Origin of the sequence: Alishewanella sp. SMS8, assembly GCF_030737935.1 — a bacterium.
Classification (GTDB): domain Bacteria; phylum Pseudomonadota; class Gammaproteobacteria; order Enterobacterales; family Alteromonadaceae; genus Alishewanella; species Alishewanella maricola.
In genome coordinates, this window is sequence record NZ_JAPJEA010000003.1 from 114391 (window position 1) to 172061 (window position 57671).

The following is a 57671-nucleotide window of genomic DNA, read 5'->3' on the forward strand; positions in this document are numbered from 1 at the left end:
TTTCTGGTTGCAGCTTACTGAGTTTCAACGCGTCTGTTGGGCTAATAAATTCAATTCCAGTTTGTTCTTGTAATTGTTTTAGGATACGTTGCAGTCTAGTCCACTCCCCTTCAGGGTGGGTTTTACCTTCAGTACTGAATCTGCCTGGACGATAATTGAATACTTCAGCATCATTTGCGTAAATAGCTAACGGCAATTCTTCACTTGCCATTCTTTGCTGCACAAAGTTCAGATATTGAACTATCGGAATATCGCCATGAACAGCTCTTTGCAAACGCTGAAATAAGACCGAGTCTGACCAGAGCACAGGGAGTTTAGTTGTGGTTACTCCACAGGCATGCGTCGGCATGTCATGATGTTCATATTTTAGGGCAAGACGAATGTTATCTCTATCCATAATCAGACCGTGATAGCCTACTTGTTGATAGAGCTCAACAAGACTACTTGCAAACGCCATTTCATTCACTAGCACGAGAGAGGGACGATAGTTTAAAAGCGTTTGATAAAGCGCTAAAGCGAGTTTTTGATTCCACAGATTAACTTGAAAAGGAACTAGCGGGCCAATTAATTGGCTCCAACCGCTACCAATCAATTCACAGCGCTGCTGTGCTAACAACGTTTTAAATTTATTAACCCATACCGGATCCAGATGATTGATTTGTTGTAATGTCCATCCTGTCAATTCTATACCAATGGGGATGTTGCTTTGTTCAATGAGTTCAAGTATTGGCCAGTAACATTGTTGAATCACTTCCGGTCGAGCTGATTCTGCTATTGAGGAAAACGCTAAATTGAGATGAAATAAAAGATAACCACGCTTCATTTCGCCTCCAATAACGTTGAGACGCAGTGACGTAATTTATCACCGTTTGCGCCAGCAAGACGTTTTTGGGCGTTTATCGCTAAACACTGACTCAGAGTTTTTGAACTAATGAGGCGTTGTAGTTGTGTAGTCGCATCAATTTCATTTTTCGCGACTAAGGCTAGCTGCTGTTTACTTATCTCATTAAGCTCTTGTTCGTCCTTGTTTCCGTATGGTGAGAAGACCACGCAGGGAACACCGTAATAGAGCAGTTCATAAAAACTGATGCCATACAGTGTGACTGCAAATGTGACAGTGTTCATGAGTTTGGCAAGGTTAGGCAAGTTACGATGAATATGTATCTCTCGCTGAGTATTTTCGGGTTTTGTAGGTGCGGTTGCAAAAGGTCCTTGCACCCAGTGAAAAGTTAAATTTTCAGGTAACAGTCGATCAAGCGTGATTAACCATTCTTTTCCTAAGTTGGTGGTATCCGCACCGCCTGTTAAAATCAATAATGAATAGGTTTTTTCAACAAGGGTTTCAGCCGATACTTTTAATAAAAATGCATCCCAACCGAATTGACATTTTTCTTGTTGCCAAGCAGATAAAGTGGGATTCACTTGAAAAGAAGGGGTGTATAACATAGTTAAAAGCTCTATATATTCAGCTAGTGCATCAATTGCTATGGTTTTGACTAGCTGAACATGCAGTGCTTTTAACAAAGTTGCGAATGTATCTGGTGTACTGTGATAATGAAAATCAAATATAACTAAACGACAGTTTAAACGAGTAACTTGTTTTAATATTGTTTCAGAAATATTCTGCTCAAAATCGATTTGCTGAACCGTTAAATAGTCTGGGAATGCTTGAGGGATATGCTGATCACTTTGTAATAATAAGTGCATTTCATACCCCAGCGGTTTTAAATGTTGCGCAGCAACACTAATACGGCTTAGATGCCCCAAGCCTATTTTACTGCCAGCATGGCAAGCTAATAAAATAGTATGATTTTCAAGCTTATGCATGTTTAGCTGGTTTTAAAGTTTGTCTTGTCGATACGAGAGGGCGTAAACCATCAGACGGATCGGCTCGCCAAGCACGATCAGCGAGTTCTGATGCTACTGGCTTTTTATCGCCATCACCGTCAGCTTGCATCGCTTTTTTATAATCAGAAATGACTTGTCCGATTTGCTCCGGTAACCAGCAATGGCCGGTTGCAAACTCTTCTCCTAAGCCGTCGAGATCAAGATGAAATTCAATGGTCTGAACATCATAGTGATGAATGGCTCGCTGCAGCACTCCTGGCTCCACAGTGTGATCTGACCAGCCTACTTGGCAACCAGTTGCTTGTTTTAGCGTATTTATTGCAGCTAAGTTAGCTTGACTATAGGGTGTAGGATAAGCTGATGTGCAATGTAATAGGGTTAAATCAGAACATTTGTTAGCTTTTAGTACAGAAACCGCATGATTTATTTCATCTATCGTTGCCATACCAGTAGATAAAATCACAGGTTTACCCGTTAACGCGGTAGCAATCAGAAGGTCGTCCCATAAAAGTTCGTAAGAGGCAATTTTATAAAAATCCACATAAGGCTGCAGTTCTTTTACGGCGTCCAGGTAAAATGGCGTGCAACAAAATGCAATTTCTCTTTTACGACAGTGATTTGCTAACTCAGGCAGAAATTCTACAGGTAATTCCCATGCTTCTCTTTCTAGTAAGCTTGGTTTAAAAGCGAGTGCTTCAGTTGAGAAAAGTTCACGCAGTTTAAACAATTGAAACTTCACTGCACTACAACCAATGTCAGCAGCGGCATCAATAAATTTAAAACAACGCGCTAAATCTCGGGCGTGATTGCTCGATACTTCGGCAATAAACTGAACCATAATGGCTGCTCCTTTTAGGTGTCCTGTGCGATATCAAAATGAATAGTATTTGCCACCTCAGCGACGATTGCTTTTGCTTCATCGGCATTAGCCGCTAAGGTGATGACCCAGCAAAAGCGACAACCGTTATCAATAAAATCGGTTATATAATCACCTGCTGAACGAGTCAAAATTATCTCAGCAACACCTGGTATAGATCGCGCTTTTTCCAATCCATGAATAGCCTTTATTCTGCCTTTAGGGGGAAATAGACCGCTACAAACTGCTGTTTTATGCACACTATCCTGAAGCAGTTTTTCATCTAAAGGCCGGTTTAAGGCAAGTTCCATCACGGCTTTAATAGGATTTTTACCACTACTCAAGGGAGTGGTGTACTGGGAATGAAAGCCTCCACTTAAGCGAGCGGTCATTTCTAAGATCATTGGCCCTTGCGCTGTTAAAATCATATCTGCTTTAGCAGGCCCAAAAGTGATTCCAAGCGAGCGTGCTGCGGCATCAACAACGTCATATATCTGCTTTTGTCGAGTCTCATCTAGTACTGACGGATCAACATGTGCTGTCTCGATATGATAGGGATGAAAACCAAATTCACGATCAGCCATGCCGACATGATAATGTTTATTATTCCATATGATAGTTTCAACACTTTGCTCAGTGCCAATAACATATTGTTCAATAATTGCCGTACCTGTTTTAGATGCTTGTTTGGCATTATGCAGGGCCATCGCTAGTTGGCTTACAGAATCAATTTTCATACTGCCACGTGAGGCAGCATTATCAACGGCTTTTACAATCGCGGGGAAACCGATCTTTTCAAGGATCTTTAGTGCTTCTTCTTCACTGGATACTTCTGCACCATAGGGTGTGGGAATACCATCTTCAATCCAACGCTGCTTCATTAATACTTTATTGTTAGAACGTTGCGCAACATCCACTGATATGCCGGGCAAACCGAGTGCGCTGGTTACTGCCGCGACGGTAACGGCAATGTCTGAGCCAGCAAATACCGCTTTTAAGTTTAAACGTTGTTGATTATCTTGAGCAAATTTGACGTGCCCAGCAATGTCTTTTGAATCAATTACCACGGCCTCGTCACAAAATGCAAAGCCTTCTGCTTGAGGGTTACGATCGGTTGCTACTACATACAGCCCAAGCGATTTTGCCGTTTTTATGGCCGGAATTTGCATAATGCCGGCGCTAATGATGAGAATGGCTTCTTTATTTTGCATATTCATAATGGTTACTCTGCTAGCTGCTTGGGTTTTATTAACCACATGGCCAAGGTATCCCCTGAGCCAGTAGATTTGGCAAATCGGTCCATGGCCCCTTTGTTGGGTTGCGAAACAGTACCACTATCATTACCGCTACCAAATCGCGTAAAGCGTTGCAAGGCGAATCCGGCTTGATTTGCTAATTGCACTAGGGTATCAAATGGAAATAGGTGGAGATGTTCAATGGGCATCAAGTAACGCCAATCACTTCCAAATGCTGTTGATAATTCTCCTGTAACGGGAGTTTCTATCAATAGCCAACCGCCTGGAAGAAGAAGTTCATATGCTTTATGCAAATATGCGATGGGGTCCATAACATGTTCAATTAAATGCCACATTGAAATAACATGATATTGTTGTTGATGATCCAAAAATTCTTGATTCTGGCAATTTAGCCCTTTGCTTTTCGCAATATTTATACATTCAGCACTAGCATCTAACCCCATAACATTGGTTGCGCCGGCATCTTGCATCATCTGCAAAAATTGTCCAGTCGCACAGCCAACATCTAAAACTTTCTTATTGTTGAAATCGGTTAATGTTATGCCGAGATCAGCAAAGGTGAAGTTTTTATCGCGACAAAAAACCGAGTAGCCATCATCACTTAAATAGATGGAGCCCGCTGATTTTAGGCTTTGATAATGAGTATAAAACGCGCTTATTTGTTCATTAGATGGATAAGGGTGATGCCGCAGTACCTTACATCGCACACATTTTGCGTAAGAGATGTCTTGTTTAATGATGAGATCACTAATATCGGTAGCACCGCAAATTGCACAAGCATTAGTTTGAATGACTGCATTGCTCATGGCCAAGTTCCTTAATTAAATTTCGGGTAGTTTAATAACGATTGCTTGGCCTGTTGCTAAAACCAAAGGTACCTCTGCTTTATCAGAAAAAAACAGATCTACTGCTTTTCTTGCGCCTGGGCAACTGGGGAAACCGTAATCATCGAAAACCATTATTCCTCCAGAAACTAGACGCGGATAAATAAACGAGCAACAGTCAAAAACTGACTGGTAAATATCCACATCAATATGTGCGAATGCTATCCTACATTGTTGATGCCCGGTAAAAGTATCCGGTATAAAACCTTGATTGAATTTAATATTTGAAAAAGCACTTAATCTGTCTTGAACCGATGTTAAGCTAGTATCTGCAAAATCGCCTTGCCGATGATGATCGTATTCTGGATGTGTTTTAGGCATACCAATAAAAGTATCGAAAAGTTGGAGTGTATTTTTCGCTGCAGCCACGTGAGCTAACAAATAAGCTGTTCCACCTTTATATACACCACACTCCCAAAATTCGCCTTTTAATTTGGTGGCCTGTTGCGCCAGAGAATGTAGAGTCCAAAGGCGATCTGATGAAACGAGAGTAAAAGAGTCGATTTGTTGTTTCAAACGTGAAAAATCACTGTCCTCGGCTAGCCAAGGTGAATAATTAGGTTGATAGAGTAAAGCATCAGGTAAAAACCGGGTTTGCTTAGTGATTTCAGGCGTTACTTTTTTTTGCATACAAAACAACCTCTCTACCAATACCAAGTTTTGACAACGCGGAATATAACTCCGAAAGTAATTCGTGTTGTCCATTGTTCAACATATTTTTTTCAAAAGTCATGCGTTTGGTGTGACAAGCGCGGCCAACATCATCATTGCCAATGTAGTTATCACCCATTGTTAAGAATAGATCGATTGGAAAGGTAGCTTCTTGATGGACAACGTCAAAACCACAGTGATTTAATAACCTGCTTAATGATGTAAAATTAAAATAATTTAAATGATGTGGAGGTGCTACCCACCATTTGGCATAGTCCAAATGCTGGTTTAAAAGTGTTTGAAAAGGGTTAAAGTCATTGGGTACGATGATGCAAAGCAGGCCATCTTTGTTCAGTTGCTGATGAACTAAGGTCAAAAATGCGGCGGGATCTGGGATGTGCTCTAGCACTAAACTCATGTTGATTGCATCAACTTTGCCAAAAGTATCTGCCGTAGCAGGTGAAAAGAAGCCATTGAAAACGTCTAATCCAAGTTGTTTGCTAAAAGTTGCTGCTTGAACAGAAGGTTCAATACCAAAGACTTGCCAATTAAGCTCTTTGCCTTTTAATAAAAAATATCCAGGCCCTGAACCAATATCTAATATCGTTCGCTGTGAAGAAGACAAATGTTGAGACAAGATCCGATAGCGTTGTTCATAAACAAGATTCCACCATGGAAGGTCTTGTTGATATCGACTTAAATAAAGTGGTTTTTCCTGATCATAGTAATCATGCTGATAGACATCGATTAGCTCCTCAGGTGAAGGCAATGGCACAACATGCTTAAAACCACAATCGGTGCAATCAATAACATCAAAACCGTTATGGTTACAAACGAGAGTGCCGTGATGGCTTTTCCAATGTATGATTTTTGGTTCGGAAGTCATAGCAGTCTTTCTCCCGAGGCGGCATCCCTTTTTAGTGCTTTAAAAAGCCATTCGGCTCTATCCCAATCTTCTTCTGTATCGATATCTTGCACTTGCATTCTGGGCAGTTTATAGGCTAAAGCGTCTGAAGAAAAAGCAGATATTTGCTGTTGTACTGCAGTAAAACTTGACCAATAAAACTGACCAGCATCATGAAATGCCGGTTCTAGATCTTGAGAACGACTTGAATAATACTCAGGTTGAAACATGGTTACAGAGTCATCAGCAAGAATTTTGACAGCGCGCTGAATGGGAAAAGCATATGAAGTGACACTAAAAATAATTTGTTTGCTACTTCGCTTTAGTAGTTGCAAACTTTTGGCTAAATCGGCTGCTTGTACAAAGGGGGCGGTGGCATATAACGTGCAAATATAAGTAGGATGCCCTAAGTGCTTTGCTACCCATTCTGTTGCATGTTTAACAACAGCGCCAGTACCCGTAAAATCATCAGCTAAGGTGTCAGGTCTAACGAAGGGAACTTCTGCACCATACTGTTTTGCTATAGCGGCAATTTCGGCATCATCGGTGGAAACGATAATATGTTGGAAAACACCCGAGCTCTTCGCTGCTTCAATAGACCACGCTATCATAGGCTTACCACAAAAATGTTTAATGTTTTTTCGTGGTATGCGTTTACTGCCTCCGCGTGCGGGGATAATAGCGATATTCATATGGCTTTCCAAATCTAAACAAATAGGATAATAATTATTTATGCAACCTGCGTTGATGCATAAATAAGCTCTTGTATTATGTAAAACTGCTGCTCAGTTGTTAATTCGGGAAACAATGGCAAGGTAATCGCTTGTTGATAATAGTGTTCGGCTTGTTCGCAATAACCTCTTTGAAAGCCCATTTTTTTATAAAACGGCTGGAGATAAATCGGAATATAGTGCACATGGCCGACAATACCTTTATTGCGTAAATGTTCCACACAGGCTTTATGTTTATCGGGAGTTATTCCTGATAGTTTAACGATATACAGATGGTAACTGCTATAACACGCAGCCTGCACTTGCAAAGGGATAATACTGGGGTGTGCATGCAGTAGTTGATTATATTGCAAAGCTAATGTGTTACGTGCAGTGATAAATTGCGTTAATTTTTTAAATTGGCTTAGACCTAAAGCGGCTTGGATATCGGTCATCCGATAGTTAAACCCTAACAGCAGTTGTTGATAATACCAGGGGCCGTGACTTTCTTCCGTGAACTCTTCACTTTCTGAAGTAATCCCATGACTGCGCAACATTTGCATTTTACGCGCTAAATCGCTCTGATTCGTCAGCGCCATGCCACCTTCACCAGAAGTAATAATTTTTACCGGGTGAAAACTAAAAATACAGATGTCAGAATACTGACAACTGCCCACTGGTCTATCTTGATATTGAGCGCCAATAGCATGCGATGCATCTTCGATAACCTTAAAACCGTATTTCGAAGCCAATATTGCGATTTTTTCCATTTCACAGGATTGACCTGCAAAATGCACCGGGATCACCAGTTTGGGTAGCATGTTGCTTTTATTCGCTTCAACAAGCTTTTCTTCTAACGCGTGAATGCTCATGTTGGCGGTATTAGGGTCGATATCGACAAAGTCGACAGTTGCACCACAATACAATGCACAATTTGCTGAGGCGACAAAGGAAATGGGGGAAGTCCAGACACGATCACCAGGTCCAACGCCAAGAGCTAAACAAGCAATATGCAAAGCTGAAGTAGCGCTGTTTACGGCTACTGCGTGATTCGCCCCACAATATTCACTGATAGCTTGCTCAAAAGCGGGAACTTGTGGCCCTTGAGTTAGCCAGGTTGAGTGTAATACTGTTGTGACTGCCGCGATATCTTCGGCATCGAGTTGCTGCTTACCATAAGGGATCATAGAGCCGCTTCCAAATTAAATTGTGCAATTTGGGCAACGGATAAAAAATCTGGGTTAGTGTCAGAAACATACTCAAAGCCATCTTCAACGGGTTGGCCTTGTTCGTTAAGCCCGTTAGAAGTAAAGTCATTACTGCGATTAAAAAACTTAATTGCAGGCGCAATCACAAAATGGTCTGAAAACTCGTAAGTGTGATAGGACATGTCACCCGGACACATCATTTCATGTAACTTTTCACCAGGGCGAATGCCGACAATTTTAATGGGTAAATCAGGGGCCATAGCTTTGGCTAAATCAGTAATGCGGATAGAGGGTATTTTGGGTACGAAGATCTCACCGCCAAGCATCCGTTCAAAGTTCTTCAATACAAAATCTACGCCTTGCTGCAAACTAATCCAAAAGCGTGTCATATCTTGATGGGTGACCGGCAGATGGTCGCTGCCGTTATCAATCAGTTGTTGAAAGAAAGGAACAACTGAACCACGAGAGCCTACAACATTACCGTAGCGCACAACAGAGAAACGGGGGCGACTTCCTCCCACCATATTATTTGCGGCGACGAATAATTTGTCAGAAGCGAGTTTGGTGGCACCATATAAATTAACTGGGTTAGCGGCTTTATCAGTGGAGAGTGCAATGACTTTTTCAACATTACAGTCGATTGCAGCATTAATCACATTTTCTGCACCATTGATATTAGTTCTGATACATTCAGTAGGGTTATATTCTGCTGCGGGAACTTGCTTCAGTGCAGCGGCATGTATAACGTAATCTACACCATGCATCGCTCTAACTAAACGGTCACCATCCCTGACATCACCAATAAAATAACGCATGCAGCTTTGGTTAAATCTTTGCTGCATCTCATATTGTTTCAGTTCATCGCGTGAATAAATGATGATTTTTTTTGGTTTAAAGCGGTCAATAAGCGTTTGGGTATATTTATGCCCGAAAGAGCCGGTACCGCCAGTGATTAGGATCGTTTTACCATCAAACATTGTCTGCCCACCCATTTTTCTCGTTATTTACGGTAAAGCATAAGACATGCCATTTGTAATTACTCTAAAGCAAAAATATAAAAAGTCTTGTAAAAACAGCAGGTCAGTTAAATTAGTTTAACCCGTTTCTGAGCAGATGCAAGTTAATCGCTGCAGTTGTATTTTAAGTAGGGCCTTAAGATGTTTCTGCAAGTATTTTGACAGTGTCACTCATTTGAGTTAACACCACTTTAGGGCTAAACTTAATTAAGATTTGATAACGAGGCATGCTGATGAAAATTACAACGCCAAGCAATAACATCTTAAATAATGTGTTGCAGCAACAACAGAAATTAGCCCAGCAAGAAGCCAGTGGTAAGCGTATTACCAGCGCTGCCGATGATGCGGCGGGGTTGCAAATCAGTAATCGGTTGAACAGCGCGATAAACGGTCAGCAGCAAGGGCAGCGAAATATTGCCGATGGTGTTGCTTTTGCGCGGGTTTATGAGCAAGCGGTGCAAGGAGTTAGCGATAACGTGAATGAAATTGAGCGGTTGGCAATTGCAGCCGGTAATGGCATTTACAGCGATGCTGACAAACAAGCGCTACAAAGCGAAGCGAACGGTTATTTGGCTAATATCCAACAAGGTTTAACCACGGAGTTTGCCGGTAAGAAACTTTTTGAAGATACGGCGCTTAGCTTTAATGCTGGCAATAGCAATCTACAATTACAAACCCAAGACTTAGGCGCAGCGCTGAACAGTCAAAACTTGTTCAGTATTGATTTAACTCAGCCACAAACGCTGACAACCGTGCGCGCTGTGGCAGAGCAGTTAAATGCGTTGCAAACTGAGGTCGGGGCTAGCATTAATGCCTTTGATAGTGCTTCTCGTGCGGTATCAGGTCAGCAAGTTGCCACCTCTGAAGCGCGTTCACGTATTGCTGATCTTGATTATGCCAAAGCTAGCAGTGAGCGGGCGGCGAATAATATTTTATCGCAAAGCTCGGTGAATGTGGCCATGCAAGCGCGCGTGAGTTCAGAGCAGGCGCTGTCGCTGTTAAGTTAAACAGGATGATGCTTCATTTTACTAAACGCTAATTTTTTGACGCCCTGTCAAAAAATTAGCGTTTTACCTTGCAAGGCTGCACACAGCTTGTACAATAAAGTCAATTATACTTATAAATTGTGCGCTTATGTCTGATAACCCTCATCTTTATCTGGTTGATTTACAACTAAATCGCTGTGAGCGTTTGTCTACCGTCTGCAGTTTTATTGGTGAAGCTCATCAGCTTGTTAGCCCTGATGATTTAGCCAATACCTTACAACATCATCCGGCTTCGGTGGTTGTGTTAGGGGCGACCGATCAATTAGATGCCAGTGCGATTATTCGGCAATTTCCGGCAAGTGCGTTTTTAGTTATTGGTGACAGCCAAAGTTATTTATTAGAGCAAGCCAACGTGATTGGCGTGTTAAGTGAGCCTTTTTCCTACAATAGCTTAACGCAGCTTTTGCGCGATGCGCAGCAATACCATCGTTTATTACCTACTCACAAACAGCAAGATAATCAAGTACGCTTCGATGGTATGGTCGGGCAAACACCGGCCATGCAAAAAATTCGTTTTTTGATCCAGCAAGTAGCCAAAACAGAAGCAAACGTTTTGGTGCTTGGGCCTTCAGGTACCGGTAAAGAAGTGGTCGCTCGGAATATTCATTTATTATCGAACCGCGCCAATGGGCCCTTTGTGCCAATTAATTGCGGGGCAATTCCGGCTGAATTGTTAGAAAGTGAGTTATTTGGTCATGAAAAAGGCGCCTTTACTGGGGCTATTTCTACCCGCAAAGGCCGTTTTGAGTTAGCACAAGGCGGCACCTTATTTTTAGATGAAATTGGTGATATGCCACAGCCCATGCAAGTGAAATTGCTGCGGGTGTTGCAAGAGCGAATTTTTGAGCGCGTAGGCGGCAGCCAAACCCTGAAAGCCGATGTGCGAATTATTGCGGCAACCCATCGCGATTTAGAAGTGATGATTACAGACGGCGGTTTTCGGGAAGATTTATATTACCGTTTAAATGTGTTTCCTATCGATACGCCTGCGCTGTGCGATCGTGCAGACGATTTACCGATTTTAATTACTGAATTACTTAACCGCCAATATGCCGCACATCAAGCAAAAGTGAAGTTTACTGAACGCGCACTCGACAGTTTAAAGTTACACAGTTGGCCAGGTAATGTGCGCGAGTTGGCTAATTTGCTCGAACGTATGGTGATTATGTATCCGGATCAGATCGTCGATGTGGCTGAGCTACCGAAAAAATATCAGCACCTAGATGTTGAATCTTATCAGCCGGTGTATCCAGAAGCGTTACAAGAGCGTGATCTGTTAAATGCGTTATTTCAAAGCGATGACAGCAGCGACAGTGAGGAGGCCGCCGGTTTTGAGACAATCGCTACATTTACCTCTGTTATCACTCAAGATACCTTGCCGGAAGAAGGCTTAGATTTAAAAGAGTTTCTCGCTGAATTAGAAATTCGTTTTATTTCCCAAGCACTAGAGCGCCACGATTTTGTAGTGGCACGGGCAGCCGATATTTTAGGTTTGCGCCGCACCACCTTGGTTGAAAAAATGCGTAAATATAATCTAGGTAAAGAAGAGTAACTCTGCAGCACTTTGAGCCTGCTGTCAGATTGTTGACGCATAAAGCTGTTTAAACTCAATGATTTAATCATGGCACATTCTCTGCATTGCTCCTGTTAAGATCCGCCAACTGCTTCGCCGTTGGCCCTTAGCAGCAGGAGCCACTCTATGTCAGTATTAACCGCAACCAGCCACTTGAATGAAGTATCAAGTGCGACTGTGCATCCTTTGATCGCGCCCGTAAAAAGCAGTGCGCGCTCGCAAGAGCAGCGGTTAAAACACATTCTGCAATGCTTACCCTCTGGCGTAGTGTTGCTTGATGGTTGGGGACGCGTGATTGAAGTGAATCATGTCGCGGTAGAGATGCTTGGCGAGCCTTTGCTCGGTGAATCATGGCTTAATGTGATTAACCGCTGCTTTCGACCTCGCAGTGATGATGGCCTAGAAGTGTCATTAACGGATGGCCGGCGCGTAAAACTGCAAATCAGTGCTTTAACGCCAGACTCTGGGCAGCTTATTGTGTTGACTGATCTCACCGAAACGCGTGAGCTGCAAAATCGCTTAAGTCATCTGCAGCGTTTATCCACACTGGGTAAAATGATGGCGACGCTCGCGCATCAAATTCGCACCCCTTTATCTTCTGCCATGCTGTATGCAGAGAATTTACGTAGCCCAAAATTGCCTAATCAATCGCGTGAACAATTCCAAGATAAGTTACTGGCGCGCTTGCACGATTTAGAGCAGCAGGTGAACGATATGCTGTTATTTGCGCGCTCAGGTACGGCACAAGCTGTTGCGAGTATGACATTGCAGCAATTATGCGATGAACTCGTACTGCGCAGTGAAGCATTACTTAACCATCATCATGCCGTGTTTAAAATTAGCCTGACGACACCGCAAGCCAGTTTATTAGGTAATAAAAACAGCCTGGTTGAAGCCTTATTAAACTTACTGCAGAACAGTTTACAAGCTGCAGGCGATAACGCGCAATTGTGCTTAGCGCAGCAAATTGGCAAGGCGGGGCAGTTAACCTGGCAATTTAGTGATAATGGCCCGGGTATTCCCCCAGCCGTGCAAGCGCAGATGTTTGAGCCGTTTTATAGCAATAAAGCCGGTGGCAGTGGTTTAGGTTTAGCGGTGGTGCAAGCGGTGGTGCATAGCCATCAGGGTAGTATTCATTATGTTGATTTAGCAGCAAGGCCAGAGGGAGCGTTAAGTGGCGCCTGTTTTGAGATCAGCTTACCTATTCATCATAGTGCCTCAGCTGCTAAGACTAAGGAGTAATGCCATGTCAGATCTGAAAATATTAATTGTGGAAGATGATGCCGGTTTACGCGAAGCCTTAATCGATACACTGAGTTTGGCCAACTATCAGGTGCTCAGTGCCGCCAGTGCCGAAGAAGCCTTGCTGCTATTAAAAAAACAAAGTGTGCAGCTGGTGATCAGTGACGTGCAAATGGGCTCGGTATCCGGTTTAACCTTGTTAAAAACCTTACGCGAACAATATCCGCAATTACCCGTACTGATGATGACGGCCTATGCCACTGTGCAAGATGCGGTTGAGGCTATTCGTTTAGGGGCGATTGATTATTTATCGAAACCGTTTTCACCTGAGGTGCTGGTCAGTACGGTAGCGCGTTATGTGGTCGCTGAGCCAACAGACAGCTTTACGCCGATTGCCGCGGCCGAGCAGAGCAAAGCCTTGTTACAATTGGCCGAGCGGGTGGCGCATTCTGAAGCCAGTGTGATGATCTTAGGCCCCAGTGGCTCGGGAAAAGAAGTGCTGGCACGGTATATTCATCAACAATCAGCCCGTGCAGCTGAGCCTTTTATCGCCATTAATTGCGCAGCGATCCCTGATAATATGTTGGAATCTACCCTATTTGGTTACGAAAAGGGTGCGTTTACCGGCGCGGTGGCGGCGTGTCCGGGTAAATTTGAACAAGCACAAGGCGGTACCATCCTGCTGGATGAAATTACTGAAATGCCGATGAATTTGCAGGTTAAACTCTTACGAGTGCTACAAGAGCGCGAAGTAGAGCGGTTGGGCAGTCGTAAGACTATTAAGTTGGATGTGCGCATTTTAGCCACCAGTAATCGAGAGCTTGCTCAAGCGGTAGCCGATGGCCTGTTTCGTGAAGATTTGTATTATCGTTTAAATGTCTTTCCGTTAAGTTGGCCTGCATTAGCCCAGCGCCCGGAAGATATTGTGCCATTGGCGGAGCATTTATTGCGCCGGCATTGCCATAAACAACAACGGCCAACCTGCCAGTTGAGTAAAGCGGCTAAGCAGCGTTTAACCCAGCACAGCTGGCCAGGGAATGTGCGCGAGCTCGATAATGTGATCCAGCGTGCTTTAATTTTACAAGGCGGTATTGAGATTGCGGCGGCTGATATTTTATTAGAAGTGCCGGGTTCACTTGGGCAAAGTGCCGTGCCACGCGTGCAAGGTCTTAGTGCGACCATGGCAGATAGCACTGATTTTAAAACTGAAATTCATGAGCAAGAGCATAAGCTTATTCTCGCCACGCTACAGGCTTGTGCTTTTAAACGCAAAGACGTAGCAGAAAAACTCGGTATCAGTGATCGCACTTTGCGTTACAAATTAGCGCGGATGCGCGAGTCAGGTATTGATATTCCGGCTTAAGCTAGCCTCATACGTCATTTCACTACAAAGCCTTACGCTGCTTGGCAACGAATGCCGATGCTGCGTAAGGCTATCTTGTTATAACCCCTGTTTTCCCTGTGTTTGGCGAGTTGGCACAACTTCTGCTTAGTCTGTTATATCCTCGTAAATAACAAAATTTTGACAGGCAGCATTATGGAAATTAAAGGTCAGGCGTTATATGCCCAAATGCAAAGCATGGCAACCCAAGCACGTGCTTTGCCCTTCGAAGCCGATCCAAGCATGGCGGTGCAGCCGACAAACAGCAGCCAGTCAGATTTTTCTACCTTGTTTAAAAACGCGCTAGGCAGTGTTAATGAATTACAGCAACAAGCTGGTGCAATGCGAAATGCCGTTGAATTGGGCGATCCAAAGGTGTCATTGGCGCAAGCCATGATTGCATCACAAAAATCCTCTTTGGCTTTCGAAGCGACCGTGCAAGTTCGTAATAAAGTGGTCGAAGCCTATAAAGAAATTATGTCGATGCCGGTCTAATTAGACAGACAGCGCAAGCAGGAGAAGTATGGTGGCAGATAATCAATCGACAGAACTGGCGTTAACCAACACCGATTTTAGTAATGACAATCAAGCGCAAAACAAGGCGGGCTTTTTAAGTTCCCTGGGTGGAAGTGGTGATTTGCTAAGACAGGTGACGTTGATCGTGGCGTTAACCATTTGTTTGGGTATTGCCATCTTGATTATCCTGTGGGCTAAAACCCCTGAAATGCGGCCACTAGGCACTTACAACACGCAGGAGCTTATCCAAACGCTCGATCATTTAGACGCGCAAAAAGTGAAATACAAATTAGAAGGTAACGTTATTTTAGTGCCTGAAGATTCTTTACAAGATGTGCGCTTAGGTTTGTCTCGTGCAGGTTTAAACCAAGAACCGTCATTGGGTACCGAGTTTTTATTACAAGACAGCGGTTTTGGGGTGAGTCAACGTTTAGAAATGGAACGGCTAAAACACAGCCGTGAGCAACAGCTAGCGAGAACTATTGAAGAGCTTCAAAGTATTGCCAGAGCTCGGGTACTACTGGCTATTCCTAAAGAAAACGTGTTTGCTCGACAACAATCCTTACCCTCCGCCACGGTCTTAGTCACTGCACGTGGCGGCCGAGTGATCCGCGATAGTGAAGTTGATGCGATTGTCGATTTAGTTGCCTCAGCCGTACAAAGTTTAGAGCCAAGTCGTGTCACCGTTACCGATCAAAATGGCCGTTTACTAAATAGCGGTTCTCAAAGTGGCAGTTCAGCCCGCAATCGTCGTGAATTAGAAATGCAACGTAGTCGTGAAGATGAGTATCGTCAGAAAGTTGATTCCATCTTATTACCGGTACTGGGCATGGGAAATTATACTGCGCAAGTTGATTTAATGATGGACTTTACCGCTGTTGAGCAAACCCAAAAACGCTATAACCCAGATTTACCAGCAATTCGTAGCGAAATGGTGATAGAAGAAAACAGCGTTGGCGGCGGCAGTGGCGGTATTCCTGGCGCATTGTCCAATCAACCGCCTATGCCTTCGGCAATTCCTGAACAAGCTACTGGGGGCAGTTCACAAGCGGTGATCCCGGGGCGCAATAGTCGTGAGTCTACCCGTAACTTTGAGCTTGATACTACAATTAGCCATACCACTCAGCAAAGTGGTGTTATACGTCGCTTAAGTGTGTCGGTTGCGGTCGATTATAAACAAGGCGTCCCTCAAGACGACGGCACCCTTGGCCCCGCCACTCCGATGGCGCAAGCAGAATTAGAGAATATTCGCCGTTTATTACAAGGTGGCGTTGGCTTTGATGTTCAGCGCGGTGATACTATTGAAGTGATTTCGGTACCTTTCGTTCGTGAACAAGTCGAAGCATTAACTGATGTGCCGATTTATGAACAAGATTGGTTCTTGCAAGTCGTTAAGTTGGTGATGGGTGGTTTGGTTATCATTGTGCTGCTACTCTTTATTGTACTGCCAATGCTGAAGAAACTCATGAACCCAACTGAAACCGTTGATACTTATGATGAACAAGCTATGACAAATGGTTTAGATCTGGGTAATGATGACGATATAGCTGTGGCACAATTTGATGAGAAGTCAGTCGGATTTGCCCCAGATGGCACCCTGATGTTACCCGATTTACATGGTGACGAAGATTTATTAAGAGCGGTGCGTGCCTTAGTGGCAAACGAACCAGAGCTGTCCTCATTGGTAGTTAAGAATTGGTTATCTGAAGATGAATGAGAAAAAAGAAGTTAAAATCTTTGATGTCAATAAGTTAGATGGTGTAGAAAAGGCCGCTATCTTATTACTGAGTTTGTCAGAAGAAGACGCCGCGCAAATTCTTAAGCATTTAGAGCCGAAGCAGGTTCAGAGGGTTGGTATGGCGATGGCGCAAACTACTGATTTGAACCAAGCTAAGATTTCAGCGGTACATCGGCGTTTTATCGAACAGATTCAGAATTTCAGCACCATTGGTTTCCAAAGCGAAGAGTTTATCAAGCGAGCATTAACGGCGGCGTTAGGTGAAGAGAAAGCAGCAAACCTGATTGACCAAATTGTTCTTGGTGGAGGGGCCCGCGGCCTCGACTCGTTAAAATGGATGGATTCAAAGCAGGTTGCCAATATTATTCGCAACGAGCACCCGCAAATTCAAACTATCGTTTTATCTTATTTAGAGCCGGAGCAATCGGCCGAAATCTTATCGCAGTTTTCAGAAAAAGTGCGATTAGACTTAACCATGCGCATTGCAAATCTTGAAGAAGTTCAACCCGCTGCGTTGCAAGAGTTGAATGAGATTATGGAGAAACAATTTGCCGGTCAAGCAGGTGCACAAACCGCGAAAATGGGCGGCTTAAAAGCAGCGGCCGATATCTTGAACTACCTAGATACCAACTTAGAAGGTCAGCTGATGGATTCTATCCGTGAGCATGACGAAGAAATGGCGCAACAAATTCAAGATCTGATGTTTGTGTTTGAAAACCTGATTGACGTTGATGATCGTGGTATCCAAGCCATTCTGCGTGAAGTACAACAAGATGTATTAATGAGAGCCTTAAAAGGCACCGATGAGAATCTGAAAGAGAAAATCTTGAAGAACATGTCGAAACGTGCCGCTGAATTATTACAAGACGATCTAGAAGCGATGGGCCCAGTTCGGGTAAGTGAAGTTGAAACCGCGCAAAAAGAGATTTTATCGGTGGCACGACGCTTGTCTGATGCCGGTGAAATTATGTTAGGCGGCGGCGGTGGCGAAGAATTCGTTTAAGCGCGAGGGCTAGATGAGTAAAGATGCGTTTCGATATAAAAAACCTTTTTCGCCTGACGAAGAGGTTTCCGATCTGCTGCAAACTTGGGATACCCCCGATATGACGGCAGATACCGAAATGCTGCCAGGGCATACTAATGCACTGAATTTAAGACGCCCAAGCCCAACAACTACCTCTGACCCAGCCGAGGAAGAAGAAAGCTTTAAACCGCTCACTGCGGCCGACATGGAGCAACTGCGCCAATCGGCTTATGATGAAGGCTTTGCCGAGGGTAAAGACGAAGGCTTTAGTAAAGGGTACAACGAAGGCCGTGAACAAGGGCAACAAGATGGCTTAACGCAAGGTTTGGCTGAAGGCAAAAAACAAGGCCTAGCGGCGGCGCAGCCCGATATCGATGAAAAATTGGCGCAACTAACGGCGTTAATCGAACAATTACAGCAACCGCTGGCCGATTTAAATCAGCAAGTTGAGCAGGCATTAACCGAGTTAGCTTTAGCAATGGCCAAAGTAGTGATCGGCGTTGAAGTCAAAACCAATCCTCAGGTGATTCTGCAAGCCTTGCAAGAAGCCACTGCGGCCTTACCGATGCAAGCGGGTCAACTGCTGATTAAACTGCATCCAGATGATTTAGCCATTATCCGCGAACATTATTCTGCAGATGATTTACAGCAACGCCAATGGCAATTACGTGCTGAGCCATTGGTAGAACAAGGCGGTTGCTTGGTAGAAGCCGAAAAATCCAGTGTCGACAGAAGTTTGACGCAACGTCTACAAAGCAGCTTGGAACACTTCCTGCATCAGTCCTCTCCAGAGTAAACCGCTTTTTATCTGACAATGCTGCTTATGCAGCACAACACAGGGGTTTTATGACTGAACCTGTCAGCTTGCTTAACCGTGTTAAGCAGCAACATCAGTATATACATCAGAGCCGGCCGATGGTTTCTGGCCGCTTAGTGCGTGTAGTTGGCTTAACGCTGGAAGCCGTGGGCTGCAGCGCGGCTATTGGCCAAGCCTGTTTAGTCGACAGTGCTCGCGGCCAAATTATGGCGGAAGTGGTGGGTTTTGCCCAAGAGCGCGTGTTTTTAATGCCGCAAGATGATATTGACGGCGTGGTGCCGGGCGCTCGGGTCACGCCGCTGTTGCAGCACAAAGGTGTGCCGCTCAGCATGGCATTGCTGGGGCGGGTAATTGATGGTGTAGGCCAACCGCTGGATGGCAAAGGGCCAATTACAGCAACACACTATGCTACAGGTAAAGGTAAACCGATAAATCCGCTACATCGGCGGCCAATTAAACAGCCGCTAGATGTCGGGATCCGCTCTATTAACGCCATTTTAACCGTTGGTAAGGGGCAGCGTATGGGCTTATTTGCCGGCTCTGGCGTTGGTAAAAGTGTGCTGCTGGGCATGATGACGCGCGGCACGGCTGCGGATGTCATTGTGGTGGGCTTAGTAGGTGAGCGGGGACGCGAAGTAAAGGAATTTATCGATGAAATTTTAGGTGACGAGGGTAAGAAACGCTCTGTCGTAGTTGCCGCACCGGCCGATGTGTCACCGTTAATGCGTTTAAAAGGCTGTGAAACGGCGGTGCAAGTTGCCGAGTATTTTCGTGATCAAGGCCTTGATGTATTACTGCTGATTGACTCTATTACACGTTATGCCCAAGCGCAGCGCGAAATTGCCCTGGCCGTTGGTGAGCCACCCGCCACGAAGGGCTATCCACCCTCGGTGTTCGCCAAATTACCGGCGCTGGTTGAACGTGCAGGTAATGGCTCGGGCAATCAAGGCTCAATAACCGCTTTTTATACCGTGCTATCAGAGGGTGATGATTTACAAGATCCGATCGCCGATGCGTCACGTGCGATTTTAGATGGCCACATTGTGCTGTCGCGCAGTCTTGCCGATGCCGGGCACTTCCCGGCAATTGATATTGAAAAATCGATCAGTCGAGTCATGCCCGCGGTAACCAGCGAGCAACACCAGTTGATGGCGCGCAGTATTAAGCAGTTATATGCCAGTTATCAGCAAAGCAAAGATTTAATTGCCATAGGCGCTTATGTACGAGGCAGTGATCCGCAGTTAGATTTGGCCATCAACATGTTGCCGCGCATCAATACCTTTTTACAGCAAGGCATGAAAGAAATTGTGCAATATGATGAGTGTCTGACGCTGCTTAGTCAGTTGGCTCCCCAACCGAAGCGAGCTAACTAATGGCCAATGAACGTTTAACGTTGTTAATTAAAGTACAAAAAGAGCGTGAGGAAACCTTGCAGGCGCAATTTGTACGAGCACAGCAAGCGTTTGTGCAGGCTGAGCAAAAATATCAAGGCTTAGCCGATTATCGCACTGAATATATTCAGCAAAGCTTGCAGCAAGGCAGTGCCGGCCTCGGTGGTCGCCAATATAATCAGTATGTAAGTTTTATCAGTAAGTTAGATCAGGCATTAACTCAGCAAGGTCGGGTAGTACAGCAAAATCGTAACGCGGCAGAGCAGCGGCGGCAAACTTGGTTAAAAATGCAAACCAAGCGTAAAGCTTTAGAGATCTTGGTAGAACAAGCTCGACAAAAAGAATTTCAACTAGCAGAAAAACAACAACAAAAACTGGCCGATGAATACGCGGCGCAACGTTTTTATCAACGTACTAAACAGACAGAGCAGTACTAAACCATTACAAATAGTTAAAAGTGGCGCGGTTTTTGTATGGTATTTGCATATAAATAGGCTTACACAGCAGCTTAGATGCAGGCGGAGTAACAGATGACTCAAGGCTTACAGTTTTCCCTAATGTTTAACGGCTTAGACAGCACGCCCTCTGGCGAGCAGGCTGCACCTGGGCAATTTAATGACCCGGCTAGTACGCAGCAAGCCGGCGTGTTTCAACAATTGCTGCAAGATAAGCAACAAAAGAGTACTGCAGGGCAAAATGTTGCCGCTAATTCGCGCCAAGCTGACAAAGCTCAAGCGACTTCTGTAGAAAGCAGCGAGTCCACAAAGCCTAGCATTACTAAGCCTGCTGTAACGACAGCCGATAATCGTGCAGTTGTTGCTGAGCCGAAAATGGTAACCGATCCCATGCTATTGGATAGCGTTGACGCATTAAGCGAACTCGCCCCTGATTTAGATATTGCCGAGCAGTGGTTGGGGTTAATTAAACAATCTACGGATACCAGTACACAGTTGCGTTACCGAGCGCAGGTGGCCGCTGAGTTTTTTCAAATTCAACCCAAACCAGATTTTCAAACGGTCGGGCCTGTACCCTTACCCGAAGATAGCCTTTTTAGCGAAGTAGATGCGCAGTTTTTTAGTTTAGACATGCCTGCTGGCGATGTTGAATTAAACACTTTTACTGCGGCACAATTGGCCGCGAGTATGCTACCCAAAGAGGCACTAACTGCTGAACAGCAAGCGTCAAATGCAGCAGCAACCGATGTAATAGACACCAATGCAGCCGTATTAGCTAAGCTCTCGTCAAGCGACGAGCAAAAGGCCACAGCGCTTGGTCATGATAGCGCGAAATCGGCATTGAGTAATGCCTCAGCGGCAGCAACTACCGTGAGTGATGAAGCGCTTACTCAAGCTCAGCAGGATGAGCAAGCGCAAGCTGCGGCATTGTTAGCCTTAAAGCAAAAAACCAGTGCCACACAATTTACGCTAAATGACAGCCCAGTAACTGATCGCCTGACACCGATTATCCCGATAACGGATGATGCGGCGCTGACCGAGGTTATTGACTCAAACTTAGGTGATGTTGCGCCAGAGAAAGCGGCCGATAAAGCCGCAGCGCTGGCGTCGTTAGAGCCTTTAGCAGTAAAGGCAGAGACCAAATCGGTGCTGGATGAGCAAACGGTTAAAGTGTTAACGGCAAAACAACAAAATGAACAAAGTTTACAAACCGCTGAGCTTAGCTCAGTTGACCTTAAGCTAGAAAACTCGCGCATTATGTTGCCAGAGCAAGCGGTTACTATTAAGTCAGGCATTACATTACCCGAGCAAGCGGTTGCTATTAAGTCAGCGGCCAGTAATCAATCTGAAACCGGCGCTTTAAATAAGATGGCTAGTCAGAGCAACCCGGTCAACACCATAGCGAGTCAATCCGTCAGTTCACTGGCTGCTGCAGCTCAGCAAAATGACAGTAACGCCGACATTTTGACCGCTGAAGCGGAGCAAACCGAGCAGGCGTTAGCCGATTTAGAGGCACAAATGGCCGCCAGTAACAGCCTAAATAGCAAAAACAGTCAGGTAGAGACGCCGCAGACGATCGTCTCAGCAGTAAATTCTACCGCGATACCTTCAAGCGATCAGAGCGCAGCAACCGCGGCTATGCAAAGTGCGCCGATACAACCTGTTTCGCTAAATACTGTGACGGAAGAACAAGCTGAGCCTATTATTGTCACTGCGCCGACAGCCGAGCTGACTAAAGTGCCTACAGCCAGTGTCGAGACCGCCGCAAACACCAAGTTAAACACCCTTGAGAATGTGGCCAAAAATGCCACCAACAGCGAGCAACAACATGAGCAATCGGGCCAGCAACGCCAAGATGCTCGTCAGTTTGCCGCGGTAAACCTAGAAGTGAGTTTGGCGCAGCAAGCGAATAACGTGCCAGTCGCCAGTAGCAGCTCACCGACAGCAAGTGAATTAGCTAATAATATGCTGCGCGCTGAGGGTTTCGCTGGCGCTTTAGAACAACAAACGCGCGCTCATCAAAGCAAAGCCCCTGTAGCAACCTTACCCACCAGTATGCAGCAGTTACAATTACAGCAAGATGCGGCCGGCCAGTTACGGGAACGCGTGCAAATTATGGTAAGGCAAAATATTCAGGTGGCGGATATTCGTTTAGATCCCGCCGAATTGGGGCAAATGCAAATTCGCGTTAACTTACAGCAAGAACAAGCTTCGGTGCAGTTTATAGTGCAACAAGCCCATGCTAAAGAGCTATTAGAGCAACAAATGCCGAGATTACGTGAATTATTGCAACAACAGGGCATTCAATTAGGCGAAGGTCAGGTGCAACAGCAATCGCGACAAGACCGGCAATCTGCTGATTCTGGCTCGCAGCAAGGCCAGGGCCAAGGTTCGGCGCTGTTTGATGATATTGATGGTCCAGTGCAAGAGCGCAGTGTCGAGGTGCAACATAGTGAGCGTATCGTCGATTACTATGCCTAAGCAGACTGAGATGGTTTAGCCGTTTGGCGGCTGAAAGTAAGTCGATTTCACAGTTATCACGGCTTTTCGTTTACAACAGCCGTGACAGGTGAGCATAATACCAGTAATTTAGTCAGTTTTTTGACGGCAAAGGGAGCCATACAGAATGGCAGATAATGAGTTAGAGATTGTTGATCAGGGAGCCAAAAAGAAAAAGCTTATGATGCTGATTGCGCTCGTGGTGGTATTAGCGGGTGCCGGTGGCGGTTATTTTTTCTTTATGGGTTCAGATACACCCGCTGCCAGTACTGAAGTGACTGAAGAAGGTGGTGGAACTGCTGCCGACGGTACATCGGTGGTGCAGGGCACGGCGCTTTATGTGCAATTGCCGCGGCCATTTGTATTTAATGTAGCCGGTTTATCGCGAGATCGCTTAGTGCAAATCCGGGTGCAATTGATGGTGCGAGGCGAAGCAAATCAAGCGCTGGCGCTGAAGAATATTCCGTTAATTGAAAGCGCCTTATTAGCCACCTTTAGTGCTGCGAATGCTGACGAGTTAATTTCAGCTACAGGCAAAGAAGAATTAAAGAACAAAGCGTTAATTGATTTACAAAACGCCATGCTGGATGTGGTGGGTTCTGTGGTGATAGCCGAAGTGCTATTTACCGGTTTTGTTATGCAATAAGAGTGAGCAACCGTGTCCGATTTATTGTCCCAAGATGAAATTGATGCGCTATTACATGGTGTCGATGACGTAGAAGAAGAAGATATCGAAGGGATTGAAGCCACAGAAGGGCGTCAATCTATTCAATTCGACTTCTCTTCGCAGGATCGTATCGTCCGTGGTCGGATGCCTACGCTTGAGATGGTAAACGAGCGTTTTGCTCGGCACATGCGCATTAGCTTGTTTAATATGATGCGCCGCACTGCCGAAGTATCGATTAACGGCGTGCAAATGATTAAATTCGGCGAATATGTGCACACACTATTTGTGCCAACCAGTTTAAACATGGTGCGTTTCCGTCCTTTAAAAGGTACGGGCCTGATTACCATGGAAGCAAGGCTAGTATTTATCTTGGTAGATAACTTCTTTGGTGGTGATGGCCGCTATCATGCCAAAATTGAAGGGCGTGAATTTACGCCTACCGAGCGTCGTATCATTCAGATGTTATTAAAACTCATTTTCGAAGATTATAAAGAAGCCTGGGCGCCAGTAATGGATGTGTCGTTTGAATATCTGGACTCGGAAGTGAACCCCGCCATGGCGAATATCGTCAGCCCCACTGAAGTCGTGGTGGTCAGCTCATTTCATATTGAATTAGATGGCGGCGGCGGTGATTTCCACGTTGCTCTGCCTTATTCAATGCTAGAACCGATACGCGAGTTGTTAGATGCCGGTGTGCAAAGCGATAAAGAAGACACCGATTTACGCTGGTCTAGAGCCTTGCGTGATGAAATTATGGACGTCAAAGTCGATCTCAGCACCAAAATGCTGGAAGTTGACTTAACGCTGCGGCAAATCATGGAATTAAAAGCGGGCGATATTATTCCGGTCGAAATGCCAGAGCATATTACCGTGCTGGTAGAAGATTTACCGACGTATCGTGCGAAGTTGGGGCGTTCTCGCGATAATGTCGCCTTGAAGATTTCCGAGAAGATTAAGCGACCTGAATCGGTTAAGTCTGAGCTACAAGTGTTCACCAAAGGTGGCCGTCGCTTAGACAATGATGCAGATATTTCAGAATTAGAGGCCGATTTATATATCGGTGAGCGGGAAAGAAGGTAACAACGATGGCTGAAGATCAAGACACAATGGACGAATGGGCAGCAGCGATGGCTGAGGCTGAAGGTGGTGATGCAAAAAAGGTCGATCTTGAAGAATTAAAAGACGATAAGGGCAATTCGCTAGATAAGCGTAAGCTCGATACTATTTTAGATATTCCCGTGACTATTTCGATGGAAGTAGGCCGCGCTAAAATCAGTATTCGTAATTTGCTGCAACTGAACCAAGGTTCGGTGGTGGAGCTCGAACGGATCGCCGGTGAGCCTTTAGATGTATTAGTCAATGGTACCCTGATTGCGCATGGTGAAGTCGTGGTGGTTAACGACAAATTTGGTATCCGATTAACGGATGTGATTAGCCAAATTGAGCGGATTAAGAAGTTACGTTAATGCGCAATAGTAGCTTATTTTTCGCCTTAACCTGTTGCCTGTGGCTGCCGCTGCAGGCATTAGCTACTGCGCTGCCTGAAACAGACTCGCTGCAGCAGAGCACTGCCGCTGCGGTTGAGCCTGCGGTCAATAAGCCAGAGCTAGCTGAGCCGGTACCCGCTGAAGTAGTCACGGACGAGTCTAACCCCTTAGTAAAAGACACCAGCGCGCCATTAGCAGCACCAGCGGCTGACAATAACACAGCAAGCGATCGTACAGCTCGGCTGAAAGCGGCCGAGAATAATAGTGCAGCAACACCCAGCTCGATGACCTTGATGAAAATCGTCATTTCTCTGGCGCTGGTGGTTGTTTTAGTGATTGGTTTGGGGTGGTTGTTTAAAAAACTGTCGTTACGCCTGCCAGGTACTAAACATATTAAAGTCATTTCATCTCTGCCATTAGGGCAGCGTGAACGTATCTTAGTTATTGAAATGCAAGGCAAACAACGTGTTGTTGGCGTGACGCCACATAACATTAATTTGCTGTTTGAATTAGAAAATCCGCTTCCCGAAGAAAAGTTGGCATCAGACTTTCATACACAGTTGCAATCATTCCTGAAAAAATAGATTTTTCCATGTTGCGATTGTTGTTTCTGTTGTTGTTAGCTCTGCTAAGTCCTGATCTGTTGGCCGATAATGGCAGTTTATCGGCACTGACTGTGACGACCAATTCTGATGGTTCACAATCTTACAGTGTCACGCTGCAAGTACTGGCCATCATGACCGCGCTCAGCTTTGTGCCGGCGATGGTGATCATGATGACCAGTTTTACTCGGATCATCGTGGTGCTGGCCATCCTGCGCCAAGCTATCGGTTTACAGCAAACTCCGTCTAACCAAGTACTTATTGGCATCACGCTGTTTTTAACGTTTTTTATCATGGCGCCGGTGTTTAAAAACATCAATGAGCAAGCCATCCAACCTTACCTTGCTGAAACCCTGGATCCGATGCAGGCACTTGATGCGGCCATTGTGCCTTTAAAAGCCTTTATGCTGCATCAAACGCGGGTTAAAGACTTGGATACCTTTGCGCAGATTGCGGGCTTAGATGTGGCTGTACAGCCGCAAGATTATCCGATGACTATTGTTATCCCGGCTTTTGTCACCAGCGAATTAAAAACGGCGTTTCAAATAGGCTTTATGTTGTTTATCCCGTTCTTGATTATCGACCTTGTGGTAGCCAGCGTCTTGATGGCCATGGGTATGATGATGTTGTCACCTATGATTATTTCCTTACCCTTTAAGTTAATGATGTTTGTGCTGGTCGATGGCTGGATTTTAGTGATGGGCACCTTGGCCACCAGTTATGGAGTCGGCACATGAGTCCAGAGATCTTTGTTGATGTGTTGCGTGATTCATTATTTATCGTGATCTTACTGGTCAGCGCCATTATTTTGCCATCATTGTTTGTCGGTTTAATTGTGGCAATCTTTCAAGCGGCGACCTCGATTAACGAACAAACGTTAAGCTTTTTACCGCGTTTAATTGTCACTTTATTAGCGCTGATGTTCGGCGGGCATTGGTTGGTTCGGGTGATCATGGAATATACCGTCGACTTATATCAAAGCATTCCAACGGTAGTTGGCTAATGGAAATTTTGATGGCAACGCTGTTACAGGCTATTGCTGATTTTCTGCTGCCGCTGTGTCGAGTGACCGGTATGTTGATGATTATGGCTGGCTTGGGCGTGCGCACTATCCCTACGCGGATCAAAACCGGTTTAGTGGTGATGATCACGCTAGTGATGATGCCAATGTTGCCAAAGACGGTTTACCCAGAGTTGATTTCTTTTGCCATGGTTTTAGAAGTGCTGTTGCAAATTACCATTGGCTTTGCCCTTGGTTTTATTTCGTTGATGTTTATTAATACCTTTGTGTTGGCAGGGCAATTACTGGCAGCGCAAACCGGTTTAGCCTTCGCATCAATGGCCGATCCGGCGAGCGGCATGACGGTTCCGGCTATCGGTCAGTTTTATCTGATTTTAGCCACCTTGTTGTTTTTTGTGTTCGATGGTCATTTGATTATGATCCAGATGCTAGTGTTTAGTTTCGATTCTCTGCCGATTAACGGTCAATGGTGGGATGTGACGCACTACTGGACCATAGTTGAGTTTGGCGGTTGGATGTTTGCCACTTCGCTAGCAATTGCCTTAGCACCGATTGTCGCTATGTTGATGGTCAATTTATCGTTTGGCATCATGACCCGAGCTGCACCGCAGTTGAATATCTTCTCGATTGGTTTCCCTGTAACCATGCTGTCAGGCTTGCTGATTTTATGGTTAACACTCGATACCTTTTTATTCCATTACGATAAACAGTGGCAGCATGTAATTGATTACAGCTGTCGACTGATTAGTTGCTAGGAGGCTGGCATGGCAGAAGATTCCGGCGCAGAAAAAACCGAACAGCCCACGCCCAAGAAGCTGCAAGACGCAGCAGAAAAGGGCCAGATAGCCCGCTCAAAAGACCTTGGCACGGCTTTTGTGCTTATTGGCAGCGCCGCAGCTTTATTGGTGTTTGGCAAGATGTTAGCCATGGCCGTGCTGACGATTGGTCAGCGCATGTTACGGTTGGATGAAAAAGATATTTTTGAGACAAATTCCATGTTCACTGCCTGGGGGGATGCGGGTGGCGAGCTTATTATGCCCTTAATCGGCATATTTTCTCTGATCCTTATTGCCGCATTTTTAGGTAATACCCTCTTAGGTGGCTTTAACTTTAGCTGGCAAGCCGCAGGCCCTAAAGCCAGTAAAATGGACCCGATGAAAGGTTTAGTGCGCATGTTCGGTCTACAAGCTTTGGTCGAGCTGGGTAAAAGCTTTTTAAAAGTGGCAGTAGTGGTGGGTGTGGCCTTTTTTCTGTTAAAGCTGTTTTTTATGGATATCATGGCGCTGTCGTTAATGAGCGAACCGAATAATATTGAATCAGCGTTATATTTCTTAGGATGGTTGTTTTTAGGGCTTTGTGCTAGTACTTCGTTAATTGCTATCGTCGATGCCCCTTATCAAAAGTGGAATCATGTGCGGCAGTTAAAAATGTCGCTACAAGAAATTAAAGACGAGCATAAAAACTCGGAGGGTAGCCCAGAGATCAAGGCGCGGATACGTCGCACGCAAATGCAGATGTCAATGAAACGGATGATGCAGCAAGTCCCCACAGCGGATGTGATCGTCACGAACCCAACGCATTATGCGGTGGCGTTAAAGTATGATCAAGGCAAGTTCCGCGCACCGGTGGTGGTGGCCAAGGGCGTCGATGATATCGCCATGCATATTCGAAAAATTGCCAATGGCCATAAAATCCCGGTGATTGAATCACCGGCGCTAGCCCGTTCGATTTATTACACGACTAAACTTGATCATCCGATCCCCGAACAATTATTCGCGGCCGTGGCGCAAGTGCTCGCTTATGTTTTCCAATTACGCCTGTATCGTAAAGGCAAGGGCAGTCGGCCGAAAAATCTCGCGAAAGAGCTACCCATCCCTGATGAATTTAAACACTAGCCACGAATGAGCGCCGCGTGCCGATAAAGTGTCGGCACGGTTTTATCGCTCATTTAGCTGCTTTTCAATAACCTCACCTGATACTGGAACGTTTATTGCTTTAGCCTGTTGTTCCGTCATTAAATTGTCAGGTTATCCATGCAGTTGAGCCAGCTTTACAGTAAATTTGATCGATCCCAACTTCAACACCTTAAGGGTGTCGGTACGCCAGTCTTAATTTTGGCGGCATTGGCTATGGTGGTATTACCGTTGCCACCTTTTATGCTGGATGTCTTATTCTCTTTTAATATCGCGCTGGCGCTGGTGGTGTTGCTGGTCACCATCTATACCAAACGGCCGTTAGATTTCGGTATTTTTCCCAGTGTGATCTTGATTGCGACCATCCTACGTTTGGCACTTAATGTGGCCAGTACCCGTGTCGTGTTGCTGGAAGGTCATAATGGCGGCGATGCGGCCGGTAAAGTCATTGAAGCCTTCGGCTCGGTCGTGATCGGTGGTAACTATGCCGTGGGTATCGTGGTCTTCCTGATCCTAATTATCATCAACTTTGTGGTGGTGACTAAAGGTGCCGGTCGTATCGCAGAAGTGTCTGCACGTTTTACCTTAGATGCGATGCCTGGTAAGCAAATGGCTATTGATGCCGATTTAAATGCCGGTTTAATTACCCAAGAAGAGGCCAAGGCACGCCGCGAAGATGTGACTAACGAAGCCGACTTTTATGGCTCGATGGACGGTGCCAGTAAATTCGTAAAAGGCGATGCTATCGCCGGTATCGTTATTTTGGTGATCAACCTGATTGGTGGCTTGTTTATCGGCATGATGCAGCACGATCTGAGTTTTGGCGATGCGATGGAAATTTATACTTTGCTGACCATTGGTGATGGCTTGGTTGCGCAGATCCCGGGTTTATTATTATCGATTGGTACTGCCATTATCGTCACCCGCCAAAACAAAGAAGGCGATCTGGGCAAGCAAATGACCAGTCAGTTGGGTGATAACACCCATGTGTTGTTTGTCGCCGCTGGCGTGATGACATTAATGGGCGTTGTGCCCGGCATGCCACACTTTTCATTCTTATCCCTAGCAGCGTTATTGGGCGGCGTAGCTTGGTATATCAAAAAACTGGCCAACGAAAAAGCGACAGCCTTGCAACCGCGCACAGCTACGGCTGGCCAACCTAAGCCTGAATCACAAACTGTGAAAGAGATCGGTTGGGACGATGTGCATGGCGTTGATACCATTGGTTTAGAAGTGGGTTATCGTTTGATCCCGCTTGTGGATAAAGCCCAGGGCGGCGAGTTGTTAAATCGGATTAAAGGCGTACGTAAAAAGTTATCACAAGAGTTGGGCTTTTTGGTACCGCCAGTCCATATTCGCGACAACCTTGATTTAGAGCCGAACAGCTACCGGGTGGCCCTGATGGGCGTAACCAATGGTGAGGGGGAATTACGCCACGATAATGAGTTAGCCATTAACCCTGGCCAAGTGTTTGGTACGGTAAAAGGTATTGCCACCAAAGATCCGGCATTTGGCTTGGATGCGGTGTGGATCAGTAAAGATCAGCGTGAACATGCTCAAACACTAGGTTATACCGTGGTCGATGCGGCCACCGTTGTTGCCACGCATCTTAGCCAAATTTTAACGAATCATGCCGCCAGTTTATTAGGCCATGAGGAAGTTCAAAATTTGTTAGATATGCTGGCCAAGCACTCACCTAAGCTAGTGGAAGGCTTAGTCCCTGAAACACTGCCACTGACAACCGTAGTAAAAGTGCTGCAAAACTTATTACACGAGGGTGTGCCAATTCGTGATATGCGCACAATTGTACAAACTTTGGTGGAATATGGCGCGAAAAGTCAGGATGTTGATGTGTTAACTGCGGCTTGTCGTATTGCTTTACGTCGGCTTATTGTGCAAGAGGTGGTGGGCAGTAAACCTGAGATCCCGGTGATTACTTTTGCGCCTGAGCTTGAACAAATGTTGCATCAATCCATGCAGGCTGCGGGTAACGATGGCGCAGGTATTGAACCCGGGTTAGCCGATCGCATTCAGCAGTCATTACAAGAAGCGCATCAAAACCAAGAGTTGACCGGTGAAAGTGCCATTATGCTGACGTCAGGAATTTTACGCTCAGTCATGGCACGATTCGTGAAATACACTATCCCAGGACTACGAGTGTTGTCATATCAAGAGATCCCCGATGACAAACAAATTCGAATCGTTAGTGTAATCGGTCAGCAGAATTAGGAGTAACTCATGAAAATTAAACGCTTTGTTGCCAAAGATATGCGCAGCGCCCTGGCAGAAGTCAAAGAGTTCCTCGGCGCCGATGCAATTATTTTATCTAATAAAAAAGTCGCTGGTGGTGTTGAAATTGTTGCGGCGATTGATGCAGAAGCCCCAGCAGCAACACCTCGCCAAGCCACGCCATCACAGGCTTCTAATACTGCAGAAACGGTAGCAATTGCCAGTGCACGCGCCGAGCCTCGCTTTAGTGTCAGTGTTGATGACGAGCCAGAAGCGGATCCAGCAGATTCATTACGCGCCTTACTCGCCAGACAAATGATTAAGCAACAAGGTCGGGAGCCGCAAGCCCCCGCAGCGGCACTAACCAAGCAAAAGGTTGCTGAGCCCGCGTTACAAAAAGCCCCACAATTTGAACGTCAAAATTCTGGCAATACTCAAGCTCAGTCAGCACAATGGCAAGAAATTAGTCAAGCCCAGCAAGCCCAAGCACAATTAATGCAGCAACAGTTCGCCCAAATGCAAACTGAGATGCTGTCGATGCGCCAATTACTGCAGCATCAAGTCTCGGGTTTAATGTGGCAAGATTTAGCTCGGCGCGAGCCCGTGCGGGCACTTGTGATTGAAAATCTGCAACAAATGGGCTTGTCTGAGCAAATCGCTGATCAGTTAGCCTGTTTCATGCCCGATGATTTAAATGCCGCTGCTGCATGGGATACTGCGCTAGAATTACTCTCAGGGCAGTTAAATACCACTAACGATGATATTTTGCGTCGAGGTGGGGTTATTGCCTTAGTTGGCCCAACAGGAGTAGGGAAAACCACCACCGTAGCCAAACTTGCCGCGGGTTTTGCCAAACGACACGGTGTTGATCAAGTGGCTTTAATTACCACAGATTGTTTTCGGATCGGTGCTTTTGAACAACTGGCGACATTTGGCCGCATTATCGGTTGTCCCGTTAAACAGGCGAAAGATAGCGAAGAGCTGGCGATATTGTTGAATCAGCTACAACAGCGTAAACTGGTCTTAATTGATACTGCCGGCATGAGTCAACGCGATGTGCGTTTAGCCGAGAAACTTGCGTCATTGGTCCATAATTCTCGTGTTAAAATAAAAAGTTATCTGGTATTGTCAGCCACAGCTCAGGCGCGCGTGATGCAAGAAAGTGTGCAACAATTTAAACGCATTGGCTTATCAGGTTGTATTTTCACCAAATTGGATGAATGTTTAAGTTTAGGTGAAGTGATCAATGTGGCATTACAAAATGCCTTGCCAGTCAGTTACCTAACACATGGCCAACGTGTGCCAGAAGATATTCGGATTGCTGACGCGGCCGATTTAGTAAAAGAAGCGGAGCAGTTACGTCAACAACACAGTGATAACCGCCATCAATGGTATCAAGACGACACAACGCAGGTAGCAGCTGCCTATGCCTAAAGATGTATTAGCCGATGATCAAGCCAGTGGCCTTAGAAAAATGAAGAAACAGATGGTAAAAGTGATTTCTATAACCGGCGGTAAAGGTGGCGTGGGTAAAACCAACGTTACATTAAATCTGGCTATGGCGCTGGCCCAGCTGGGGAAAAAGGTTTTAGTACTTGATGCCGATCTCGGTTTAGCCAATTGCGACGTGATGTTGGGCTTGCGCGTCGATAAAAATTTATCCCATGTCCTTGCTGGATCGGCTACTTTAGACGATATTTTAGTAGAGGGGCCTTACGGTATTAAAATTGTGCCTGCCACCTCCGGTAGTCAAAATATGACGGAGCTTTCTCCGGTAGAACATGCTAGTTTAATTCGTGCCTTCAGTGAATTACACACACCTATTGATGTGTTACTAGTTGATACCGCCGCGGGTATCTCCGATATGGTGCTTAGTTTCTCTCGTGCCTCGCAAGATGTCTTAATGGTCGTATGTGATGAACCCTCTTCCATTACCGATGCTTATGCTTTAATGAAGATTTTAAGTCGCGACCATGGCGTCGATAAATTTAAAATTGTAGCGAATATGGTGCGCAGCCTAAAAGAAGGCCAAGAATTATTTGCTAAACTGACTCGTGTCACTGATCGATTTCTTGATGTCAGTTTAGAACTAGTGGCCACCGTGCCACAGGATGAAAACGTGCGCAAAGCTGCGCGCAAACAGAAAGCTTTTATTGAAGCCTTCCCAACAACACCGGCGAGTATGGCAATTAAAACCTTAGCGCTTAAAGCCGTGAAATGGCCGTTGCCAGGCAGTGCATCTGGGCATCTGGAGTTTTTTCTGGAGCAGTTAGTACAGCCACAGTCTGATTAGGGGGTTCTGTGAACAGTAAGCTTGCCGCTTATGGTGGCGTAGACCACATGCAACAGTTAGTGGAGCGACAAGCTCCGCTGGTCAAACGTATTGCCTATCACTTATTGGCCCGTTTGCCGGCCAGTGTGCAAGTCGATGACTTAATTCAATCTGGGATGATCGGTTTAATTGAAGCTGCGAAAAATTTCGATGGTAGCAAAGGCGCGAGTTTTGAAACCTTTGCAGGCATTCGTATTCGCGGCGCCATGCTAGACGAAATTCGTCGCGGCGATTGGACACCGCGTTCAGTGCATCGTAATTCGCGTTTAATTGCCGATACCATCGCCGAACTAGAAGCTGAGTTGGGCCGTGACGTTAAAGATTATGAAGTTGCAGAAAAACTTGCTATATCATTAGATGAATATCATCATATGATTAGTGATGTTAGCTCGGGTCGAATTATTGGTATTGAAGACCTTGGTATTTCTGAAGACGTGTTGGTGACTGCTGATGATAGCGATACCGATCAGTTATATCAGCATCAAGCTAACAGCGCCTTTAACGATGCACTTGCCAAAACCATCAGCAGTTTACCAGAGCGAGAAGCGTTAGTGCTGTCGCTTTATTATAATGAAGAACTAAACTTAAAAGAGATCGGGGCGGTGCTGGATGTTAGCGAGTCTCGTATCAGTCAGATTCATAGTCAGGCATTGGTGCGTTTAAAAGGCCGAATGCAGGCTTGGTTGTAATGCATCCATATTATCTGGATGACTTTCTCTTCGGAGGGGACTTTGAATAAAAATATGAAAATCCTTGTGGTAGATGACTTTTCTACTATGAGACGCATCATCAAAAATCTGTTGCGCGATCTAGGCTTTACAAATATTTCAGAAGCAGATGATGGCAGCACGGCTTTACCAATGTTACAAGGCGGAGATTTTGACTTCGTGGTCACAGATTGGAATATGCCGGGTATGCAAGGTATCGATTTGCTAAGAGCAATTCGAGCCGATGCTAAGCTGAAGCACATTCCGGTGATGATGGTAACGGCTGAAGCTAAAAAAGAACAAATCATCGCGGCAGCTCAAGCTGGCGTTAATGGTTACATCGTCAAACCTTTTACTGCTGCAACCTTACAGGAAAAGCTGGCGAAAGTATTTGAGCGGATCGGTTAAACCGTTTCTTGCCAAGGAGTAAAGCCATGCCTGTGACTAAGGTCCCATTAATTACGCTTGAACAAGCAAAAGAACTCGTTCAGCTACTGGAGATTGGTGAGCAAGAAGTTGCTAATCAACTGGTGCAACAGCTAGGTACGCCTGGCTCGTCTGAGCTATTTGCTGAGGTCGGTAAAATTACCCGACAACTGCACGATTCCTTAAAAAACTTCCGAATTGATCCTGCTCTTAGCAATATATTGCAAGAAGATATTCCTGATGCGAAAAAGCGCTTAAACCATGTTATTGATATGACAGAGCAAGCCGCTAACCGTACCATGGATGCCGTAGAATCTTGTTTACCGATTGCGGATGAGATCACTAAACAACTTGGGCAATTAATGCCGCAATGGCAAAAGTTGATGCAGCGCGATTTGCCCTTAGCTGAATTTAAAGCGCTTTGTCATAATATTGATGGTTTTTTACAAAAAACTTCGAGCGAATCATTACGTCTAAACAGCTTGTTAACTGACGTTTTGATGGCGCAAGATTTTCAAGATCTTACTGGGCAGATTCTTCGCCGTGTGATTGAACTAGTACGAGAAGTCGAAGAAAGCCTTATCGGTCTTGTTACTGCTTTTGGTAAATCCAGTTCGCAATTTCTGGAACAACAACCCGCAAAAAGTAAAACTAAAACGTTGGTTGCTGCCGAAGGCCCGATTATTGATGCCGCTGAGCGTGCAGATGTAGTAAATGGTCAGGACGATGTCGACGACTTACTGTCTAGCTTAGGGTTTTAACTGAGGTGTCTGCAGATGAGCTTTGATATGGACGAAGATATTCTTCAGGATTTTCTGGTAGAAGCCGGTGAAATTTTGGAGTTGCTGCAAGAACAGTTAGTTGAGTTAGAGAATAACCCAGATGACGCGCCGCTACTTAATGCCATTTTCCGTGGTTTTCACACGGTGAAGGGTGGGGCGGGGTTTTTATCGCTAACCGAATTAGTTGACGTTTGCCATGGCGCGGAAAACGTATTTGATATTTTACGAACAGGCAAACGCTCGGTTACGCCAGAATTAATGGACGTGATCTTGCAAGCGCTCGATTCGGTCAACAGCATGTTTACCGAAGTCAAAGCTCGGCAACCGTTAACGCCAGCGGCGGCTGATTTACTAGCGGCACTCCATCACTACAGTGAACCTGCCGCTGCAGATCCGGTCGCTGAAGCGCCAGTAGTGCCAGCGCCGCCAGCCGCAACGGCTCAAGCGGCTGCAGAAATTGAAGATGCGGGTGATATCGACAGTATTTCTGAAGCAGAATTCGAGCGTATGCTTGATGAGCTGCATGGCAGCGGTGCCCCCGGTCGTGATAGTGCGCCTACTGCGACAACGAGTGCTGATCTTGGCGCTGATATGTCTGATGACATTACCGATGACGAATTTGAAAACCTGTTAGACCAGTTACATGGTAAAGGCAGTTTTAACAGCGACACTCCAGCTAAAGTTCCTGCAGAAGCTGAACCCGTCAAGCCAAAAGCTGCTGCGCCAAAAGATGACGAAATTACTGACGACGAGTTTGAAGCCTTATTAGATCAATTGCATGGCAAAGGCAAAGCGCCAGTGACACCCCCGGCGGCTAAAGCTACGGAGCGTCCAGTTCCACCTGCACCGGTAACAACACCGCAAACGCCTGCCGCAACAGCTGCACCAGTTGTGGCAACGCCAGCGGATAAAGGCGCACCGCCGGCTGTAGCTGCCGCTGCCGCTGAAACAACGGTACGAGTCGATACTAAACGCCTAGATCAAATCATGAATATGGTTGGTGAGTTAGTGTTGGTGCGCAATCGTTTGGTAAGCTTATCCAGCTCAACGCAAAACGAAGAAATGACTAAGGCGATTGCCAACCTTGACGTGGTCACTGCGGATATTCAAGGCGCGGTGATGAAAACGCGCATGCAGCCCATTAAGAAGGTATTTGGTCGTTTCCCTCGTGTGGTGCGTGATTTAGCACGTTCTTTGAAAAAAGATATCGATCTAATTCTTGAAGGTGAAGAAACCGATTTAGATAAAAACTTAGTGGAAGCCTTAGCCGATCCGTTAGTGCATTTGGTGCGCAACTCTGTTGACCACGGCATTGAAATGCCTGATGTCCGTGCAGCTGCAGGTAAGGCACGGACCGGTATTGTGAAATTAGCGGCTACCCAAGCTGGTGACCATATTCTGTTGACCATTCAAGATGATGGTGCCGGTATGGATCCAGAAAAACTCAAAGGTATAGCCATTAAACGCGGTGTTATTGATACCGATGCGGCCGCCAGAATGTCGGATACCGATGCCTTTAATTTGATTTTTGCACCTGGCTTTTCAACTAAAGAGCAGATTTCAGATATATCTGGTCGCGGTGTCGGCATGGATGTGGTGAAAACCAAGATCACTCAACTGAACGGTACCGTGCATATTAGTTCGAAATTGGGTGAAGGCACTACGCTAGAAATCAAGGTGCCGTTAACCTTAGCTATTTTGCCAACCTTAATGGTGGTAGTAGGTAAACAAACCTTCGCTTTACCTTTAGCCGGTGTCAATGAAATCTTTCATCTAGATCTAGCAAAAACTAATATTGTTGATGGCCAGTTAACCATCGTGGTGCGCAACAGAGCCATACCCTTGTTTTACCTCGAACATTGGTTGGTCAAAGGCTCTGATAAAAAGCTGCGCCGCGAACAAGGTCATGTTGTGATCGTGCAAATCGGCCAGCAGCAGGTAGGTTTTGTGGTTGATCAACTGATTGGCCAAGAAGAAGTGGTGATCAAAGCGCTTGATGCTTTATTACAAGGTACACCTGGCATGGCTGGTGCTACCATAACTTCTGATGGTGGTATCGCCTTGATTTTAGACGTGCCAAACCTGCTTAAGCATTATGCTAAAAAGTCAAAAATAAAATTCGAGCGCTTTAAAACGCTACGTGGTTAAGTGAGTATTGCATGACTATTAGGGTATTAATCGTTGATGACTCAAGTTTTTTCCGCCGCCGCTTAACCGAAATGTTATCGGCTGATGCCGAGTTAGAGGTGATTGATACTGCCAATAATGGGCAGGAAGCCATAGCGAAAGCATTAGCGTTAAAACCGGATGTGATCACCATGGATATCGAGATGCCCGTATTAGACGGTATCTCTGCGGTTCGCGAAATACTGAAAACTCAGCGTATCCCTATTTTAATGTTTTCTTCGCTAACACATGAAGGCGCGAAAGCGACCTTAGACGCGCTAGAAGCAGGGGCTGTCGATTTCTTACCGAAAAAATTTGAAGATATTGCCCGCGATAAGCAAGAAGCTATCGATGTGTTACGCGATCGCGTTAAAGCGGTTGCAAGACGTCGCCCCCTAGGTCGCAGTACATTCGCACACTCTCCGTTAGCAAAAACTGCTATGCCAACGACGCGCACCGCCGATGTAACAACGCGGCCATTAGCTGATGCCAGTCGCAGCCTCGGGGCTCGCAGTGCCATGCCACGGCCTACGTTAACCCCACGCAGCTCTGCCGTGACCCAAAGCAGTGGTAAAGAATATAAACTGGTTGCCATTGGTACCTCTACCGGTGGTCCCGTTGCTTTACAACGTATTTTAACGGCGTTACCCGCTAACTTCCCGTTACCGATTATCCTAATTCAGCATATGCCTGCGGCTTTTACCGGCGCTTTTGCGCAGCGATTAAACTCGTTGGCCAAAATTGAAATTAAAGAAGCCGAAGACAATGAACTGTTGCGCCCAGGTGTGGCTTATTTAGCGCCCGGCGGCAAACAAATGTTGGTGGATGGCAATGAAAGCCAAGCGCGTTTAAAAATCAAAGATGATGATTCCCCGCGAATTAATTTTAAACCCAGTGTGGATGTCACCTTTGCTACTGCCGCAAGGGTGTTTCAGCAAAAAGTGCTGGCGATTGTATTAACCGGTATGGGGTCTGATGGTCGCGAAGGTGCACGTATGCTGAAACAGCAGGGCGCAACCATTTGGGCGCAAGATGAAGCCAGTTGTGTTGTCTATGGGATGCCGCAAGCGATTGCAGCAGCAGGATTAATGGATGCGGAAGTGCCTTTAGCTGATGTGGCTGCAAGAATATTGACGGAACTAAAGCATGGATAAGTTGGCGTTTATTGGCTTTATACTGGCGGTAGTAGCGGTTGCTGGCGGCTTTGTTTTAGAAGGCGGTACACTCAGTACCTTAATGCATTTACCGGCGTTTATTATTGTATTTGGTGGCACGCTGGGTGCAGTAATGTTGCAAACCCCATTTCAACAATTTCGCTTGGGCTTATCTATGCTGCCATGGGCTTTTTTACCCCGGGCGCTACCTGTACAACAAACCATGAACCGGATTGTTGAGTGGGGAAATTCAGCGCGCGCTAATGGCTTTTTGTCATTGGAATCGGCAGCACTAGAAGAATCCGATCCGTTTTTACATCGTGGTTTAAACTTATTAGTTGATGGTGCAGAAGCCGACACCTTACAAATCACCTTAGATGCTGAATTAAGTTTGACTCGCGAACGTTTACTACGTGGCGCGCGTATTTTTGAAGCGATGGGTGGTTACAGCCCGACTATCGGTATTATTGGCGCGGTATTGGGGCTTATTCAAGCAATGAGTCATATCAGTGATCCTGATAGGCTCGGTTTGGGCATCGCCACTGCTTTTGTAGCCACCATTTATGGCGTTGGTTTCGCGAACCTTGTATTTATTCCTTTAGGGAACAAATTAAAAAACTTAGTTCAGCAACAAAGTCTTTATCACGAGTTGATTATTGAAGGCTTAGTGTCTATTGCCCAAGGGCAAAATCCGCGGACTATTGAGCGGAAACTTGCCGCCTATCGACCAGGTTAATGTATGTATCGACATCGAGGTTCTCAGCAACAAACTGAACGCGAAGATCTTGATCGTTGGCTGGTGTCCTATGCTGACTACATGACTTTAATGTTTGCCTTATTTGTTGTGCTTTATGCGTTATCTTTAGTCAAAAATGAAGAGTTTAGTGTACTCACCGATTCTATTACCAAAGTGTTTGACAAAACGGTCAAAGACCAAACCGCCGCCACCGGTGAAACCTTATTACCGTTAAGCAATAAACAAAGTGATTTTCCATTGTACGGCACTTCCCTTGAACCGGCGCAAGGGCCGGAACTGGTTGCCGACTCAGCGACCTTATCTGATGTCAGAAAACGCTTTTTAGGCAGCGCCTTACAATCCATAGAGCAAGAGTTGACACAGGCGCTAAGTAATTTAATTGAACAAGGAGTCGCTAAACTTCGGCAAGATGAAGATTGGTTGGTGATCGAGCTAAACAGCGGGTTATTATTTGCGTCAGGCAGCGCCACTGCAACAGAGTCAGCCCGTACTTTGTTAAAAGAAATTGGCAAAATCATTAATCCAATCAATAACTTTTTAAGAGTCAGAGGCTATACTGATAATATTCCTATCCGTAATGAAGTGTTTTCATCTAATTGGGAATTATCCGTTGCACGTGCCACTTCAGTGCTACGCTTATTAGAAGAGTCTGGTACGCCATCGCATCGTATGGCAATTGAAGGCTTCGGTCAGTATTATCCCAGTGCCGATAACAGTACCGCCAGCGGTCGGGCTGAAAATCGTAAAGTGGTGATTGCCATTTCTCGTTATGGTTATCGGCCCGAGCAGCTAAGCCCAGAAGCAGATGCCGCTTTAGAGCAGCAACTGCGTCAAGTCACTCAAGAAGATGGTTCTATTCAAGTTATTGCTTTACCTGGGGGCGGGATACGTATTACAACGCGTCAGGAAAACCCTGACGCCGTGCCGCAAGGACAGGATCCTAAATAGTGGTTATTTGGACAGTCGCAAATCAAAAAGGTGGAGTAGGTAAAACCACCACCACAGTGACGCTTGGTGGCTTGTTGGCCGAGCGCGGTCATCGTGTGCTGTTAGTCGATACCGATCCCCATGCTTCTTTAACCTATTATTTTGGTATTGATGCCGAAGAGCTAGAAGTGAGTGTGTTTGATATTTTTATGCGCGGTAAACAGATTACCCGTGAAGAAATATTACAATCGCTGTGCCCGACTCAGGCTGAAGGTTTAGATATTCTGCCCGCATCCATGTCGTTAGCGACCCTTGACCGTGCCATGGGCAGTAAAGGCGGCATGGGCTTACTACTGAAAAAAGCCTTACAGTTAATTGCCGCCGATTACGACTATGTATTGATTGATTGCCCCCCGGTGATGGGGGTTTTAATGGTCAATGCGCTGGCGGCATGTCAGCGCGTGTTAATACCGGTGCAAACCGAGTTTTTGGCACTAAAAGGTTTAGAGCGTATGATTGCGACCATGGCGTTAATGCGTGGCTCTAAACAAGCTTTATCTTATACTATAATTGCTACTATGTACGACAAACGTACCCGAGCCTCGCTAGAAGCTTATAAAGCGTTAAAAGAGACGTATCAGGATCAGGTGTGGTCTTCTGTGGTTCCTATTGATACGAAGTTTCGCGATGCGTCGTTAGCACAAACGCCCCCGCATATGTTTGCCAGCAATGCTCGTGGTGTATTTGCTTACAATACGTTGCTGACTTATTTGCTGCAATTAACGCCGGAGGCTTAATGTGAGCCAGTTAATTGCCAGTCAAAAAGTGATTCAAGGCTATTTAGATTCGTTATTAACCGAAGACGATGATCGCGCTGAGGTCGCCGTTAGTGCTGTTGCGGAAAAACAACGTGCTGAATTAAACACATTATTAGCGCAAGCTGTTACTGCGAAGCCCGTGGCTGCGACAGCCGCCGCGGTTAATGTAAAAACGCCGGTTGAACCCGTTTTAGCACCGGCCAAACTGGCCGTGCAGCACACTGAGGTTGCCAGTAACAGAGCGATCCCCATAGCACAGCGTTTAGCGGCTAATACCGTCGCTGCCTCCGATACAACGGCGAAAGCGTATCGAAAAGAACGGTTTCAAGTATTATTTTTTAATGTGGCCGGTTTAAAAATTGCAGTGCCATTGACTGAACTTGGTGGTATTCATGAGCTTAGAACCATTACCAGTTTATTTGGCAAGCCGAATTGGTTTCGCGGCGTGATGTTGTATCGTGAACAAAAAATCAATGTGGTCGACACCGCGCGCTGGGTCATGCCAGAAAAATATAACGAAGCTCTGGAACAAGAGTTAAACTATAATTATCTCATTATGTTAGGGTCAAGTAATTGGGGGCTGTGTTGCGAAAGCCTAATTGATACCATGACCTTAGAACCTGAAGAAGTGAAGTGGCGTGAACACCAAGGCAAGCGCCCGTGGATCGCCGGATTGATCAAAGAACATATGTGTGTCTTACTTGAAGTTGACGAGCTAATCGCCTTGCTAAACCAAGGCCTCGATATCAACGCCCGCAGAAATAGAGCACGAGGAGCTGTAGATGAGTAATAAAGTTTCCCAATCGGCAGATAAAAAACAGGTTGTCGACGAAGTGTTGCAATGGGTAACCTTCCGTTTGCAGGAAGAAACTTATGGCATCAATGTGATGCAGGTCCAAGAGGTGCTGCGTTACAGTGAGATCGCACCTGTACCTGGCTCACCAGAGTATGTACTGGGCATCATTAATTTACGCGGAAATGTTGTTACCGTTATTGATACGCGGGCTCGATTTGGTTTACCTCCAGCCGAGGTCACCGATAATACTCGTGTGGTGATTATCGAAGCAGAAAAGCAAGTAATTGGTATTTTGGTCGACAGTGTCGCCGAAGTGGTTTACTTAAAACAGTCTGAGGTGGATAGTGCACCGAATGTCGGTACCGATGAAAGTGCACGTTTTATTCAAGGTGTGTCTAACCGCGATGGTGAGTTACTCATTTTGGTTGACTTGAATAAAATGCTAAATGATGAAGAATGGGATGAGATTAACAGCCTTTGATGAACATACCTGTTTGGTTAGTCTGGCCGTTGTTAGGCCTAGGCATAGTCAGTGTGCTGCTTCTGGCCTTATGGCTGCGTAAGCGTTTGGCACAAGTTGAGCGTAAAGTCAGTCTACTGAGTGCTCAGCTTGAGAGCAGCCAGCAACACGCGGCCACAGCGCAGGCTGAGCTAGAAGAGCTGCGCTCAGGCGTGATTGGTGTTGGCCAGCGCGTACTCAATTTACAAGAGTCGCAACAGCGCTTAAAAAACCAATTAGCTGAGTTACACGAACAGCATCAAGTGATTGCACTAAGCGATCCAGAGAGTAAAATTTATAGCCGAGCCATGAAGATGGTGGAGCTGGGCGCTGATCTCGAAGAAATTATCCGTGAATGTGAATTACCACGCGCTGAAGCTGAATTGTTGGTCAATTTGCATCAACAAAAACAAGGTTAAGCAAAGCAGAGGTCGCTATGAGTGATCAGCCAGAGCAAAGCGCTACCGCGCTAAAATATGACGGCGCCGGCGCGCCCATTATTATTGCAAAAGGGCATGGCCAGTTAGCAGCTGATATTATTGCCCTAGCGCGTGAGCACGGTGTATTGATACATGAAGATGCCGAGTTATCTCGGCTGTTAAGCCAATTACAATTAGGCGATCAGATCCCTAAGGCCTTGTATCTGATTATCGCCGAGTTAATTGCTTTCTCCTATGTACTGCAAGGCAAGTTTCCTGAAAACTGGCATAACATTCATCAGCGTATTGACCTAAAAGCCTAACCCTCATGTTCTTGTTGTAGCCAAAGGGCTATTCAGCCGTTTCTGGCTTTTGCCATACTAGCGCTTTAAAGTGCTGACGACACATCGAAACATAACTTTCATTACCGCCAATTTGTACTTGCGAGCCCGCTGTCGCTGCCTGGCCATGTTCATCTAACCGCACCACAAAATTCGCTTTACGACCACAATGACAAATAGTTTTTAATTCAATCAATTTGTCCGCCCAAGCTAAAAGTGCCTGGCTTCCAGCAAAGGTTTCACCCAAAAAATCTGTACGTAAGCCAAAGGCCAACACCGGCACATTTAGCTCATCTACTACGTCTGTCAGCTGCCGCACCTGTGTTTTTGATAAAAACTGTGCTTCATCAATCAACACACAATCTAAACGACCTGCGGCTTTTTGTTGTTGCAGTGTAGTGAAAAAGTCGAATTGGTGATCAAAAATGTGCGCATCCATGGCCAAACCAATGCGCGAACTGACTTTACCTAAACCAAAGCGATTATCTAAAGCAGCGGTGAAAATGGCCACCGTCATGCCGCGTTCTTGATAGTTATAGGCACTTTGCAGTAAAGAAGTGGATTTGCCGGCATTCATTGCCGAATAATAAAAATACAATTGAGCCATTACGGTACCCTAAAAATGCTGACGGCGCAGTATACCAACTTACTATAGAAAATCAGCTAGCTGCGCTTCAAGCCTAGCAGGATTTAACTGCCTGCTGCGGCTTAAATTAACCGGCAGCAGGGCGTTGGTATGGTGTTAATGATCTGCAGTTTTCACCCTTTCTTGCGGTTTTTCAGCGCGCTTAACGGCGCTGTCATCTGCTTTTTTATTATTTTGTGTTGGTTTAGCGGGTTGCACTATTGGAAAGAATAAATTTAACGGATTTTGTTTTATTTGCTCGAACACACTTTTCAGTAACAACGAAAACTTACCAATTTGCGTGCCGCGTGCGCGCAGTGCCACGGTTAGGGCGAGAGTAAAGCTCACCCACAAATTAACAAAACCAATTAATAACACCATCACTAGATAAAACAAAAAGCCGAAGAGGCCCAAATCGCCATCGACTGTGCTGTAGCCTAAATTGGCTGAAGCAAAAGCGACATGCCGAATATCCAACGGTAAATCAAGCAAGTAGCCTAAGTAGCTGGTCATGCCTAATAACACACCAAAAAAGAAATTACCGGCCAAGGCACCATAGTTTTCATGCCAATATTCGGCAAAAGCTTTACGTGCACGTTGCGGTAAGAGCCTTTTCAGTAAGGGGTGTTGGTATAGCCGTAAATTTAATTCAAGATAATTGGCGCGGTTTTCAAAAAAACCGGCAATAATGCCCGAGCAGAATAACCAAACCCCCGCAATAGCCGCAAAAAACAGTGAGCCATGCCAAGGTGAGATGGCATCTAACTGATAAGACACCGCAGCGGCATCTAAAATGGAGCGATCTTGCCAATACCAAAAGCTCAAGGCAATAATTGAAGCGGTTATCACGGCAATACTGACGTTACCCCATACTGCAGCCCACTGCGACCGATTTACGTCAATCAGTAAGGTTGCCAGTTTTTTATGGGCTGCCCGGCCGTTTTCACCTTTTTCAACTTCAGCGGCAAAACTGGCCGCAGTCATGGCTGGCTGCTTGGTGGCGACAGTCAGGCCTAACATATGAATGAGCACAAAACCTAAGCCATAATTTAAACTGGCCAGCGCAGCGTTAGAGAAGGGGGATAACCCCAGCGCTTGGATATGAATTTTAATCAGTGCCATCACGGCAATAATCACGCCTGCACCTGCGGCTGAGGCCACTAAACCAAAAAATTGGCTTTTATCGCGGGTGATGTAATGTTCACCATGACTGCTTTTGTTCACGCTGATGCTTTTCGATAACAGCTGAGTACTGCTGCGCCATAGCGCACGCACGCTTTTTTTCTCGCGGCTGGTATACAGTAACTGCTCGGTTAACTCTAAAGTATGCCGGTGCAGCTCGGCGCGATCCTGACCGGTAATCAATATCACTAATTGTTCTATCCGGCTTAGCGTTTGCTCTAAGCGTTCTAACAGATGAGACACGGCCACCGTGCTGCCTGCTGCTGCCGCACGGCGTCTTAAGCGGTCTATTTGCTCATAGCATTGCTCAACCATCACGATGTAATGTGCACAGTCGTAGAGCGGTAATTCGACATCCGGTTGTTTTTGCCGATAATGGCCCACTAACATATTCAGTTCACGATGCAGCGCAATAAATGCAGAATCAATGTTGTTGAGCCGCTTATCTAATCGCATCAGATCCGGCTCCATCTCTTCTGCAGCGATCCAAACACTGAGCATTTCCAGTGCACACAAGGCATCTTCATGCATGTGCTCTTCAAATGCCGTTAGTTTTTCTTTGCTGACTACGCTTAGAAAAAAGCTGCTGAACTCGGTAAACAAGCCTGGGCCATCAACATGCTCTTCATCATCAATAACAATTTTTTTAAAAACCTCGGCCAGCACGTCTTTTAATTCGTTCAGATCACGCGGTGCTGGGTTCACTTTTTCATAGAGGCGGCTAGATAGTTCACGAAAAAAACCGCGACGTGAAAATACGCCAAGGCTGACTAATGCCGGGTAGATATGCACACTGCACAGCCAACTGAACAAGTTGTTGGCAATCATTTCACTTTCAGCGAGATTTTGTTGCAGTGTTTCTAATAATTTTTTAGCGCGCTTTTTACGCTCAAAGCTAAAGCGTGACTCGTTTACCCAGCCCACTAAGTGTTTTAGCAGGGGTAATCCTTCTTTTTCAGCGGCTAAAGCGCGAACGAGCATCAGCGCATTTAATTTATCCATTAACACCTCATACCCTATACAAGCCTTTACTGCGTCGTTTTCATCAGCTGTTTGCTCTGCATAGCCACAGCATTTGCCAGTGCAGGCTTATGATACCGCAGTGTCTACTAGCTTGCGTAGTTTAAATTTACATTAGCTTTTAGACCTTTAATGGTTGTTTTACCTTAAAACAGGCATACTACCCAACAACAATATCGTTGATTTAAGGAAATAAAAGATGGAAAAGTGGTTATTATTGACCGTTTTTGCGCAAGTCGTGCTAACAAGCGTGGTCATGGTGCTGATGGGGCGGCGACGTTTCAAAGCGGCTCGTAACAAACAAATTAACATGGCCGCTTTTCAAACCATGGATTTACGTGGCGCGGATCAACAAGTCATAGCGACCGGCCGTAATTTCGATAATCAATTTCAGATGCCCATGCTGTATCTATTTAGTGTGTTATTTATATTGCAGTTTGGTTTGGCCGATTTGGCCTTTTTGTTGCTCGGTACGGCCTTTGTGCTGCTACGTATCGCACATACCGTGGTGCATATTGGTAGCAATACCTTGCGTCCACGTTTTCGGTTATTTGTCTTAGGTTGTGTGGTGCTGTGGGTGATTTGGGGCCGTTTGCTGCTATTGGCATTATAGTTTGTGCATTTGTTAATAAAATACACCGGCTTGTATTTAGGCCTGAAAATAAAGGGTTAGTGCCTTAACCAACCAAAACAAAAATAGCAGGTAACGCAGAACTAACCCTAGAGTACACTGGGGTTTAGCTGCTATGATTAACCAAGACTAACCCTTGATTTGCCCTGAAGCGGTAGATCAGTAGTAGATGAGGTTATTTTGCTAAAAGCGTTATGCGGTTTGTTATGTTTAGGTGCTAGCTTTACAGTTTTTGCCGAGCCTTCGCCAGAACTATTAAAAGAGTTTGACCAGTTCTTTCAAGAACAAGTGCAGCAACAGCAAGTGCCTGGTGCAGCCTATGCTATTGTTTATAAAAACAAGATTATTCGCGCTAAAGGCTTTGGTGTACGTGAAGTGGGTAGCAAGCTACCTGTTGACGCTTTTACCGTATTTCGGATTGCTTCTGTTTCTAAAACCTTCGCCGGTGGTTTAGCCAGTATTCTGGCATCGCAAGGTCATTTTAAATGGGATGATCCGGTCAATCGCTATTTACCTGATTTTTCGTTTAAAACGCGTTCGTTTAATAATAAATTAAAAGTAGAACATTTACTGTCGCAAAGCACTGGGGTGATTGCCAATGCTTATGACAACCTGATTGAGGCTAATTTTCAGCCTGAACGTATTTTACCGCAATTTCAAAAGTTAGATCCGCTGTGTACACCCGGCCAGTGTTATGGCTATCAAAATGTCTTGTTCAGTTTAATTGAACCTATTATGCAGCAGTCGACCTCGCAAGATTATGCCAGTTTGTTACGGCAAAATATTTTTGAGCCGCTGCATATGCCAACGGCATCGGTGGGCTATCAGGGGTTTTTAGATACTGAAAATCGCGCCATTCCGCATGTGAAAGCTAAAGGTAAATGGTATCCACGTACCGTTAGCGAAAGTTACTATCGTTTTGCACCGGCCGCAGGGGTCAATGCCAGTGCTATTGATTTAGGCTATTGGTTAATTGCGCAATTAGGTTATAACCCCGAGGTGCTAAATAGCGAACAACTGCAATATATGACGAACAAGCGTGTTCGCACGGTTCGCGATCTGCGCCGTCGTCAGTGGCGTGAACATATTACCGATGCCCATTATGCCCTGGGCTGGCGCGTCTATCAGTTTGGTCAAGAGCAACTGGTGTATCACGGTGGTTGGGTACAAGGCTTTCGTGCCGAATTAGCGTATTCTAAAGATCGTGAGTTGGGCTTAGTGATTTTATTAAATGCGGAATCGAATGTGGTTGCAGAATTAAGCACGCATTTTTGGTCTACCATGTTTACGGCAATGCAAAAAGAAGACAAAGCCAGTTTACTGGCAGGTTGCAAACTATCCGAGAAAAACAGCACAAAAAAAGCGTCTAGCTGTTAAGCCTTGGCAACTTTCTGATATAAATCTAAATAAAAATCACATTGAATTACTGGCGCTTGCGCCAGTAATTCTGCTTTGACTGCAGCACTGAACTTCCAGCCTAATGGCACCATTGTGATCAACTGCATTAGATCGGTTGCCGTTAACTGCATTAGCTGAAAACTCAACCGTTCTCTTGTAACATGCTGAAAATCTGTTATTTCAGTAACGGCATCACTGTGCAAACGTACTTCGCTATAAATCGCTTTTTTGAGTTGCAGTAAATGCTCAGGGGCGGGGGTAACGGTAAGTAAGTGACCACCCACTTTGAGCACACGGCTCAGCTCACTGGCTAAAGAGGGCGCATAAATACGCACTATGGCATCAAAATAACCTGCGGCAAAAGGTAAACTGTAAGCACTAGCGACCGCAAAGTGAACCTGTGGATATTGCTTGGCGGCAGAGCGAATGGCACATTTTGAAATATCGATGCCATGCTGTTCTTCGAGAGTTAATTGTTGCTGTAATAGGTTGCTGTAATAGCCTTCGCCGCACCCTAGATCCAACAAAGTAGTGACCTGCAGCGGTTGTAACATGTTGCCAACTTGCTCGGCCATTGGCCGATACCAATCGGCTTGCAAGAAAGCGCGGCGGGCTTGCATCATTTCTTTATTATCACCCGGATCTTGCGAGTTTTTTTGCTGTACTGGCAACAGGTTAACGTAGCCTTCTTTGGCCTGATCAAAACTATGTCGATTGACACACTGATACTGTTTATTATTTAAAACTAAAGCTTGTTGACACAGTGGGCACAGGTACATAGTTAAACCAAGATAGCAAAAACGCTATTGTAGCAGCAGGCAAGCTTTCGCCGCAAAGCCTTGGTATACTGCGACAAATTATGTGGGGGATTTATGCAAGAATTGGAAATGTGGTCTTTAGATGAATTATGTGACCATGCCTTTGATATATTTGAAGAATTAGCAGCCGATAACCTATCAGCTGAAGATTATCAGTTTTATCAGCAGCATTATGAAGCACGCGGCTATGTCGATTTGGTGGTACCAAGCAGTGATTGGATTGACACCGTCAATCAAGAACTTGAACCCGAACTGCACTACGAAGCACAAATTGGTGTAACGGGCGAGAACGGCAGTGCCGACTTGGTATTAGCCCGTATTTTGTTAAGTCGCGAAAAGCATGAAACCCTGTGCCATGCGTTGTGGCGTGGGCAATAAAACGAATGATTCGGTAAGGGTGTTTTAGCTAAAAGGTTTAGTATTGGAGTCTCTATGTTATTGCAGGTACAACAGAGTCAGGTTTTGCTGATTGATATCCAAAGCAAATTGGCTCCAGCTATTGCTGATCACGCGCAGCTGAGTCAGGCTGCCGCTTGGGTATTACAAATTGCCCGCTTATGTGACGTGCCGGTAATGGCGACAGAACATTATCCAGCTGGCTTAGGTCATACTATCCCCTCATTGCTCGAGTTACTTCCTAGTGGCGCGGTGCATGAAAAAATTCATTTTAGTGCTATGCGTGAACCCGAGATTGTTGCGGCTGTTGCCGCACAGCAACGGCCGCAAGTCGTGGTGCTTGGCACTGAAGCCCATGTTTGTGTGTTGCAAACGGTGCTGGACTTACTTGCCGCAGGTTATCAAGTGTATTTGGTTAGCGAAGCGGTCGGCTCGCGTACGCCTGAAAACAAACAGTTGGCGCTTAGTCGCATGCAACAAGCCGGTGCAGTAGTGATCAGTAAGGAAATGTTAGCCTTTGAATGGCTAGAGCGCGCCGGAACAGAGTTGTTCCGGCAAATTAGCAAAGGGTGGATCAAATAAGCGTTTGGTCGTTTTGAGGCAAAACCTTATTGACCGAGCAGCTGTTCTAGCAAAAGCGCCAATCGCACCGCAGCTTGTTGTAAACGTTGCTCTAAATTAGCTTGATACTGTTCTAAATAGCTGTCGTCAATTAACATGCCTGGCCGATAATGCTGATAAATATCAAAGGTTAACCGTGCAGATTCATTTGCCCAATCTAACACACTGCCTTGTTGCCATAGCGCGGTGTTTTCTGGGTTAATTTGCAAAAATAACCATTCTTGTCTCTGGTAATCTTCGTCATAACCTAGCTTGTGTAGCATGCTGCTATCCCAAATGCCGTGTAAATTAGCCGGCGTTTCTGGGTTATAAAAATACACAGCAGTGCGATTGCCGCCAAGATCATCGGCATAACTGACATGCAGTGGTTGATGTAAGTCGCCAATATAATGCGCTAAAAATAACAAGGCTTGCCAGTCAGTCGCATCTGCGGTTAAACGCTGCTGCATATCGGCGATAGCCGATAAAATACAGCCTTGTTCTGGGCAGTGTTCATGCTTAATTTCTTGCTCTGGGCGCGGCATATTCACATAGTGATGCGGCGCACTCCAACGATATTCCTCTTCACTGCGCACTTCATCTGGCCACGCACAAGCATTGGCGAATTCGGTATGAGGTGAGGCGGCAACTAAGCTCGCCACGTGCTGTTGGGTTTGTACCGACAGTAATTGTAAGCTCATATTACAGATCAGCGCATGCCCCGTGCGACCAAAACCAAAGCTATTGAAGCTTATTAACAGAGCACATAACACTAAAAAACTGCGCATATTTATTCTCCAACCAGTTGAGTAATACTAAAGCGGCTGGCCGCTTCACCGATCTGTTGTTGCACTTCGTTTAACGCCCCTTGCATGTCCTCGGCTAAGGTGTAAGGCGGGTTAATCACCAACATACCACTGCCCGTCATGCCATGCCCATGGCTATCGGCATGTAAATTAAACTCAATACGTAACTGATTTTTAATGCCAGTAGCAACAAGGCTATTTATAAAGGCTTCAACCGCGATGCGTTCAATCACCGGATACCAAATGGCATAGGTCGCTTGCGGAAAGCGTTTATAGGCTTCTTGTAAGCCTGTAACCAAGTCTTGATACTCGGTTTTTAACTCATAAGGCGGGTCTATTAACACTAAACCGCGCTTGACCAAGGGCGGCAGCATCGCTTTAAAGCCGGCATAAGCATCGGTATTTTCAATACGCGTATAACGGCGGCGCACAAATTGGCTTTTTAGCACCGGAAAGTCGGTAGGATGCAGTTCAGTGGCTTGAATATGGTCGTCATTACGCAGCATTAACGCGGCAATTTTCGGCGAGCCCGGATAAAAAGCCAGTTCGCCATCGGGGTTAAGTTGGTTAATTAGCGCGATATAGCGTTTTAATAAGGAGCTTTGCGCTTCGTATTGCCAAAGTTTAGCAATACCGCCTTGGTATTCAGCGGTTTTTAGCGCGTGTTCGCTTTGCAAACTATACAGGCCCGCGCCGGCATGCGTATCGTGATAACACAGCGGTTTATCTTTTTTTAGCAGGTAGTCTAAGATGGCTACCTCGGTAAGATGTTTTACCACATCGGCGTGATTACCCGCATGGTAGCTGTGACGATAACTGAGCATAAAGAAGAGCCTTGCTTTGCCATTTAAGGCGCCAAGGATACTGCGTTAACTTAAAAAAACAAGTGTTAAAACCATGGCACTAATAGCAATCGCTTTGCAGCAGACCCACGCGGACTCGGTGCAAGAAAAAACCAAGTATTGTCGGCGCCTAACTGCTAAAATCTGCGGCATACAGCAAGCGATAGCAAAATGCTAAAGAAACGGGAATGGGTATGTCACAACAACGGCCAAAAGGCGGCAAAGCAGCGGATCCGTTGCAAAAGCCTTGGATGAAAAACGCGAAATCAGCAGCAAATAAAGCAAAACGTCCGGTAGCCGCATTAAAACCGCAAACCGCTAAGCCGTTGAAAACCGTGTTGGATAACGAAGGTAAAATTTACGGTGAGAATGCCTGTCGGGTCATGTTTCAACAACGGCCAGAGTCAGTAATCCGTTTGTATTTATCGGCGCAGCTGGCACCAAAGTTTGCCGATATGATGAAGTATTTAGCAGCAGCGAAAAAAGCCTACCATATTGTTGATGATGCCGAGCTTGAAAAAGTAGCCGGCAGTGGCCATCACGGTGGCATAGTGCTGCTGGTAAAACGTAAACCGCAGCAAAAACTTGCCGACTATTTACAACAAAAAGGGCGCAAGCAAGATTGTTTGCTGGCGTTAGATGGCGTGGGTAATCCGCATAATTTAGGCGCTATTACGCGCAGCTGTGCTCATTTTGGCGTGGGCGGCATTATTATGAAGCAGCCTGAGTTATTACAATCGGGCGCGGCGCTACGCACCGCTGAAGGCGGCGGTGAATTTGTCGATGGTTTAAGTTGCGACAATCTGCCACTGGCACTGAAGCTCTGTAAAGAGGCAGGTTATACGCTTATTACAACCTCTAGCCATGGCGGCAGCTCGTTATATAACACGCCATTACCGGCCAAAGTGGTGATTGTGTTTGGTGAAGAAATGTTTGGTGTATCGCAACATGTTGCGAAAAACGCCGATATCGCGCTGCAAATACCCGGCACCGGTAAAGTGGAATCGCTTAATGTGAGTGTGGCCGCGAGCTTAATTCTGGGTGAGTGGTATCGACAACAAAGTTAGGGCGCGTTGTAGTATGGGTAACAGCGAGATTATTAGCGTCACTGTTACCCATCGTTAAGGGGTATTTGCCAGTGAGCTTAGTGCTTTGGGTAAGGTTGAGCCAACATAACTAAAGCGCGGGATCAGTTCGCCAGCAATATCAACGTTTTCACTAAACATGGTGGCGGGGCGAGCCCACAGGCCAAAATCGCCGTATAGCGCACGATAGATCACTAGCCATTCGGCGGTTTCGCTATGCATAGCCAAGTCAACAACTTGGTAATAACGCCCTTTGTAGTGTTGATAATAGCCTTGTGGCAAGTCAGGCTTAGTGTTGTTGTTCATGCCAGCCCTCAAAAATGATCTGTGCCGATAGGCTGTCTACTTTATCTTTACTCAGATTACGGTAACCGCCTTCTGCAAATAGTCTACTGCGCGCATCTGCGGTGGATAAACGCTCATCATGTAGCGCGACGGCTAAACCAAAGCGGCCATGGAGGCGGTTGGCGAATTTACGTGTTCGCACGGTAAAGTCTTGCTCAGTACCGTCCATATTAAGCGGTAAACCGACTAACAATAACTGCGGCTGCCAGTCTTTTATTAAGCGCTCAATCTGCTCCCATTCCGGAATGCCATCACGCGCTTTTAAAGCAGGAAGTAAGGTAGCACTGCCGGTTAATTCTGAACCGACAGCGACCCCGATACTTTTGGTGCCATAATCAAAACATAAAATGGTGCGATGTTGCATTAAGCGTGGCCAGCCTCGTTGGTTAATTGCCAAGGTTTAATGCCAATGGCCGCGGCTGCGGATTGCCATTTTTCAGCATGGATCAAATCAAAAATGATATGATTATCGGCAGGAACTACTAGCCAGCTATTGTCTGCAATTTCTTGCTCTAACTGGCCGGCGGTCCAACCGGCATAGCCCAGCGCCAAAATAAACTTCTCTGGCGCAGCGGCGGTGGTTAAATCCATCAAAATATCTTTTGAGGTCGTGACCATTAAACCGTTTTCCAACGGCATACTGCTATGATAGCCCGGTTTAGCGGTATGCAATACAAAGCCACGATCACTCTGAACCGGCCCGCCAGCACAAACTTGGCTACTGGCCACCGGGCTGTCGGCATCAAAGGTTATTTCGAGTTGTTTTAATAAATCAGCCACGCTGACCGGGAGAGGGTGATTGATAACAATACCCATAGCGCCTTCATCATTGTGCTCACAAACATAGGTTACACTGCGTTTGAACATTGGATCGTCCAAAGCAGGCATTGCAATGAGAAAATGGTTCTGAAATCCTTGCATACAACCTCCGCGATATCATTACGGCGTTAAGCGTGCTGCCAGGCGCTTTTCAATGGCGTCAAACAACATGCCGGTAATACTGATCGGAAAAGCGGCTTCGATTTCCCGAATACAGGTTGGACTGGTAACATTGATTTCAGTTAATTTATCGCCGATAACATCTAGACCGACGAAGATTAACCCTTTGGCTTTTAGTGTTGGACCGATGGCTTTAGCGATTTGCCAATCGGTTTCAGACAAGGCTCGAGCTTCACCTCGACCACCCGCGGCCAGATTGCCGCGTGTTTCCCCTGAAGCAGGGATCCTTGCTAAGCAGTATGGCACAGGTTCACCATCGATCACCAATATTCGTTTATCACCTTGGGTAATTTCTGGAATAAAACGTTGTGCCATAGCGTAACGACTGCCATGTTCAGTCAGCGTTTCAATGATGACACTGATATTCGGATCGCCCGGTTGTAAGCGGAAGATCGATGCGCCGCCCATACCATCTAACGGCTTCAAAATAATATCCTGCTCAGTTTTATAGAAGGCTTTTAAACGTGAAGGATCACGGCTGACTAAGGTTTTAGGCGTAAACTGACTAAACCAGCTGGTGTAGAGTTTTTCATTGGCATCACGCAGGCTTTGCGGCTTGTTAACGATTAAAGTCCCCAAGTCTTCTGCTCGCTCTAGCATGTAAGTGGCATAAATATATTCGGTATCAAACGGTGGATCTTTACGCATCAGGATCACATCAAGTTCGCTCAGAGCGATATCCTGTTCTGTGCCAAATTGATACCAGCTATGTTGATCTTGTTGTACCCGCAGCGTAACCGTGCGGGCACGCGCTTGGCCTTGTAATAAATACAAGTCGGCCATTTCCATATAATGAATTTCATAACCACGATTTTGCGCCTGTAGCAGCATGGCAAAGCTGGAATCTTTATTGATGTTGATTTGGCTGATGGGGTCCATCACGATACCCAGTTTTATCGTCATAACATTTAACCTTAGGCAAGATCGCCAAATTGCAATTGCAAGGCACTAATGGCGGTTAGTGCAGCCGTTTCTGTTCGTAAAATGCGCGGTCCAAGCTGAATACCCGTAAACTGGGCTTGGGCCGTCGCGATGACTTCGGCATCCGTAAAGCCGCCTTCCGGGCCAATAACCAGCCGAATTGTTTGCGCTGGACATAATGTTTTAATGGTGGCGCTGGCGCGCGGATCCAAGGTGAGTTTTAATTCTTTTGTTTGTTGGGCCAGCCATTGCGCTAAAGAAATGGCCTGATGCACCCTTGGCACAACACTGCGACCACTTTGCTCACAGGCACTTATGGCAATTTTTTGCCATTGCTCGTTACGTTTAGCCAAACGTTCGCCATCCAGTTTTACGCCACAACGTTCGGTAAATAGGGGGGTAATTTCAGTCACACCTAACTCTACGGCTTTTTGAATAGCGAAGTCCATGCGATCGCCGCGGGAAATACCCTGACCTAAGTGAATAGATAGCGGCGACTCAACCGGGTTAGCCTGTTGTGCCACAACCTGTAACTGCACCTGTTTTTTGCTGACATCTACAATGTTGCTGTCGTAATTAAAGCCATCGCCATTAAAGAGTTGTATGGCTTGGCCCGTTTGCATGCGTAACACGCGAGATACGTGATTTGCTGCGTCATCATCAAGCCACAATGTTTGATTAACACTCAACGTTTGAGGTGTATAAATACGAGGTATACGCATGCCGGCGGTTCCGATGCTAAAAGCGTTAATGTTAGCAGCCTGAGCTGCGGGTTCAAAATAAAAAACCGCTGCGAACAGCGGTTTTGCAAAGTAGGAATGAAACAACTTAGCGCACAGGCACATATTCGTAAGTTGATCCAAAGCCCAGTGGCAGATCTAATGCCCAGAACCCAAGCAAGAAAGCCGTCCACAATATAAGCATCACTACCGAGAACGGCAGCATCAGTGCAACTAAGGTACCAATACCACTGTTTTTAACATACTTTTGGCAGAACACTACAATCAGCGGGAAGTACGGTAACAGTGGGGTGATGATATTCGTTGATGAATCACCTACCCGATAAGCTGCTTGCGTTAAGTCAGGCGAAATGCCTAACTCCATCAGCATAGGCACCATAATAGCGCCAATCAGTGCCCATTTAGCCGACGCTGAACCGACCACTAAATTGACGAAGCCAGATAAGAATACAATACCCACCAGCGTCATACTCAAAGGCAAGCCCATAGCCTTTAAAGCATTAGCGCCTTTTACGGCGAGTAACACACCTAGATTAGATTGGTTAAAAGCGTATAAAAATAGTGCACAGAAAAATGCCATCACAATGTAATAGCCCATACCGCTCATAGCATGGCTCATGCCCTTGACCACATCGCGGTGATTTTTAACCGAGCCAGACACATAACCATATACAATACCTGGCACTAAAAAGAACACAAAGATAATGGTCACAATCGATTTCATTAGTGGTGCGGCGGCAGTAAGCAATGGGTTTACACCGGCTAATACCTCTTCTGGTTTAGCTGCCCAAGGTGTTTGTTCTGGTACCACGATACTTAAGGCAAGTAAGGCGATAACCGCTAACATCGATAAGCCTGCTGCTCGTAAACCACGAGACTCATTAGGCGATAAGGCTTCCATGGTCACCATTTGTGACGTATCACCATCAACTTTAGTACTTTTCAACCGAGGTTCAATCACTTTATCCGTCAGCACCCAACCAATCACAATAATTAAAAAGGTTGACGCAGTGGTAAAGAAATAGTTATTCAGCGGGTTGATGGTGACGCTGGGGTCAAGAATTTGTGCTGAGGTTTGTGTTAATCCGGCGAGTAACGGATCTAGGCTCGATGGCACAAAGAAAGTAGCTGAGAAGCCGCCGGATACACCCGCAAAGGCGGCAGCAATACCGGCTAAAGGATGACGGCCTGCAGCATAAAATATCACTGCGCCAAGCGGCACCACGAGCACATAGCCTGCATCAACCGCAACGTGACTGAGTACACCTACCGCAACAAGTACTGGGGTCAGTAGCATTTTCGGGGTAACGGATAAAATTGAGCGTAGGCCAGCATTAATAAAACCGGTATATTCGGCAACGCCCAAACCTAGCATCGCAACCAGTACCACACCCAGCGGCGGGAAGGTGACAAAAGTATTGACTATATTGGAGGTGAAGTTCGTTAACGCTTCACCCGAAAGCAAGTTGACTATGGCGATTTGTTGACCAGAGCGAGGGTCCAGCTCATCAAAGCTCACCCCCGACAGTAACCACGAGGTTACCCAAACAATCACCATTAACAATGCAAATAATACGGCAGGATCGGGCAATTTATTACCCACCACCTCAATCGTATTGAGCGCACGATTCATCCAGCCATTGTTATTGGCTGCGGTTTGTTCAGACATAACATATCCTTTTTTTATTTTTTATTGTGTACTCACTGTTACAGTGAATGACCCTGGAAGGTACAACTAACCAATAATCATACACAAAACTTGGCGTCAGGTAAGCGGCAAATCAGCTGAACGGTCATTTAAAAAAGAAAAAAGGAGAGCTCAGCTCTCCTTTTTTTAGTTTTTATACAACAATTGCTTATTTTGCGTACTGACGCAGTAACTCGGCTTTATCGGTTTGTTCCCACGGGAACTCGTTGCGGCCGAAGTGACCATAAGCGGCCGTAGGCAGATAAATCGGTCTTTCCAGTTGCAACATTTCAATTAAACCATGTGGGCGAAGATCGAAATGTTCACGCACCAGTTTGATTAACTCATCTTCACTCAGTTTACTGGTGCCGAAGGTTTCTAAGCTGATGGAAGTTGGTTCAGCTACGCCGATGGCATAAGACACTTGTAATTCAAGACGTTCGGCTAAGCCGGCAGCCACTAAGTTTTTCGCGACATAACGTGCAGCATAAGCCGCTGAGCGGTCAACTTTTGATGGG

61 protein-coding genes (2 of these 61 only partly in view) are annotated in these 57671 nt (G+C 45.8%); 39 read left to right on the plus strand and 22 right to left on the minus strand.

Translation table 11 applies throughout. The features are described 5' to 3' along the window. The 10 genes in view from ORJ01_RS10960 to pseB are tightly spaced (at most 38 nt apart) and all read right to left on the minus strand, a layout consistent with a single transcriptional unit that may run on beyond the window. Positions 1-823, minus strand: the start of a protein-coding gene (locus tag ORJ01_RS10960) for a hypothetical protein (protein WP_306178064.1). 1145 nt of this gene lie to the left of the window's left edge; only the first 823 of its 1968 coding nucleotides appear in the window; its start codon is at positions 821-823; its stop codon lies off the left edge, out of view. Continuing rightward, positions 820-1827, minus strand: coding sequence for a hypothetical protein (locus tag ORJ01_RS10965; protein WP_306178065.1), 1008 nt, complete (start codon positions 1825-1827; stop codon positions 820-822). The genes ORJ01_RS10960 and ORJ01_RS10965 overlap by 4 nt, the downstream gene beginning before the upstream one ends. After that, entirely contained in the window at positions 1820-2686 is an 867-nt protein-coding gene (locus ORJ01_RS10970) for an N-acetylneuraminate synthase family protein (RefSeq protein ID WP_306178066.1), read from the minus strand. The genes ORJ01_RS10965 and ORJ01_RS10970 overlap by 8 nt, the downstream gene beginning before the upstream one ends. Positions 2687-2700: 14 nt before the next feature. Further along, positions 2701-3921, minus strand: a complete 1221-nt coding sequence (locus ORJ01_RS10975; RefSeq protein WP_306178067.1) for an ATP-grasp domain-containing protein — start codon at positions 3919-3921, stop codon at positions 2701-2703. A gap of 5 nt (positions 3922-3926) precedes the next feature. Then, positions 3927-4766, minus strand: a complete 840-nt coding sequence (locus tag ORJ01_RS10980) for a class I SAM-dependent methyltransferase (RefSeq protein ID WP_306178068.1) — start codon at positions 4764-4766, stop codon at positions 3927-3929. Positions 4767-4781: 15 nt separating this feature from the next. Further along, entirely contained in the window at positions 4782-5474 is a 693-nt protein-coding gene (locus tag ORJ01_RS10985; RefSeq protein WP_306178069.1) for a TylF/MycF/NovP-related O-methyltransferase, read from the minus strand. After that, positions 5452-6381 carry a class I SAM-dependent methyltransferase gene (locus tag ORJ01_RS10990; RefSeq protein ID WP_306178070.1) on the minus strand — a complete coding sequence of 310 codons (930 nt, stop codon included), beginning with the start codon at positions 6379-6381 and terminating at the stop codon, positions 5452-5454. Before ORJ01_RS10990 ends, ORJ01_RS10985 begins: the two co-directional genes overlap by 23 nt. Then, positions 6378-7091 carry a pseudaminic acid cytidylyltransferase gene (pseF, locus tag ORJ01_RS10995; protein ID WP_306178071.1) on the minus strand — a complete coding sequence of 238 codons (714 nt, stop codon included), beginning with the start codon at positions 7089-7091 and terminating at the stop codon, positions 6378-6380. The genes ORJ01_RS10990 and pseF overlap by 4 nt, the downstream gene beginning before the upstream one ends. 38 nt (positions 7092-7129) lie before the next feature. Beyond that, on the minus strand, positions 7130-8296 hold the full coding sequence (gene pseC, locus ORJ01_RS11000; RefSeq protein ID WP_306178072.1) for a UDP-4-amino-4,6-dideoxy-N-acetyl-beta-L-altrosamine transaminase: 1167 nt from the start codon (positions 8294-8296) through the stop codon (positions 7130-7132). After that, a complete protein-coding gene (gene pseB, locus ORJ01_RS11005; protein WP_226751898.1) occupies positions 8293-9294 on the minus strand; it encodes a UDP-N-acetylglucosamine 4,6-dehydratase (inverting) in 1002 nt (333 codons plus the stop codon). Before pseB ends, pseC begins: the two co-directional genes overlap by 4 nt. A 272-nt stretch (positions 9295-9566) precedes the next feature. On the opposite strand from pseB, the gene ORJ01_RS11010 reads away from it, so the two are divergent. The 34 genes from ORJ01_RS11010 to ORJ01_RS11175 all read left to right on the plus strand — a co-directional run bounded on the left by ORJ01_RS11010 (position 9567) and on the right by ORJ01_RS11175 (position 43040). After that, positions 9567-10340, plus strand: coding sequence for a flagellin (locus tag ORJ01_RS11010; protein WP_306178073.1), 774 nt, complete (start codon positions 9567-9569; stop codon positions 10338-10340). A 127-nt stretch (positions 10341-10467) separates the two neighbouring features. Next, on the plus strand, positions 10468-11931 hold the full coding sequence (locus ORJ01_RS11015) for a sigma-54-dependent Fis family transcriptional regulator (protein ID WP_306178074.1): 1464 nt from the start codon (positions 10468-10470) through the stop codon (positions 11929-11931). Positions 11932-12078: 147 nt separating this feature from the next. Further along, positions 12079-13194: a PAS domain-containing sensor histidine kinase gene (locus tag ORJ01_RS11020; RefSeq protein WP_306178075.1), complete on the plus strand. Its 1116-nt coding sequence runs from the start codon at positions 12079-12081 to the stop codon at positions 13192-13194. Between the two features lie 4 nt (positions 13195-13198). Continuing rightward, entirely contained in the window at positions 13199-14557 is a 1359-nt protein-coding gene (locus tag ORJ01_RS11025) for a sigma-54 dependent transcriptional regulator (RefSeq protein ID WP_306178076.1), read from the plus strand. Positions 14558-14731: 174 nt separating this feature from the next. Continuing rightward, positions 14732-15070 carry a flagellar hook-basal body complex protein FliE gene (gene fliE / locus ORJ01_RS11030; protein WP_306178077.1) on the plus strand — a complete coding sequence of 113 codons (339 nt, stop codon included), beginning with the start codon at positions 14732-14734 and terminating at the stop codon, positions 15068-15070. Positions 15071-15098: 28 nt separating this feature from the next. Beyond that, positions 15099-16808, plus strand: coding sequence for a flagellar basal-body MS-ring/collar protein FliF (gene fliF / locus ORJ01_RS11035; protein ID WP_306178078.1), 1710 nt, complete (start codon positions 15099-15101; stop codon positions 16806-16808). Next, on the plus strand, positions 16801-17832 hold the full coding sequence (fliG, locus tag ORJ01_RS11040) for a flagellar motor switch protein FliG (protein WP_371930731.1): 1032 nt from the start codon (positions 16801-16803) through the stop codon (positions 17830-17832). Before fliF ends, fliG begins: the two co-directional genes overlap by 8 nt. Positions 17833-17845: 13 nt before the next feature. Beyond that, on the plus strand, positions 17846-18649 hold the full coding sequence (fliH, locus tag ORJ01_RS11045) for a flagellar assembly protein FliH (protein ID WP_306178079.1): 804 nt from the start codon (positions 17846-17848) through the stop codon (positions 18647-18649). Between the two features lie 50 nt (positions 18650-18699). Continuing rightward, positions 18700-20043, plus strand: a complete 1344-nt coding sequence (gene fliI / locus ORJ01_RS11050) for a flagellar protein export ATPase FliI (protein WP_306178080.1) — start codon at positions 18700-18702, stop codon at positions 20041-20043. Next, positions 20043-20498, plus strand: coding sequence for a flagellar export protein FliJ (gene fliJ / locus ORJ01_RS11055; protein WP_236129265.1), 456 nt, complete (start codon positions 20043-20045; stop codon positions 20496-20498). Before fliI ends, fliJ begins: the two co-directional genes overlap by 1 nt. Before the next feature lie 93 nt (positions 20499-20591). Then, the gene (locus ORJ01_RS11060; RefSeq protein WP_306178081.1) at positions 20592-22997 is read left to right on the plus strand and encodes a flagellar hook-length control protein FliK; all 2406 of its coding nucleotides are present in this window, start codon (positions 20592-20594) and stop codon (positions 22995-22997) included. A 145-nt stretch (positions 22998-23142) separates the two neighbouring features. After that, positions 23143-23661: a flagellar basal body-associated protein FliL gene (fliL, locus tag ORJ01_RS11065; RefSeq protein WP_226751831.1), complete on the plus strand. Its 519-nt coding sequence runs from the start codon at positions 23143-23145 to the stop codon at positions 23659-23661. Between the two features lie 12 nt (positions 23662-23673). Next, complete coding sequence (gene fliM / locus ORJ01_RS11070) at positions 23674-24762, plus strand: flagellar motor switch protein FliM (protein ID WP_306178082.1); 1089 nt, start codon at positions 23674-23676, stop codon at positions 24760-24762. A 5-nt stretch (positions 24763-24767) separates the two neighbouring features. Next, positions 24768-25148, plus strand: coding sequence for a flagellar motor switch protein FliN (fliN, locus tag ORJ01_RS11075; protein ID WP_226751832.1), 381 nt, complete (start codon positions 24768-24770; stop codon positions 25146-25148). Then, positions 25148-25753, plus strand: a complete 606-nt coding sequence (fliO, locus tag ORJ01_RS11080) for a flagellar biosynthetic protein FliO (protein WP_306178083.1) — start codon at positions 25148-25150, stop codon at positions 25751-25753. Before fliN ends, fliO begins: the two co-directional genes overlap by 1 nt. An 8-nt stretch (positions 25754-25761) precedes the next feature. After that, positions 25762-26508: a flagellar type III secretion system pore protein FliP gene (gene fliP, locus ORJ01_RS11085; RefSeq protein WP_226751834.1), complete on the plus strand. Its 747-nt coding sequence runs from the start codon at positions 25762-25764 to the stop codon at positions 26506-26508. Further along, positions 26505-26774 carry a flagellar biosynthesis protein FliQ gene (gene fliQ / locus ORJ01_RS11090; protein WP_226751835.1) on the plus strand — a complete coding sequence of 90 codons (270 nt, stop codon included), beginning with the start codon at positions 26505-26507 and terminating at the stop codon, positions 26772-26774. Before fliP ends, fliQ begins: the two co-directional genes overlap by 4 nt. Further along, on the plus strand, positions 26774-27547 hold the full coding sequence (gene fliR, locus ORJ01_RS11095) for a flagellar biosynthetic protein FliR (protein WP_306178084.1): 774 nt from the start codon (positions 26774-26776) through the stop codon (positions 27545-27547). Before fliQ ends, fliR begins: the two co-directional genes overlap by 1 nt. Positions 27548-27556: 9 nt before the next feature. Next, positions 27557-28687, plus strand: coding sequence for a flagellar biosynthesis protein FlhB (gene flhB, locus ORJ01_RS11100; protein ID WP_306178085.1), 1131 nt, complete (start codon positions 27557-27559; stop codon positions 28685-28687). 138 nt (positions 28688-28825) lie between these two features. Further along, positions 28826-30934: a flagellar biosynthesis protein FlhA gene (gene flhA / locus ORJ01_RS11105; RefSeq protein ID WP_306178086.1), complete on the plus strand. Its 2109-nt coding sequence runs from the start codon at positions 28826-28828 to the stop codon at positions 30932-30934. 9 nt (positions 30935-30943) lie between these two features. Next, complete coding sequence (gene flhF / locus ORJ01_RS11110; protein WP_306178087.1) at positions 30944-32368, plus strand: flagellar biosynthesis protein FlhF; 1425 nt, start codon at positions 30944-30946, stop codon at positions 32366-32368. Then, positions 32361-33227, plus strand: a complete 867-nt coding sequence (locus ORJ01_RS11115) for a MinD/ParA family protein (RefSeq protein WP_226751840.1) — start codon at positions 32361-32363, stop codon at positions 33225-33227. Before flhF ends, ORJ01_RS11115 begins: the two co-directional genes overlap by 8 nt. A gap of 8 nt (positions 33228-33235) precedes the next feature. Continuing rightward, positions 33236-33955 carry an RNA polymerase sigma factor FliA gene (locus tag ORJ01_RS11120; protein ID WP_371930733.1) on the plus strand — a complete coding sequence of 240 codons (720 nt, stop codon included), beginning with the start codon at positions 33236-33238 and terminating at the stop codon, positions 33953-33955. A gap of 42 nt (positions 33956-33997) precedes the next feature. Continuing rightward, positions 33998-34381 (plus strand): chemotaxis response regulator CheY, encoded by a 384-nt coding sequence (gene cheY / locus ORJ01_RS11125; protein WP_226751841.1) that lies wholly within the window; start codon positions 33998-34000, stop codon positions 34379-34381. Positions 34382-34407: 26 nt separating this feature from the next. Continuing rightward, positions 34408-35160 carry a protein phosphatase CheZ gene (locus tag ORJ01_RS11130; RefSeq protein ID WP_306178088.1) on the plus strand — a complete coding sequence of 251 codons (753 nt, stop codon included), beginning with the start codon at positions 34408-34410 and terminating at the stop codon, positions 35158-35160. A gap of 15 nt (positions 35161-35175) precedes the next feature. Next, the gene (locus ORJ01_RS11135; protein WP_306178089.1) at positions 35176-37329 is read left to right on the plus strand and encodes a chemotaxis protein CheA; all 2154 of its coding nucleotides are present in this window, start codon (positions 35176-35178) and stop codon (positions 37327-37329) included. Positions 37330-37340: 11 nt separating this feature from the next. Then, a complete protein-coding gene (locus ORJ01_RS11140) occupies positions 37341-38501 on the plus strand; it encodes a chemotaxis response regulator protein-glutamate methylesterase (protein ID WP_306178090.1) in 1161 nt (386 codons plus the stop codon). Continuing rightward, positions 38494-39237, plus strand: a complete 744-nt coding sequence (locus ORJ01_RS11145; protein ID WP_306178091.1) for a flagellar motor protein — start codon at positions 38494-38496, stop codon at positions 39235-39237. The genes ORJ01_RS11140 and ORJ01_RS11145 overlap by 8 nt, the downstream gene beginning before the upstream one ends. Before the next feature lie 3 nt (positions 39238-39240). Next, positions 39241-40206, plus strand: coding sequence for an OmpA family protein (locus ORJ01_RS11150; protein ID WP_306178092.1), 966 nt, complete (start codon positions 39241-39243; stop codon positions 40204-40206). Continuing rightward, complete coding sequence (locus tag ORJ01_RS11155) at positions 40206-40982, plus strand: ParA family protein (RefSeq protein WP_306178093.1); 777 nt, start codon at positions 40206-40208, stop codon at positions 40980-40982. The genes ORJ01_RS11150 and ORJ01_RS11155 overlap by 1 nt, the downstream gene beginning before the upstream one ends. A 1-nt stretch (position 40983) precedes the next feature. After that, positions 40984-41793 (plus strand): chemotaxis protein CheW, encoded by an 810-nt coding sequence (locus tag ORJ01_RS11160; RefSeq protein ID WP_306178094.1) that lies wholly within the window; start codon positions 40984-40986, stop codon positions 41791-41793. Continuing rightward, entirely contained in the window at positions 41786-42280 is a 495-nt protein-coding gene (locus ORJ01_RS11165; protein WP_306178095.1) for a chemotaxis protein CheW, read from the plus strand. Before ORJ01_RS11160 ends, ORJ01_RS11165 begins: the two co-directional genes overlap by 8 nt. Next, positions 42280-42717: a DUF2802 domain-containing protein gene (locus ORJ01_RS11170; RefSeq protein WP_306178096.1), complete on the plus strand. Its 438-nt coding sequence runs from the start codon at positions 42280-42282 to the stop codon at positions 42715-42717. The genes ORJ01_RS11165 and ORJ01_RS11170 overlap by 1 nt, the downstream gene beginning before the upstream one ends. Continuing rightward, positions 42681-43040 carry an EscU/YscU/HrcU family type III secretion system export apparatus switch protein gene (locus ORJ01_RS11175; protein WP_306178374.1) on the plus strand — a complete coding sequence of 120 codons (360 nt, stop codon included), beginning with the start codon at positions 42681-42683 and terminating at the stop codon, positions 43038-43040. Before ORJ01_RS11170 ends, ORJ01_RS11175 begins: the two co-directional genes overlap by 37 nt. Positions 43041-43068: 28 nt before the next feature. Here the strand turns inward: ORJ01_RS11175 and ORJ01_RS11180 are convergent, their stop codons facing one another. After that, positions 43069-43665, minus strand: coding sequence for a thymidine kinase (locus tag ORJ01_RS11180; protein WP_226751852.1), 597 nt, complete (start codon positions 43663-43665; stop codon positions 43069-43071). Positions 43666-43800: 135 nt separating this feature from the next. Further along, positions 43801-45867: a site-specific recombinase gene (locus tag ORJ01_RS11185; RefSeq protein WP_306178097.1), complete on the minus strand. Its 2067-nt coding sequence runs from the start codon at positions 45865-45867 to the stop codon at positions 43801-43803. A 217-nt stretch (positions 45868-46084) separates the two neighbouring features. On the opposite strand from ORJ01_RS11185, the gene ORJ01_RS11190 reads away from it, so the two are divergent. Both ORJ01_RS11190 and ORJ01_RS11195 read left to right on the plus strand, forming a co-directional pair. Beyond that, the gene (locus ORJ01_RS11190; RefSeq protein ID WP_306178098.1) at positions 46085-46498 is read left to right on the plus strand and encodes an MAPEG family protein; all 414 of its coding nucleotides are present in this window, start codon (positions 46085-46087) and stop codon (positions 46496-46498) included. A gap of 198 nt (positions 46499-46696) precedes the next feature. Continuing rightward, positions 46697-47893 carry a serine hydrolase gene (locus ORJ01_RS11195; protein ID WP_226751855.1) on the plus strand — a complete coding sequence of 399 codons (1197 nt, stop codon included), beginning with the start codon at positions 46697-46699 and terminating at the stop codon, positions 47891-47893. On the opposite strand, the gene rlmA is transcribed toward ORJ01_RS11195, so the two are convergent. Then, positions 47890-48693: a 23S rRNA (guanine(745)-N(1))-methyltransferase gene (gene rlmA, locus ORJ01_RS11200; RefSeq protein WP_306178099.1), complete on the minus strand. Its 804-nt coding sequence runs from the start codon at positions 48691-48693 to the stop codon at positions 47890-47892. The two genes, ORJ01_RS11195 and rlmA, sit on opposite strands and share 4 nt — an antisense overlap. A 93-nt stretch (positions 48694-48786) precedes the next feature. Here rlmA and ORJ01_RS11205 point away from each other — a divergent pair, with 93 nt between their 5' ends. Next, complete coding sequence (locus ORJ01_RS11205; protein ID WP_306178100.1) at positions 48787-49110, plus strand: DUF440 family protein; 324 nt, start codon at positions 48787-48789, stop codon at positions 49108-49110. A gap of 54 nt (positions 49111-49164) precedes the next feature. Continuing rightward, positions 49165-49710 carry a hydrolase gene (locus tag ORJ01_RS11210; protein ID WP_306178101.1) on the plus strand — a complete coding sequence of 182 codons (546 nt, stop codon included), beginning with the start codon at positions 49165-49167 and terminating at the stop codon, positions 49708-49710. Positions 49711-49736: 26 nt separating this feature from the next. Here the strand turns inward: ORJ01_RS11210 and ORJ01_RS11215 are convergent, their stop codons facing one another. Together ORJ01_RS11215 and ORJ01_RS11220 are read right to left on the minus strand one after the other, a co-directional pair. Then, positions 49737-50516, minus strand: coding sequence for a S1/P1 nuclease (locus ORJ01_RS11215; RefSeq protein WP_306178102.1), 780 nt, complete (start codon positions 50514-50516; stop codon positions 49737-49739). A gap of 2 nt (positions 50517-50518) precedes the next feature. Continuing rightward, a complete protein-coding gene (locus ORJ01_RS11220; protein WP_306178103.1) occupies positions 50519-51358 on the minus strand; it encodes a 23S rRNA (adenine(2030)-N(6))-methyltransferase RlmJ in 840 nt (279 codons plus the stop codon). A gap of 212 nt (positions 51359-51570) precedes the next feature. Between ORJ01_RS11220 and ORJ01_RS11225 the strand changes: the two genes are divergently transcribed. Beyond that, positions 51571-52443, plus strand: a complete 873-nt coding sequence (locus tag ORJ01_RS11225; RefSeq protein ID WP_306178104.1) for a tRNA/rRNA methyltransferase — start codon at positions 51571-51573, stop codon at positions 52441-52443. A gap of 54 nt (positions 52444-52497) precedes the next feature. Here the strand turns inward: ORJ01_RS11225 and ORJ01_RS11230 are convergent, their stop codons facing one another. The 7 genes from ORJ01_RS11230 to metK form a co-directional block, all read right to left on the minus strand. Continuing rightward, positions 52498-52767: a DUF1653 domain-containing protein gene (locus ORJ01_RS11230; protein ID WP_226751862.1), complete on the minus strand. Its 270-nt coding sequence runs from the start codon at positions 52765-52767 to the stop codon at positions 52498-52500. Further along, positions 52751-53170: a Holliday junction resolvase RuvX gene (gene ruvX, locus ORJ01_RS11235; protein ID WP_226751863.1), complete on the minus strand. Its 420-nt coding sequence runs from the start codon at positions 53168-53170 to the stop codon at positions 52751-52753. Before ruvX ends, ORJ01_RS11230 begins: the two co-directional genes overlap by 17 nt. After that, positions 53170-53727 (minus strand): YqgE/AlgH family protein, encoded by a 558-nt coding sequence (locus tag ORJ01_RS11240; protein WP_306178105.1) that lies wholly within the window; start codon positions 53725-53727, stop codon positions 53170-53172. Before ORJ01_RS11240 ends, ruvX begins: the two co-directional genes overlap by 1 nt. Before the next feature lie 18 nt (positions 53728-53745). After that, complete coding sequence (gene gshB / locus ORJ01_RS11245; RefSeq protein ID WP_306178106.1) at positions 53746-54708, minus strand: glutathione synthase; 963 nt, start codon at positions 54706-54708, stop codon at positions 53746-53748. Positions 54709-54719: 11 nt separating this feature from the next. After that, complete coding sequence (rsmE, locus tag ORJ01_RS11250) at positions 54720-55448, minus strand: 16S rRNA (uracil(1498)-N(3))-methyltransferase (RefSeq protein WP_306178107.1); 729 nt, start codon at positions 55446-55448, stop codon at positions 54720-54722. Between the two features lie 106 nt (positions 55449-55554). Continuing rightward, the gene (locus ORJ01_RS11255; protein ID WP_306178108.1) at positions 55555-57135 is read right to left on the minus strand and encodes an AbgT family transporter; all 1581 of its coding nucleotides are present in this window, start codon (positions 57133-57135) and stop codon (positions 55555-55557) included. A 187-nt stretch (positions 57136-57322) separates the two neighbouring features. Next, positions 57323-57671, minus strand: the 3' portion of a protein-coding gene (metK, locus tag ORJ01_RS11260) for a methionine adenosyltransferase (protein ID WP_226751868.1). The gene runs 800 nt beyond the window's last position; only the last 349 of its 1149 coding nucleotides appear in the window; its start codon lies off the right edge, out of view — the gene reads right to left on this strand; the stop codon is at positions 57323-57325.

Bases quoted from the DNA above. Each gene is read 5' to 3' on its own strand.
- ORJ01_RS11240 (WP_306178105.1), bottom strand. From the start codon at position 53,727: ATGCAAGGATTTCAGAACCATTTTCTCATTGCAATGCCTGCTTTGGAC.
- pseF (WP_306178071.1), bottom strand. From the start codon at position 7,091: ATGAATATCGCTATTATCCCCGCACGCGGAGGCAGTAAACGCATACCA.
- ORJ01_RS11025 (WP_306178076.1), top strand. From the start codon at position 13,199: ATGTCAGATCTGAAAATATTAATTGTGGAAGATGATGCCGGTTTACGC.
- fliN (WP_226751832.1), top strand. From the start codon at position 24,768: ATGGCTGAAGATCAAGACACAATGGACGAATGGGCAGCAGCGATGGCT.
- ORJ01_RS11215 (WP_306178102.1), bottom strand. From the start codon at position 50,516: ATGCGCAGTTTTTTAGTGTTATGTGCTCTGTTAATAAGCTTCAATAGC.
- ORJ01_RS11230 (WP_226751862.1), bottom strand. From the start codon at position 52,767: ATGAACAACAACACTAAGCCTGACTTGCCACAAGGCTATTATCAACAC.
- flhB (WP_306178085.1), top strand. From the start codon at position 27,557: ATGGCAGAAGATTCCGGCGCAGAAAAAACCGAACAGCCCACGCCCAAG.
- ruvX (WP_226751863.1), bottom strand. From the start codon at position 53,170: ATGCAACATCGCACCATTTTATGTTTTGATTATGGCACCAAAAGTATC.
- ORJ01_RS11010 (WP_306178073.1), top strand. From the start codon at position 9,567: ATGAAAATTACAACGCCAAGCAATAACATCTTAAATAATGTGTTGCAG.
- ORJ01_RS11180 (WP_226751852.1), bottom strand. From the start codon at position 43,665: ATGGCTCAATTGTATTTTTATTATTCGGCAATGAATGCCGGCAAATCC.
- ORJ01_RS11220 (WP_306178103.1), bottom strand. From the start codon at position 51,358: ATGCTCAGTTATCGTCACAGCTACCATGCGGGTAATCACGCCGATGTG.
- flhA (WP_306178086.1), top strand. From the start codon at position 28,826: ATGCAGTTGAGCCAGCTTTACAGTAAATTTGATCGATCCCAACTTCAA.
- ORJ01_RS11185 (WP_306178097.1), bottom strand. From the start codon at position 45,867: ATGGATAAATTAAATGCGCTGATGCTCGTTCGCGCTTTAGCCGCTGAA.
- fliP (WP_226751834.1), top strand. From the start codon at position 25,762: ATGTTGCGATTGTTGTTTCTGTTGTTGTTAGCTCTGCTAAGTCCTGAT.
- ORJ01_RS11255 (WP_306178108.1), bottom strand. From the start codon at position 57,135: ATGTCTGAACAAACCGCAGCCAATAACAATGGCTGGATGAATCGTGCG.
- ORJ01_RS11060 (WP_306178081.1), top strand. From the start codon at position 20,592: ATGACTCAAGGCTTACAGTTTTCCCTAATGTTTAACGGCTTAGACAGC.
- fliE (WP_306178077.1), top strand. From the start codon at position 14,732: ATGGAAATTAAAGGTCAGGCGTTATATGCCCAAATGCAAAGCATGGCA.
- ORJ01_RS11165 (WP_306178095.1), top strand. From the start codon at position 41,786: ATGAGTAATAAAGTTTCCCAATCGGCAGATAAAAAACAGGTTGTCGAC.
- ORJ01_RS11020 (WP_306178075.1), top strand. From the start codon at position 12,079: ATGTCAGTATTAACCGCAACCAGCCACTTGAATGAAGTATCAAGTGCG.
- rsmE (WP_306178107.1), bottom strand. From the start codon at position 55,448: ATGCGTATACCTCGTATTTATACACCTCAAACGTTGAGTGTTAATCAA.
- pseC (WP_306178072.1), bottom strand. From the start codon at position 8,296: ATGATCCCTTATGGTAAGCAGCAACTCGATGCCGAAGATATCGCGGCA.
- fliI (WP_306178080.1), top strand. From the start codon at position 18,700: ATGACTGAACCTGTCAGCTTGCTTAACCGTGTTAAGCAGCAACATCAG.
- ORJ01_RS11170 (WP_306178096.1), top strand. From the start codon at position 42,280: ATGAACATACCTGTTTGGTTAGTCTGGCCGTTGTTAGGCCTAGGCATA.
- fliR (WP_306178084.1), top strand. From the start codon at position 26,774: ATGGAAATTTTGATGGCAACGCTGTTACAGGCTATTGCTGATTTTCTG.
- fliG (WP_371930731.1), top strand. From the start codon at position 16,801: ATGAATGAGAAAAAAGAAGTTAAAATCTTTGATGTCAATAAGTTAGAT.
- ORJ01_RS11130 (WP_306178088.1), top strand. From the start codon at position 34,408: ATGCCTGTGACTAAGGTCCCATTAATTACGCTTGAACAAGCAAAAGAA.
- pseB (WP_226751898.1), bottom strand. From the start codon at position 9,294: ATGTTTGATGGTAAAACGATCCTAATCACTGGCGGTACCGGCTCTTTC.
- ORJ01_RS11015 (WP_306178074.1), top strand. From the start codon at position 10,468: ATGTCTGATAACCCTCATCTTTATCTGGTTGATTTACAACTAAATCGC.
- fliO (WP_306178083.1), top strand. From the start codon at position 25,148: ATGCGCAATAGTAGCTTATTTTTCGCCTTAACCTGTTGCCTGTGGCTG.
- ORJ01_RS11140 (WP_306178090.1), top strand. From the start codon at position 37,341: ATGACTATTAGGGTATTAATCGTTGATGACTCAAGTTTTTTCCGCCGC.
- fliH (WP_306178079.1), top strand. From the start codon at position 17,846: ATGAGTAAAGATGCGTTTCGATATAAAAAACCTTTTTCGCCTGACGAA.
- ORJ01_RS10990 (WP_306178070.1), bottom strand. From the start codon at position 6,381: ATGACTTCCGAACCAAAAATCATACATTGGAAAAGCCATCACGGCACT.
- ORJ01_RS11225 (WP_306178104.1), top strand. From the start codon at position 51,571: ATGTCACAACAACGGCCAAAAGGCGGCAAAGCAGCGGATCCGTTGCAA.
- ORJ01_RS11145 (WP_306178091.1), top strand. From the start codon at position 38,494: ATGGATAAGTTGGCGTTTATTGGCTTTATACTGGCGGTAGTAGCGGTT.
- ORJ01_RS10980 (WP_306178068.1), bottom strand. From the start codon at position 4,766: ATGAGCAATGCAGTCATTCAAACTAATGCTTGTGCAATTTGCGGTGCT.
- ORJ01_RS10975 (WP_306178067.1), bottom strand. From the start codon at position 3,921: ATGAATATGCAAAATAAAGAAGCCATTCTCATCATTAGCGCCGGCATT.
- fliL (WP_226751831.1), top strand. From the start codon at position 23,143: ATGGCAGATAATGAGTTAGAGATTGTTGATCAGGGAGCCAAAAAGAAA.
- ORJ01_RS11205 (WP_306178100.1), top strand. From the start codon at position 48,787: ATGCAAGAATTGGAAATGTGGTCTTTAGATGAATTATGTGACCATGCC.
- ORJ01_RS10985 (WP_306178069.1), bottom strand. From the start codon at position 5,474: ATGCAAAAAAAAGTAACGCCTGAAATCACTAAGCAAACCCGGTTTTTA.
- ORJ01_RS11135 (WP_306178089.1), top strand. From the start codon at position 35,176: ATGAGCTTTGATATGGACGAAGATATTCTTCAGGATTTTCTGGTAGAA.
- ORJ01_RS11190 (WP_306178098.1), top strand. From the start codon at position 46,085: ATGGAAAAGTGGTTATTATTGACCGTTTTTGCGCAAGTCGTGCTAACA.
- fliQ (WP_226751835.1), top strand. From the start codon at position 26,505: ATGAGTCCAGAGATCTTTGTTGATGTGTTGCGTGATTCATTATTTATC.
- ORJ01_RS10965 (WP_306178065.1), bottom strand. From the start codon at position 1,827: ATGCATAAGCTTGAAAATCATACTATTTTATTAGCTTGCCATGCTGGC.
- gshB (WP_306178106.1), bottom strand. From the start codon at position 54,708: ATGACGATAAAACTGGGTATCGTGATGGACCCCATCAGCCAAATCAAC.
- rlmA (WP_306178099.1), bottom strand. From the start codon at position 48,693: ATGTACCTGTGCCCACTGTGTCAACAAGCTTTAGTTTTAAATAATAAA.
- fliF (WP_306178078.1), top strand. From the start codon at position 15,099: ATGGTGGCAGATAATCAATCGACAGAACTGGCGTTAACCAACACCGAT.
- fliJ (WP_236129265.1), top strand. From the start codon at position 20,043: ATGGCCAATGAACGTTTAACGTTGTTAATTAAAGTACAAAAAGAGCGT.
- ORJ01_RS11150 (WP_306178092.1), top strand. From the start codon at position 39,241: ATGTATCGACATCGAGGTTCTCAGCAACAAACTGAACGCGAAGATCTT.
- ORJ01_RS10970 (WP_306178066.1), bottom strand. From the start codon at position 2,686: ATGGTTCAGTTTATTGCCGAAGTATCGAGCAATCACGCCCGAGATTTA.
- ORJ01_RS11115 (WP_226751840.1), top strand. From the start codon at position 32,361: ATGCCTAAAGATGTATTAGCCGATGATCAAGCCAGTGGCCTTAGAAAA.
- flhF (WP_306178087.1), top strand. From the start codon at position 30,944: ATGAAAATTAAACGCTTTGTTGCCAAAGATATGCGCAGCGCCCTGGCA.
- ORJ01_RS11210 (WP_306178101.1), top strand. From the start codon at position 49,165: ATGTTATTGCAGGTACAACAGAGTCAGGTTTTGCTGATTGATATCCAA.